The 57671-nt window shown below is 49.6% G+C and carries 45 protein-coding genes (1 of these 45 running past the window's edge); 9 read left to right on the forward strand and 36 right to left on the reverse strand.

The genetic code is table 11. The features are described 5' to 3' along the window. Nucleotides 1-346 precede the first annotated feature (346 nt). Both OCU21_RS06360 and OCU21_RS06365 read right to left on the reverse strand, forming a co-directional pair. A complete protein-coding gene (locus tag OCU21_RS06360) occupies nt 347-1270 on the reverse strand; it encodes a Gfo/Idh/MocA family protein (protein ID WP_261806602.1) in 924 nt (307 codons plus the stop codon). A 344-nt stretch (nt 1271-1614) separates the two neighbouring features. Beyond that, the gene (locus OCU21_RS06365) at nt 1615-3159 is read right to left on the reverse strand and encodes an ABC-F family ATP-binding cassette domain-containing protein (RefSeq protein ID WP_261806603.1); all 1545 of its coding nucleotides are present in this window, start codon (nt 3157-3159) and stop codon (nt 1615-1617) included. Between the two features lie 289 nt (nt 3160-3448). On the opposite strand from OCU21_RS06365, the gene OCU21_RS11275 reads away from it, so the two are divergent. Continuing rightward, nucleotides 3449-4210, forward strand: a complete 762-nt coding sequence (locus OCU21_RS11275; protein WP_309297202.1) for a hydrolase — start codon at nt 3449-3451, stop codon at nt 4208-4210. A gap of 184 nt (nt 4211-4394) precedes the next feature. Next, nucleotides 4395-4946, forward strand: coding sequence for a TetR/AcrR family transcriptional regulator (locus tag OCU21_RS06375; protein ID WP_261806604.1), 552 nt, complete (start codon nt 4395-4397; stop codon nt 4944-4946). A 351-nt stretch (nt 4947-5297) separates the two neighbouring features. On the opposite strand, the gene OCU21_RS06380 is transcribed toward OCU21_RS06375, so the two are convergent. Beyond that, nucleotides 5298-6371 carry an LCP family glycopolymer transferase gene (locus OCU21_RS06380; RefSeq protein ID WP_309297203.1) on the reverse strand — a complete coding sequence of 358 codons (1074 nt, stop codon included), beginning with the start codon at nt 6369-6371 and terminating at the stop codon, nt 5298-5300. A gap of 289 nt (nt 6372-6660) precedes the next feature. On the opposite strand from OCU21_RS06380, the gene pepF reads away from it, so the two are divergent. Together pepF and OCU21_RS06390 are read left to right on the forward strand one after the other, a co-directional pair. After that, complete coding sequence (pepF, locus tag OCU21_RS06385) at nt 6661-8460, forward strand: oligoendopeptidase F (protein ID WP_261806646.1); 1800 nt, start codon at nt 6661-6663, stop codon at nt 8458-8460. Between the two features lie 896 nt (nt 8461-9356). Next, nucleotides 9357-10262, forward strand: coding sequence for a glycosylasparaginase (locus OCU21_RS06390; RefSeq protein WP_261806606.1), 906 nt, complete (start codon nt 9357-9359; stop codon nt 10260-10262). A 235-nt stretch (nt 10263-10497) separates the two neighbouring features. On the opposite strand, the gene OCU21_RS06395 is transcribed toward OCU21_RS06390, so the two are convergent. The 25 genes from OCU21_RS06395 to OCU21_RS06515 form a co-directional block, all read right to left on the reverse strand. Further along, nucleotides 10498-11292, reverse strand: coding sequence for a metal ABC transporter permease (locus tag OCU21_RS06395; RefSeq protein ID WP_125601005.1), 795 nt, complete (start codon nt 11290-11292; stop codon nt 10498-10500). Then, entirely contained in the window at nt 11292-11990 is a 699-nt protein-coding gene (locus tag OCU21_RS06400) for a metal ABC transporter ATP-binding protein (protein ID WP_261806607.1), read from the reverse strand. The genes OCU21_RS06395 and OCU21_RS06400 overlap by 1 nt, the downstream gene beginning before the upstream one ends. Before the next feature lie 401 nt (nt 11991-12391). Beyond that, nucleotides 12392-13297, reverse strand: coding sequence for a metal ABC transporter solute-binding protein, Zn/Mn family (locus tag OCU21_RS06405; RefSeq protein WP_261806608.1), 906 nt, complete (start codon nt 13295-13297; stop codon nt 12392-12394). A gap of 1058 nt (nt 13298-14355) precedes the next feature. Beyond that, nucleotides 14356-15123, reverse strand: coding sequence for an aspartate/glutamate racemase family protein (locus OCU21_RS06410; protein WP_261806609.1), 768 nt, complete (start codon nt 15121-15123; stop codon nt 14356-14358). Nucleotides 15124-15129: 6 nt separating this feature from the next. Beyond that, complete coding sequence (locus tag OCU21_RS06415; protein ID WP_261806610.1) at nt 15130-16677, reverse strand: UDP-N-acetylmuramoyl-L-alanyl-D-glutamate--2,6-diaminopimelate ligase; 1548 nt, start codon at nt 16675-16677, stop codon at nt 15130-15132. A gap of 386 nt (nt 16678-17063) precedes the next feature. Next, nucleotides 17064-17387, reverse strand: a complete 324-nt coding sequence (locus tag OCU21_RS06420) for a hypothetical protein (RefSeq protein ID WP_261806611.1) — start codon at nt 17385-17387, stop codon at nt 17064-17066. Nucleotides 17388-17925: 538 nt separating this feature from the next. Continuing rightward, nucleotides 17926-19218 (reverse strand): serine hydrolase, encoded by a 1293-nt coding sequence (locus tag OCU21_RS06425; RefSeq protein ID WP_261806612.1) that lies wholly within the window; start codon nt 19216-19218, stop codon nt 17926-17928. 39 nt (nt 19219-19257) lie between these two features. After that, nucleotides 19258-20517 carry a sensor histidine kinase gene (locus OCU21_RS06430; protein WP_261806613.1) on the reverse strand — a complete coding sequence of 420 codons (1260 nt, stop codon included), beginning with the start codon at nt 20515-20517 and terminating at the stop codon, nt 19258-19260. Further along, the gene (gene croR / locus OCU21_RS06435) at nt 20517-21203 is read right to left on the reverse strand and encodes a response regulator transcription factor CroR (protein WP_261806614.1); all 687 of its coding nucleotides are present in this window, start codon (nt 21201-21203) and stop codon (nt 20517-20519) included. Before croR ends, OCU21_RS06430 begins: the two co-directional genes overlap by 1 nt. A 734-nt stretch (nt 21204-21937) precedes the next feature. After that, on the reverse strand, nt 21938-22390 hold the full coding sequence (locus OCU21_RS06440; RefSeq protein WP_261806615.1) for a universal stress protein: 453 nt from the start codon (nt 22388-22390) through the stop codon (nt 21938-21940). A gap of 435 nt (nt 22391-22825) precedes the next feature. Then, nucleotides 22826-24184, reverse strand: a complete 1359-nt coding sequence (locus OCU21_RS06445; protein ID WP_261806616.1) for an Nramp family divalent metal transporter — start codon at nt 24182-24184, stop codon at nt 22826-22828. 561 nt (nt 24185-24745) lie between these two features. Further along, entirely contained in the window at nt 24746-26230 is a 1485-nt protein-coding gene (guaB, locus tag OCU21_RS06450; RefSeq protein ID WP_261806617.1) for an IMP dehydrogenase, read from the reverse strand. A 1004-nt stretch (nt 26231-27234) separates the two neighbouring features. Next, entirely contained in the window at nt 27235-28179 is a 945-nt protein-coding gene (locus tag OCU21_RS06455) for a metal ABC transporter substrate-binding protein (protein ID WP_261806618.1), read from the reverse strand. Beyond that, nucleotides 28179-29087, reverse strand: a complete 909-nt coding sequence (locus OCU21_RS06460; protein WP_261806619.1) for a metal ABC transporter permease — start codon at nt 29085-29087, stop codon at nt 28179-28181. Before OCU21_RS06460 ends, OCU21_RS06455 begins: the two co-directional genes overlap by 1 nt. Then, complete coding sequence (locus OCU21_RS06465; protein ID WP_261806620.1) at nt 29084-29827, reverse strand: metal ABC transporter ATP-binding protein; 744 nt, start codon at nt 29825-29827, stop codon at nt 29084-29086. Before OCU21_RS06465 ends, OCU21_RS06460 begins: the two co-directional genes overlap by 4 nt. A gap of 1005 nt (nt 29828-30832) precedes the next feature. Then, nucleotides 30833-31813, reverse strand: a complete 981-nt coding sequence (locus tag OCU21_RS06470; RefSeq protein ID WP_261806621.1) for a DUF1129 domain-containing protein — start codon at nt 31811-31813, stop codon at nt 30833-30835. Nucleotides 31814-31860: 47 nt separating this feature from the next. Beyond that, the gene (gene ychF / locus OCU21_RS06475) at nt 31861-32961 is read right to left on the reverse strand and encodes a redox-regulated ATPase YchF (RefSeq protein WP_261806622.1); all 1101 of its coding nucleotides are present in this window, start codon (nt 32959-32961) and stop codon (nt 31861-31863) included. Between the two features lie 92 nt (nt 32962-33053). Next, a complete protein-coding gene (locus OCU21_RS06480; RefSeq protein WP_261806623.1) occupies nt 33054-33293 on the reverse strand; it encodes a DUF951 domain-containing protein in 240 nt (79 codons plus the stop codon). 9 nt (nt 33294-33302) lie between these two features. Beyond that, entirely contained in the window at nt 33303-34175 is an 873-nt protein-coding gene (locus OCU21_RS06485) for a ParB/RepB/Spo0J family partition protein (RefSeq protein ID WP_261806624.1), read from the reverse strand. After that, nucleotides 34162-34932: a ParA family protein gene (locus OCU21_RS06490; RefSeq protein WP_125600932.1), complete on the reverse strand. Its 771-nt coding sequence runs from the start codon at nt 34930-34932 to the stop codon at nt 34162-34164. The genes OCU21_RS06485 and OCU21_RS06490 overlap by 14 nt, the downstream gene beginning before the upstream one ends. Beyond that, the gene (locus tag OCU21_RS06495; protein WP_261806625.1) at nt 34933-35934 is read right to left on the reverse strand and encodes a ParB/RepB/Spo0J family partition protein; all 1002 of its coding nucleotides are present in this window, start codon (nt 35932-35934) and stop codon (nt 34933-34935) included. Nucleotides 35935-35979: 45 nt separating this feature from the next. Next, nucleotides 35980-36717 (reverse strand): 16S rRNA (guanine(527)-N(7))-methyltransferase RsmG, encoded by a 738-nt coding sequence (rsmG, locus tag OCU21_RS06500; RefSeq protein WP_261806626.1) that lies wholly within the window; start codon nt 36715-36717, stop codon nt 35980-35982. Between the two features lie 35 nt (nt 36718-36752). Further along, a complete protein-coding gene (locus tag OCU21_RS06505; RefSeq protein ID WP_261806627.1) occupies nt 36753-37091 on the reverse strand; it encodes a hypothetical protein in 339 nt (112 codons plus the stop codon). Nucleotides 37092-37300: 209 nt separating this feature from the next. Then, a complete protein-coding gene (locus tag OCU21_RS06510) occupies nt 37301-38599 on the reverse strand; it encodes an MFS transporter (RefSeq protein WP_261806628.1) in 1299 nt (432 codons plus the stop codon). A 1952-nt stretch (nt 38600-40551) separates the two neighbouring features. Further along, on the reverse strand, nt 40552-41799 hold the full coding sequence (locus OCU21_RS06515) for an MFS transporter (protein WP_261806629.1): 1248 nt from the start codon (nt 41797-41799) through the stop codon (nt 40552-40554). Nucleotides 41800-42991: 1192 nt separating this feature from the next. Here OCU21_RS06515 and OCU21_RS06520 point away from each other — a divergent pair. Next, on the forward strand, nt 42992-43321 hold the full coding sequence (locus tag OCU21_RS06520) for a hypothetical protein (protein ID WP_261806630.1): 330 nt from the start codon (nt 42992-42994) through the stop codon (nt 43319-43321). Between the two features lie 308 nt (nt 43322-43629). On the opposite strand, the gene OCU21_RS06525 is transcribed toward OCU21_RS06520, so the two are convergent. Further along, complete coding sequence (locus OCU21_RS06525) at nt 43630-44028, reverse strand: iron-sulfur cluster biosynthesis family protein (protein WP_261806631.1); 399 nt, start codon at nt 44026-44028, stop codon at nt 43630-43632. 327 nt (nt 44029-44355) lie between these two features. Here OCU21_RS06525 and OCU21_RS06530 point away from each other — a divergent pair, with 327 nt between their 5' ends. Both OCU21_RS06530 and OCU21_RS06535 read left to right on the forward strand, forming a co-directional pair. Next, nucleotides 44356-44997 carry an SDR family oxidoreductase gene (locus OCU21_RS06530; protein ID WP_261806632.1) on the forward strand — a complete coding sequence of 214 codons (642 nt, stop codon included), beginning with the start codon at nt 44356-44358 and terminating at the stop codon, nt 44995-44997. A gap of 1073 nt (nt 44998-46070) precedes the next feature. Beyond that, nucleotides 46071-47258: an NADH-dependent flavin oxidoreductase gene (locus OCU21_RS06535; RefSeq protein ID WP_261806633.1), complete on the forward strand. Its 1188-nt coding sequence runs from the start codon at nt 46071-46073 to the stop codon at nt 47256-47258. 229 nt (nt 47259-47487) lie between these two features. On the opposite strand, the gene OCU21_RS06540 is transcribed toward OCU21_RS06535, so the two are convergent. Together OCU21_RS06540 and OCU21_RS06545 are read right to left on the reverse strand one after the other, a co-directional pair. Beyond that, nucleotides 47488-47793: a GNAT family N-acetyltransferase gene (locus OCU21_RS06540; protein WP_261806634.1), complete on the reverse strand. Its 306-nt coding sequence runs from the start codon at nt 47791-47793 to the stop codon at nt 47488-47490. A 3-nt stretch (nt 47794-47796) separates the two neighbouring features. Then, entirely contained in the window at nt 47797-47952 is a 156-nt protein-coding gene (locus OCU21_RS06545; protein WP_261806635.1) for a GNAT family N-acetyltransferase, read from the reverse strand. A 1184-nt stretch (nt 47953-49136) separates the two neighbouring features. Here OCU21_RS06545 and abc-f point away from each other — a divergent pair. Further along, nucleotides 49137-50642 (forward strand): ribosomal protection-like ABC-F family protein, encoded by a 1506-nt coding sequence (abc-f, locus tag OCU21_RS06550; protein WP_261806636.1) that lies wholly within the window; start codon nt 49137-49139, stop codon nt 50640-50642. Nucleotides 50643-50988: 346 nt separating this feature from the next. Beyond that, on the forward strand, nt 50989-52407 hold the full coding sequence (locus OCU21_RS06555) for an aldehyde dehydrogenase family protein (RefSeq protein WP_261806637.1): 1419 nt from the start codon (nt 50989-50991) through the stop codon (nt 52405-52407). 245 nt (nt 52408-52652) lie between these two features. On the opposite strand, the gene OCU21_RS06560 is transcribed toward OCU21_RS06555, so the two are convergent. From OCU21_RS06560 to OCU21_RS06580, 5 genes are all read right to left on the reverse strand, one after another. Continuing rightward, nucleotides 52653-53990 (reverse strand): A/G-specific adenine glycosylase, encoded by a 1338-nt coding sequence (locus tag OCU21_RS06560; RefSeq protein WP_261806638.1) that lies wholly within the window; start codon nt 53988-53990, stop codon nt 52653-52655. Nucleotides 53991-54182: 192 nt separating this feature from the next. Beyond that, nucleotides 54183-54809 carry a sugar O-acetyltransferase gene (locus OCU21_RS06565; protein ID WP_261806647.1) on the reverse strand — a complete coding sequence of 209 codons (627 nt, stop codon included), beginning with the start codon at nt 54807-54809 and terminating at the stop codon, nt 54183-54185. 32 nt (nt 54810-54841) lie between these two features. Further along, the gene (locus tag OCU21_RS06570) at nt 54842-54988 is read right to left on the reverse strand and encodes a hypothetical protein (RefSeq protein ID WP_261806639.1); all 147 of its coding nucleotides are present in this window, start codon (nt 54986-54988) and stop codon (nt 54842-54844) included. 64 nt (nt 54989-55052) lie between these two features. Continuing rightward, a complete protein-coding gene (locus OCU21_RS06575; protein WP_261806640.1) occupies nt 55053-55952 on the reverse strand; it encodes an AraC family transcriptional regulator in 900 nt (299 codons plus the stop codon). A gap of 691 nt (nt 55953-56643) precedes the next feature. Further along, nucleotides 56644-57671, reverse strand: the 3' portion of a protein-coding gene (locus OCU21_RS06580) for an FAD-dependent oxidoreductase (RefSeq protein WP_261806641.1). Its footprint extends 373 nt past the window's final position; 1028 of the gene's 1401 nt are visible here — the last part of the coding sequence; its start codon lies beyond the right edge, outside the window; its stop codon occupies nt 56644-56646.

The raw sequence follows: 57671 nt of genomic DNA on the forward strand, positions 1-57671 counted from the left end.
GAGTTAGACTCAATTTTAAATTCATTAACTAGCGAATTGACTTCGCAAATGTTCTTTGTAGATAACGACCGAAATCGTTATCGACCCTGCACATTTATCGAAACTTTGTTCAGTTTTCAAAGGTCTACTTTGTCGCAACAGCAACTCATTTATAGTACCATATCCACCAAGCAACTGTCAACATTTAATTTGAAGTTTTTTGAGAAGGAAATGATCAAAGCTTAGAGCGCTGTGTGTTTCTTAAAAACGACAACTTAAATAGTTTAGCAAATCGAACCGCATTAAGCAAGCCTAAATAGTAAAAAAATCAAAAAAGTTTGGAATGACTAAAACAGTTCCCTTGAGACTAGTAACTCGCCAGTAATTCTGTGCATAATTCATGGGTCAGCAAACTAGAAGTCGGACTGACTGGATTGGCCGTACCTGGTGTCACGATTGCTGTTAGAAACGCTTGGATCAGTGGGGCAAATCCCCGAGCGGTCAACATCGGTTCCCAGCTGGGTAAGTTTTGTGTCAAAGTCCCTGCGCTCGTGCTCAAGCTTAACTGTTGCAAGTCACGAACTTGACTGATCCCACTTGGACGATGGAGTGTTAGTGTTTCTTGATCAACACCAGCCTGCATGTCGAGCATCGCGCTGATCGTTTGTGTGGTGGTAGTCAGCACCATTCCCGCTTGCTGCAAAGTACCCTGCTGGTCAGCAACAATCTGAAACTTGCGCGTAGCCGTCGTCAATGCTGTTGAATCGATTTGCGCGGCAAACAAAGCGGTGTCGATCACATGGGTAAACAGATCAAAAATGGCGAATTCGATCGGTTGCGCAGTCGCAATCCGGTTTTTTTCGGCAAAGACCATGGTTGGACGAGCGCCAGAACTGGCCTGAACGTTTAAACTGGCAAAGCGTCGATTGAAACCACAAGTCAAAAGTAATCCGCGGGCCTGCGCCAAAGCGTATAAGGACTGGACCTCCGCCAAGTCAGTACTGACTGGTTTATCCACATAAACATGGCTACCCGCCAATAAAAACTGGCGGATCAAGTTGCCATGCGTAGCGGTTGGCGTGTGGATGAAAACCGCGTCTGGTTGCAACGCGAGCAACTCCGCCACTGTTGGCACTGCTTGATCGAAGCCATAGCGCCTTTGCAATTGGTTCAATTTAAGCTCATCGCGAGTACACAAGATCCACTGCGCTTGATCTTGCAGACCTGCCATCACTGGTAAATACGCTTTTTGGGCAATATTACCTAACCCGATCACGCCGATTTTTAACATTTGAACGTCCTCTTCTTCTATATAATAATGTTTGCTAAGTCATGGCCCTAGTTTGATCAAACTGACCGCCATCTGACTATCCGGCCGCACACCAATTAAATCCTCGCAACCAGCAGCGCACAGCGCCATGCGCTCACACTACTTTCTTGATTATACAATAATCCCTTGATCGCAGTCAGGAAAATCAGCTGCCACCAATAAAAATGCCTGACAATTGGTTGTAAAAGCAACTGTCAGGCGTTTTATTCACTTTTTCTTTGGTGATCCCATTTTTAGGCAGGAGCTCATATCGATCATCAAGCCTCAACGATCAACCTGACTGAACAGATTTTATCAGCCGTGACTTATTTCTGGTAATCCTCGATATTGATCACTTTGTCGATCCAGCTTTGATCATAGAAGTCCAACTCATGGGTCACCAAAAGCGCGGCGCCCGGGAAAGATTGGATTCCCTTACGTAACGCCGCCTTAGTCGCGTCGTCCAAATGGTTGGTCGGTTCGTCCAAGATCAATAGATTGGCTGGGATCATCATGATCTCCGCCAATTTCACTTTGGACTGCTCGCCCCCAGAAAGATCCGCGATCGGTGACAGGACTTGCTGAGCAGTCAAACCTGTCCGCGCCAACACCTGCCGCAAGATCTTCGGCTTCTCACGAGGATATAGATCCTGCATGTATTGTAATGGCGTGGCCAGCTTATGGGGCCATTGCAAACTCTGATTGTAATAGGCTATCTTCAGCGTGGGCGCCTGCTCGATCTCTCCAGCCAAAGGCGCCAGCTGACCTAGGATCGTTTTCAGCAAGGTGGATTTCCCCACGCCATTATACCCGGCAATGACCACTTTCTCGTCATTCGCCACAGAAAACTCCAGTGGTCGTTGGTTCAGCGGTTGCTGATAGCCGATCACCAGGTCCGTCGTGGTGACAATGATTTTGCTAGCGGTGGCGCTATGGGCAAAACTGATCGTCGGTTGCACGAGCCGATCTGGTGCCTTCATGACTTCCACGTGAGCCAATTGTTTTTCACGACCCCGGGCCGATTTAGCCCGTGACCCAGCCTTGTATTTACGAATATAGGCTTCGGTCTTGGCGATCTGCTCTTGTTGTTTCTGGTAAGCTCGGCGATAAGCCAAGGAGTTGGCTTCTTTTTGCTTGAAGGCCGCGGCCAGATCTCCGGTGTAGCGGGTGATCTGACCAAATTCAATATCCAAAATACAGTTGGTGATGCCCTCGAGAAAATTATAATCGTGGGAAATCACCAAATAAGCGCCCTTGAACGCCCGCAGGAAATCCGTCAGCCAATCAATGTGCTTCGTATCCAAATAGTTGGTCGGCTCGTCCAAGACCATCACATCGGGCTGTTGCAGCAACAATTTCGCCAAAATGATCCGCGAACGCTGGCCGCCACTTAAAGCCGCCACATCATGTTCCAGCCCCATATCGGTGATGCCCAAACCAGTGGCCACCGTTTCGATTTGCGTCTCCACATCATAAAATCCAGATTCCTCAAGCCGCGTCTGGATCTTGCCGGCCTTTTCCAGCAGATCATCATCGTAGTTTTGACCATATTCTTCATATAATTGGTTCATGCGCGTTTCGGCGGCGTACAAATGATCGAAAGCCGTCCGCAGGAATTCCCGGATCGTCATCCCCGGCGTTAATTGGGCGTACTGATCCAAATAACCGATCTCTAGCCCTTTTTGCCAGGTAATCTGGCCCTCGTCCGGCAGGATCTCACCGGTCAGAATCTTGATCAGGGTACTTTTCCCGACCCCGTTTTGACCGACGATGCCCATGTGGTCTTGGTTTTCAACTTTAAAACTTGCATGGTCATACAGCGTCTTATCAACAAAAGCATGACTAAGATCGGTGACCGTTAATACACTCATAATTCAGACTCCTTAAAATTCGACTGACTAAAAATATACCATAAATCTTGCAAAAACGGCAGTACTCCATATTACAAAATCATATTTTCCGCTAAATTTGTCATATAACTGGCCCTTTGTTACGAGAATGTTTCAAAAATCGGGTTTTGTGTCAATCACTTAACAGTGTGTCAGTCGACCCCCAAACTTGTAATCTGGCTGGTATTTCACTGTTATATTGACCCGCTATACTCAGTAGCGTTGATAAACAACAGAACTATTCCGTAATACGTAAAGGAGTCCTTCATTTATGTCCGCACGTTTGAAAAACAAGCATTTGACTAGGATCGCATTTACTTTCGTGATCACAGCTGCTTTCTTCTTGCCTAACTTTAATGTTCTCGCCGCTTCCACTTTGGGTGACAACACTGCTGCAGCGGCGTCCGTCTATCCATCAACACAAGCAGTTAAACAGGTGACTTTCGCCACCCACATGGCCAACGAATTGAACAGCAAAAACGCCGCTCAAGATCGTTTGGCTCGTCAAACAGCCACGCGCGCCGCTCAACTTGCTTATCAAAAGCAACAAGATGAGATCGCACGCAAGGCCGCTGAAAAGGCTGCCGCCGAAAAAGCTGCCGCCGAAAAAGCCGCCGCTGAGAAAGCTGCTGCTGAAAAGGCAGCTGCCGAAAAAGCTGCTGCTGAGAAGGCTGCCGCCGAAAAAGCCGCTGCTGAAAAAGCTGCTGCCGAGAAAGCTGCTGCTGCCCAAACAAGCTACTCCGCTAGCTCCACAGGTACGACTACTTCTAAAGGTACTTTCAAAATCAGTTTCTACGATCCTGCCGTTCTCGGTTCAAACATGGGTTATGGTGGCGTGGCCGCTAACTTAAGCATTTTCCCTCGCGGCACTCGCTTGAAGATCAGCATGTCCAATGGTCAAGTGCTTTATCGGACTGTCAACGATACGGGTAGCTTCGCTTATAGCAACCCTTACCAACTTGATGTCGCTATGCCAAACAGTTCCATTCCCGCTGCTGGGATCCTTTCAGCAACCGTCTCAGTGATTTCCTAGATTCTCACTTCTAAAATCGAATAGTACTCAAAGAAGTCGTCAACTTGGTTGGCGATTTTTTTATCGGCAAATCTTATGATCACGTCAGGATCGCTAATTTAAACCACAAGCGAACGATTATCGATGTATTTCTTGAGCAAATTGAGTAAACTATAACTAAGAAGAGAATTCGTGAGGTAACCCGATGAGTGTTGATAAAATTACTGAGCCAGCCTTTATGCATGCCTTGTTAGAATTGACCGAGGAACAAGACTTTCGCCAGATCACCGTGTCGATGTTGACCCGCAAAGTCGGGATGCATCGCCAGAGTTTTTATTATCATTTCCAAGATAAATACGAGCTACTGGCCTATACTTACCAGCAGATCAGTTTTCATTTTCTGGACGGTGATCAAGTCACTATCGCCAATTGGCCCGTTCAAGTTGAAAAAATGTTGGACTCGATCAACAAGCATCAACAATTTTATTTAAATACTGCCGCTAGTGATCAAAACACCTTGCTGCTGACCTTTTCGCATGTGGTCAAGGCGCGGCTGACCGATATGTTGCGGGAAATCGACCCAGAGCAACGCTTGTCCGTTTATGATCGGACTTTTTATGCCGAGTTCTTTGGTTATGGCTGTGGTGGGGTCTTAGTCGACTGGATCGTTGGCGGCTTCGCAACGCCCCCACAAGAAATCGCGGCCAAACTTTCGCGGCTGGTCACCGACATCAAACATTACTCCCCCTATCTGTAGTTAACCAGAGTGCGGAGCACAACGGGTAGCTTCTGAGCATTAGCCTAGCAAAGATTTTGGAGGCTGGTCCTTGCCTCCGGAATCTTTGCGTAGCTAAGCGGAAGATGCTGGGTGGTGAGCACATTTCAAACCAGAGTGCACAGCACGTTTCAAAAAAACAGCACCTGATCTTTTTCTCAGCCAATAACATTGGCAACAAGATCAGTTGCTGTTTTTTTGTTGGGCGTGATCGTCCGTTATTCAAGCAAGGCACCCTCCAGATTGAGCGCGGCCTTAGCATTGCTGGTAGCTATTGATCTGGGATAACCGGTGCAACGTCTAAGGGATGGCTTGACCCACTAGGCAAACGGCTTAATTACCGTTCCACGCTGCATAATCATTGTTTTGCGCGTAAATAACAAAATTCTGCTCCACGGTGGGATTCTCAAAGATGAAACCTTGATTCGTCACATTCAAGCGATTTTGCCGAGTTTCTTCATTGTTTAAGGTCACGGTACTTAGGCCTTGGGTCTGACGGATCTTGTCGGAGATCCGTTGCAATTCAGTGGTCGAGGCGATCTGGTAAGAGGCCGCGCCGATATTCGCAGCGGTGCCATGGATATAATCACTACTGATGCTTTCACTCGCGCTGCGATAATTCAGGAAGATCTGGACCATGTCGTCAAAGGTCAAGTTTGTTTTCATATTACTAGTAATGGCTTTCAAAACTTTCTGGAAATTAGCCAGCGTTCCTGTACTGGCCGTTGATTTAATGATCGCCGTAATGATCTGCCGTTGCCGTTTTTGCCGACCATAATCATTTTCAGGATCATCATAACGCATCCGCGCGTAGGCTAGCGACTGGGTGCCATTCAAATGCATCGCGCCTTTCGTGAAGGTCGTGCCCCCATAACTAAAGGTGAAGGGAACATCCACATCAACGCCGCCGACAGCATCAACGATCTTCTCCAGCCCGCCCATGTTGATCGTGACGTAATAATCTAGGGGAACATTCAACAATTTGCTGACGGTATTCAGCGCCATTTCGGAGCCACCTTCACGATAGGCCGCATTGATCTTTTGTACATTGAAACCGCTCGTGCCGATCAATTCCGCCATTGTGTCGCGAGGCACACTGGTCAACAATACTTTTTTACTGCTAGGATTGACGGTCGCGACGATCATCGTATCGGAGTTGCCTTGATCCGTTCGTCCCTCCGCACCAGTGTCCGCCCCCAGAAGCAAGACGGAAAAGGCTTTTTTCTGTTGAAAAACCGCTGCTGATTTACTTTCGCCAGCGGCCTGATAAGTCCCGTTCAACGCTTTTTTCGTCTGACCATACAGGCGTAACGCGTAAGCACCGGCGGCAAAGATCAAGATCAGAAAAAGGAGGCCACTGATCCGCCCCCAACGTAATTTTTTCACGCCGTTGTCTTCAAATATCAATAAGCGATTTCGCTGAACTTTGCTGGTCGTTCTCGTTCTTTTATCCACGACAATTACCTCCGTCAAATAACTACTCTTAGATTAATACAGCCACCCTTAAAACACTAATAAAAACGCCACCTTTACAAGATACTTAAGCAACAGGTGACAAAATCGCAAGACGAACGAACACGACTGGCCAAATTTGGACAGACTTTTTCATTTTGAGGATTAACTATCCGCAAGGAAAAGTGTACGATATGATTAAGCACCATTAACAAATATTCCAGGAGGTTTTATCATGGCAACTATCAAACAATTACCAGAACGTCAAGAAGTCCCTGAAGCACTGACTTGGGACTTAGGCTTGATCTATCCTGACGATGCCGCTTGGGAAGCGGATTTCGCTGAAGTTGGCGCGTTGGCTGATCAGGCAGCCGCCTTTCAGGGCAAGCTGGGCGCCAGCGCCAGCGAACTTTATCAAGGTGTGGTTGCCTTACACGCGGCTTTTCGCCGGTTGGAAAAGGTTTATGTCTACGCCAGCATGAAAAGCGATCAGGACACCAACAATAACCATTATCTCGGCTTAGATGCGCGCGCCGGTTCTCTGGCGACCAGCGTTTCAACGAAATTATCTTTCTGCGATCCTGAGATCATCGCCATTGATGACGCGACTTTGGCAGAATTTTTTGTCAGCGAACCGCGCTTGAAAGATTACAGCCATTTCTTCGATAACCTACGGCAACAAAAGGCTCATGTGTTGGACGCCAATTCGGAGGCCTTGGTCAATGCGGCGACTGAAGTTTTCGGCGCCTCGCGTAGTACCTTCAATATTTTGAACAACTCCGACTTAGAATTCCCCTTGGTGCAGGATGAAGACGGTCAAACCGTTCAATTATCCAACGGGCTCTACGGCACTTTGATCGAATCCGGCGACCGCGATGTCCGCCAAGACGCTTTTACCGGCTTGTATAGTGTTTACGATCAATTCCAAAACACGCTGGCGCAGACGCTTTCCGGTGAGATCAAGAGTCACAATTATTTGGCCCAAGTCCATCACTATCCTAACGCCCGGGCCGCAGCCATGAGCCAAAACAATGTGCCTGAAGTCGTTTATGACACCCTGATCGATCAGGTCAACAGCCATTTGGACCTGCTTCATCGCTATGTGGCGCTGCGCAAACGGATCCTCGGCGTCGACACCTTGCATATGTACGATATGTATGTGCCCCTGACCGGCGAGCCACCGCTAAGTTATGATTTTACCGCGGCGAAAGTCGAAGCCAAAAAGGCCCTGAGCATTCTCGGCGACGATTATCTGAGCCATGTGGACGAAATCTTCAACAATCGCTACATTGACGTGATTGAAAATAAAGGCAAACGTGGCGGCGCTTATTCCGGCGGTTCTTACGATACCGCGCCTTACGAACTGCTGAACTGGCAAGATAATGTCAGCAACCTGTACACTTTGATCCACGAAACCGGCCACAGTGTGCACAGTTGGTACACTCGCCACAATCAACCTTACCAATACGGCGATTATCCGATTTTCTTGGCTGAGATTGCCTCAACCACCAATGAAAACTTATTGACCGAATATCTGCTGAAAACGCAAACTGATCCGCAAGTCCGCGCCTATCTGTTGAACTACTACTTGGATGGCTTCAAGGGCACCGTTTATCGCCAGACGCAATTCGCCGAATTTGAACACTTCTTGCACACCGCCGACGCCGCGGGCCAACCGCTGACCGCCGAGGCGTTGAATCAGAAGTATGGCGCTTTGAACGCCCATTACTACGGTGACGCGGTGGTTTCTGATTCGGAAATCAGTTTGGAATGGTCACGGATCCCGCATTTCTACATGGACTATTACGTTTACCAATATGCCACTGGTTTTGCGGCAGCCTCTTCCCTCTCTGCCAAAATCACCAGCGAAGGGCAACCGGCTGTTGACAAGTATCTAACTTGCTTGAAGTCTGGTTCCTCTGCTTATCCGATCGAGATCATGCAAAAGGCTGGGGTCGATATGACCAAGCCGGATTATCTCGAGGCTGCCTTTGCTGTCTTTGCGGAACGCTTGACGGAACTGGAACAACTGCTGGGTCAATGATTGCTGGGATTGCTTAAGGCTGGATAAAAGTAGGCTGTGCGCAGCTTGCGCTGCGCGTGGCGTTGGTGGTTGACGGATATGGTGGGGCTCCAGGTCGGGCTGGGGGTGGTGGAACGCTGCGGGCACGATTTTGAGCTTTTCGAAAGTGCGCCGAAAATCTCAAAACTCGGCCTTATTGTAGGCGATAAATCGCCAACAATAATATCGCGGCTGACTCACCCCCAGCCCGACCTTCCGTCAACTAGTAAACAGACCACCAACGCCACGCTCCGCTCCAGCCGCTCAACGTTATCATAGTCACTTGAGCACTCACACCAATTGGCAAGCTATGATCGATTGATGTGGATCAACGCAAATGACAGCCGTGATTCGTGGTTACAATCCTTAAATTGGTGACACCATCGCAGTCTGTCTGATGTACTAGAACAAAATCTCGATGAATCAATCAAATCCGTTGATTCTCAACCAAGATTTGTTTAAATTTGCGAAACAAAGTTATTGGCACTACACGAAACGTACCGGTCTATTCATCCAAATCTGTTGGTGTTGCCGGACCACAAAAAAAGTGGTCAACTTTCGACCGCTCACTTGCAAAAGCATTTCGTCAGATATCCAACTTCGATTGCAGATAAGCTCAATTCTGTTCAGCAACCGGCTGGGACTGCGCGGCTCAGTGGTGAAATTGTCCTTGGCGGCTTTGCCGCTTAGGACAAGGCCTGATTTTGAGACAAGCCGCGGGTTTTGCGGATTGGCTCAAAACAGTGCCCACCACGTTCCAGTCCGCAACAGCAGTCCCAGCCGGTTGCGCTCACGCGCAACACCCTACCAAACCTGCAATCAAGCACGAGAATAATAAAAAGTTTTTCCAAAAAAATAATATATCGGAGGTCACCACCATGTGGGGAATGATCGCTACTTGGCAAATGGCACGCGATGGCGTGGCCACTGCCGCGCAGGAGTTACAGCAACAAGGAGACGCCGGTGACGCCTTGGTCACGGCCATCAAAGATGTGGAAAACAATCCTGAATACGGCTCGGTCGGTTACGGCGGGTTGCCAAATGAACACGGGTTGCTGGAAATGGACGCGGCTTACATGAATGGCAATACTTACGGGATCGGCGCTGTGGCCGGCATTACCGATGTCAAGAACCCGATCACCGTCGCCCGCAAACTCAGCCACGATCATTTCAATAGTTTCCGGGTCGGCGCCGGCGCAACGGAATACGCGCAACAGGCTGGTTTTGAGCGGGTCAATATGTTGACCCCGGCTGCGATCAAGGCTTGGCAAGAGCGCGTTATTGAAGTCAGCAGTAAGAATTTGACTCCTTATGACGGTCATGATACCGTCGGCGTCGTCGCGCTGGATCAACAGGCGAAAATGGTCGCCGGCACGTCCACCTCGGGGCTCTTCATGAAAAAGCACGGCCGTGTTGGTGATTCGCCGCTGTCTGGCTCTGGTTTTTACGTGGATAGCGAAATCGGCGGCGCCACCGCCACCGGGTTAGGCGAGGATATTATGAAAGGCGTGCTCTCCTATGAGATCGTGCGCCTGATGAAGTCCGGATTGACCCCGCAAGCGGCCTGCGACCAAGCCACTTATGATTTCGACCGGCGGCTCAAACAACATTATGGCAAAGCCGGCGCCTTCTCCCTGATTGCCCTGGACAAGCAGGGCAATTGGGGCGTGGCCACCAATTGCGAATTCACCTTTGCGGTAGCCACCGCCACCCAGCCGCTGACCGTTTACACCGCCAATCCCGGCCCTGATGACAGCACCACTTTTGTCGTGACGGCCCATTAATACCGGCGCCAATCAATCAGGAAAAAGTTTTGCAAAATATCGGCAACACAGGGCACCAGTGACGTTAGGTCATTGGCGCCTTTTTATTTTTTCCTAGAACTGCAAACCGCGCCCGTTCTGGCTAATTGTTGATTCCAAAATCTGAATTTTCAAAAAAGACCCCGCCAGCGGCACCAAAAAAACTGACCGCAAGTCGTTCACGGTCAGCTCATTGGGTGATGGTTGTCACTATTATTTAGCCATTCCGGCGTTTTTGGACTAGGAGCGCGAGCATATAGCAGATCACTTCGATCAAGGCGATGAAGAAGGTGACCGGCCAATTGGTCAGATAGCCTAACCACAGGCCGAGCCAGACACCAAACAGGGCGGCCGCCACGGAGATCAGCAGCAATTGTTTCATGCTGTGTCCTAGGGCTTTGGCGATCGAGGCTGGCAACGTCAACAAGATGAACACCAGCATTGAGCCGACGATCTGCGCGCCGACGCTGACACTCATTGCCAGCAGGATCAAGAAAATGATCCCGATCACGCGGGAGTGGACCCCATTGGCCTTGGCGCCGACGCTATCGAAGGAATCGAATTGCAGCGGCCGGAAAATCAACCAGATCGTCAACAGCACCACCAGCGATAACACCACCAGTTGCCAAACGCCGCTCTGACTGATGCCGACAATACTCCCGAAGAGAATATCGGTGGCGTAACTAGAGCTTTGATTGGCCAGCGCCAGGAACAGGATCCCCGAACCGATAAAGAGCGAGGAAACGGCGCTGATCGTCGATTCTCGCTGGACCCGTTCCACCGACAAACTACTGATCAGCAAGCTGCTGGCCAAGGTGAACAGCAACATCCCGATCAACGGCGAGATGCCGAGAAACGCGCCAAACGCCGCGCCAGCAAAACCGATCTCGGACAACATGTGGGCCAGAAAAGACAGTTGTCGGGCCACCACGAAGACGCCGATCACCCCACAGGTCAAAGCGATAAACGTACTAGCCACAAACGCGTGGCGCATAAAGGTAAAAGCAAACATTAAAGCCGCACCCCCTTCAAACTATCGGCGTTGACTTCTTTGCTGGAACCGGTCAACAACTGCTGATTACTGATCAACAAGTAGCGGTCGGTGTACCGCGCCGTCAACTCCAAGTCGTGGCTGACAAAGACCAGCGCCATTTTTTGCTGGGTCACGATCGTATCCACCAAGGCCATCATCTGCACCTTCGCGTCCACGTCCATGCTGGCGGTGGCCTCATCCAAAATCAACAGATCTGGATCAGCCAACAACGCCTGCGCCAAATACGCCCGTTGCCGCTCGCCGCCGGAGGTCAAGGTGATCGGGCGGTCTTTGATCTGAGTCAGTTGCGTCTGTGCCAAAACTTGGGTCACCCGCTCTTTTTCCGAATGGCTCAACCACGGCCGCCAACTCATCCCCACATTCAAGGCCACGAAACTGGCGACGGACAGCGGCGCGTCGGCGTCCAAATTGCGAAATTGAGGCACGTAACCGATTTGCAGTCGCTCATGACCGGGCAACGGGATCCGCGTGATCGTGCCAGCAGTGGGATGGGTCAACCCGATCAACAGTTTGACCAACGTCGACTTGCCAGCGCCATTATGCCCGATCAAGGCCAATTTCTCGCCGGCGTCGATCGTAAAATTCAAATTCTTAAAAACAGTTTTCTCACCGAAGCTCATCGCTAAATCGGTGACTTTCAAAATTGGGTCTGTCATTGATTCTCCTCACTTACTATTTCTCGGAACGTGCTCACTGACCCAGCTCCTTGCGCTTAACTACGCTAGGCTTCCGGAGGCAAAGACCTGCCTCCAAAAGCCTAGCTAGGTTAATGCTCAGAAGCTGGCCGGGCTGGCTCGCACTCTTATTTCGAAACGTGCTCACCGACCTAGCTTCTTCTGCTTAACTACGCTAGGCTTCTGGAGGCAAAGACCTGCCTCCAAAATCCTAGCTAGGTTAATGCTCAGAAGCTGGCCAGGTCGGTTCACACTCTGGTTTGAAACGTGCTACGAGGTGCAGACCGCTGCGCCTTAAAGTATCAGATTGCCCAATCTGCTGCGCAGCTTAGTCAATCTGATAAATTAATGCTCACGGTCTAATCGCACCTCTCCGCACTCTGTTATTTTGTGATTGTCGCAAACGCTTGTAACTGGCTGGTCATCCAACTCAAATAATTCTTCCCTTGCGGCAATGTTTCGGTCACCCGCAAAATCGGTACCTGCTGTCGCTCGGCCCGCTTGATCAAATCGGTGACCAAGGCGCTGGTCACTTGCTTATTGACGACTAGGCAGCTGACTTCGCGGTGATCCAATTGATCTTGCATCCGCTGAATATCGGCGGGCTTCGGATCGGCGCCCTCTTCAATATCTAAGGCAAAGCTTTCATTGACGATGGTCATTTTCAAATTAGTCAAGACATAATTGAAAACCGGCTCGGTGATCATTACTTTCTGCCCGGAAAGCGTTTGGCGTAACTCTTTTTCCTGTTCTTGCAACTTGGCCAAACGCGCCAAATATTTCTGCCCGTTACGTTTGAAAGTCGCCGCCTGAGCTGGTCGCAGCGCGCTAAAACGTTTGACCAACAGCTTCGTGACTTGGGGCATCACACTGAAATCATACCAAAGATGTTCATTGCCACCGTCTGGCAACTTAACGATATCCGCCGCCACATCGATCAGCTGGGTCTGTTGATCGTCGGCCTTGACCAATTTGGCCAGCCAACTGTCATAACCCGCGCCGTTCATCAGCGCCAGATCCGCCTGCGCCACGATCTTCGCGTCGTTGGTCGTCGGCGAATAATCGTGAGGATCCACACTGGGCGAATTGATCAAGCTCGTGACTGTGCCCGCGTCGCCCAAAATCGCCCGCGCCGGATCACCATAGAAATCCAATGAGGTCACAAAATGAATCTTGCCCGTGGTCTGCGCCGGTTGCTTGGTCGCGGTCCGGCCACAAGCCGTTAGCAGCAGACTCAAGCTGAGTAGCACCACCAACCAAGACCATTGTTTAATCAGTTTTTTAACCATAACTCCTCCTTACTAATCAATAGTCTAATGATGACAATAAATATGGTCAAATGTTCATAGGTTCATCTATCGCAATAAAGCGGTTAATCGCGGTGATCACGCTGGGGTCGTACCTGCTAAAACTCAATGATAGCTTACATTCTAACCTTTTTTTGTAAAAAAATTAAATTTTTTGTATTTCAGGGCTTTTGCGTAATTGCAGGTGTGCTGGGTTTGGTGGTGACGCAACCGCCTCAGGACGTTTGTCGTGGCTGGAACACGGTGGGCATCGTTTTGAACCAATCCGAAACCCACGGCTTGTCTCAAAATCGAGCCTTATTCTAAGCGATAAATCGCTAAGAATAATCTCACCGCTGAGCCACACGTCCTGAGGCGGTTGCTAGGCAGAATTGCGCCTATCTACAATCGAAGTTGGATATCTGACGAGGTGGTTTTGTAAGCTAGAGGTCAAACAATTGCCCATTTTTGATGGTACGGCAATACCAACGGATTCGGATTAGGAGGTCGGTACATTTCGCGTAGGCCTAATAATTTGCCCTATTTCCTTAACAATCCTTGGGTGGAAACCGACCGATTCAGTTGATTTATCAAGATCATGTCCTAGTTCATCAGGCAGACTGCGCTGGTGTCACCAATTTAAAGTTTGTGACCACTAACCACGGCTGTCAATTGCGTGGCTCCCCATCAATTAGCCATAGCTTGCCGTTGGCGTGAGTGCTCAAGCGGTTATTATAACGTTGAGCGGCTGGAGTGGAGAAATTCGGGGTGAGCTCGCCCCGAATTTCGCAGCGCAAGCCGCGGACAACCTACTTTCATGCAGCAAATCAAATAACCTCGAATTCCCGCTGACTACTGAAGTAGTTGCTAGTTAATCGCGAGCGACTTTTTTATTGGTTGCCCGGTGCCGATCAAAAAAGCCGCGGGAATCAGTCAGCCTACAGAAGGTGGTCAGGTGACCAACCGCTCCAAGCTCACGTTCTCCTCACGACTTGTTACATTTTTTCAATCATGATTTTCGATCATTATTTTTTAATTGCCATTTCTCTGGCGTGATTTTTCTATTCTGAAATAATCGGACCAACGTATTCGTTGACGGCGCGGACCCAATCCACTGGCTGAGCTTGGCGTAATTGCGTGGCCAAGGCAATGGTTTGGTCGGCGATGATGCTTTGAGCGTCGATCACTTGATAGGGGTGCTCTGGCGCTTTTTCTTGGGCCAACGACAGTTCCGTACAACCGAGCACGATCACGGAAACATGATACTCATCGTGCATTTTGGCTAAGATCCGGTGATACAATTCATGATCGACTAGATTTTGTTCTTTAATGTCTTGGTAAATCAATTCGTTGACCATCGTTTGGATCGACTGGTCGCCAAGCACGACCTCATGGCCCGCTCGCTGGATCTCGTGGGCATAAACTTTATCGGCGATGGTGCCAGCAGTGGCGATCAGGCCCACCCGTTTTTCTTGAGGGAAGCGTTGGTGTAAATTGTTGATCGCGATCCGCGGCATGTGCAACAGTGGCACGGGCGTCAGCGCCTGTAATTCTTCGTAGAAATAATGAGCCGTGTTGCAGACCATCACGAAGAATTCTGGATGTAATTGACTTTGTTGCAAAATATCTTCCTGCAGATCAGGGAAGAAATTCGGTTGTTGGTGGTCCAAGATATAACTGGTGCGATCAGGCACGGTGGCGTCATTGACCAAGAGATAGTTCAAATAATCCTGATCCTTATTTGCTGGTGTTCGCGCGTTCAACAACCGCAAATAGCTTTCGGTGGCCATAGTGCCCATGCCACCAATGATCGTAAAGAAATCTTTCATCGTAATCTAGCCTCGCAATCTCGCAGCCACCGCCTTGGCGACGGCCATATCTGTTGGCCAAGGCGTATTGACGCCGCGAACTTTTTGTTCATCATCAGACCCTTTACCGGCCAAGACCACGATATCACCGGGCTGGCTTTCATTGATCGCCCCGGCGATCGCTTTGGCGCGATCTAATTCGACAGTGACGTCGACTTTATCTTGATCGATCCCCGCTACGATTTGATTAGCGATATCCGCTGGTTCCTCGAACCCAGGGTCATCATTGGTGATAAAAGCGCGTTGTGCCAATTGATTCAGCGCCTTCGCGAAACCTTCGCGCCGTGAGACCCCTTTATCGCCAGGACTCCCAACGACCACTAGCAATTTAGGATCGTGATACTCTTTTTTCAAAAAGGATAGTAGTGCCACCATGCTGGCATAATTATGGGCATAGTCGACATAGACGCGCCCATGTTCAGGAATATCAAGTTTCTCCATCCGCCCCGGGATCTGGACATTGGCGATCCCCTTAGCCGTATCTGGATAGGTCGCGCCAGCTAAACCAGCGCCGATAATTGCCGCGCAAGCATTGCTTTCGTTATAATCGCCGATCAGATCCAACTCATATTCGCCAGTGATCCGCAATTGCTCTGCCTTCAACGTGCCCGCCGTCAATGCAAAACGACTTTTCGACAGATCGGCCTCTTCAGAACGATAGCGGAAATCGATCTCGACCCCATCAGGCGCTTGATAATCCGCTGCCGCAAACAGATAGACGCTATCGGGATCCGTGGTGATCGTTGCCGCCGCATAAACTTCATCAAAATAATCTGTTTCCGCATTGATCACACACTTACGCGAGTTGACTAATAATTGCAATTTGCAATGGAGATAATCCGCGAACGTGGGATGCTCATTAGGTCCAATATGATCAGGCGAGATATTCAAGAAAAAGCCCACATCATACGTCAGCCCGAAGACCCGATTCTTTTTATACGCTTGGGAAGAAACTTCCATCGCCAAATGGGTCATGCCATTATCCACTGCTTCGCGCATGTCCCGGAAGAGATCCAACGACTCTGGCGTTGTTAATTCAGAGGCAATATGTTGTTCCGGTTTCGGACCCAAGACCCGTTCCACCGTTGATGACATCGCCGTATGACCAGCGTTGATCCGATCGAGGATGCCCTTGGTGAAGTAAGCCGATGTAGTTTTGCCCTTGGTCCCGGTATACGCGATCACGAACAGATCATCTTGAGGAAAATCGTAAAAAGCCGCGGCCAACAGCGCCATCGCTTTACGAATGTTCCGCACGATCAAGGCGTGCATCCCTTTACCTTCCGCATAAGGTTGCTCAGCTACATAAACTGTTGCCCCGTTACTCTTAGCCATCTGCAAATAGATCGGCCGGAAATTCTCACCCTTACAGAAGAAAAGGGTGTTGGCCGTCACTGTGCGCGAATCATAAGAAGCGCTGGTAAACTTCTGCGAAACCTTATCTTGGATGGCGCTGCTCTTTAATAAATGGTGCTCCTTCAAGATCAAAATACATGCGTCTAGTGTTAGCCCCATAATCTAACTCCCTTTACTTAACTATCGTTCATCTGCGCCTATTCTCATTGGCGCGACATTAAATCTGCTAGTCTACATTATACCACAGCCCGCTACCGATACTGTTCAGAGTGTGAGCCGACCTGGGCAGCTTCTGAGCATTAGCCTAGTTCTTATTTTGGAAGCGTTCCTTGCTTCCAGAATAAGAGCGTAGCTAAGCGGAAGAAGCTAGGTCGGTGAACACGTTTCAGCAGTGAATATATCTTTGTAGGTGCGCCAGCAGCTACTTAGGCAAAGCCTAACTGTGCGTCGTCTACATTTTGCCGTCACTTCCACTGTGCGGTTCGGAGTGAGCTTGCCTTCCGTTCCAACGTTGGCCGCGGCCTGCGCTGCTTCTGAGCATTTGCCTAGCTGTGCTTCTGCATTTTGGCCGTCACTTTCACTGCATGGTTCGGGGTGAGCTCGCTGTGTCTCTTCTGTTCCAATCTTGGCCGCGGTCTGCGTTGCGTCTGGCGGGTGAGCTCGCTGTGGGCATCACTTTGAGCTTCGCAAAGTGCGCGAATCTCAAAGCTGAGCCTTATTCTAAGCGGCAAAGCCGCTAAGAATAACGACACGGCGATCTCACCCGCCACACTCCACTCCGCCCGTTCAACCGTTTTAAGCAGACTAAGCTGCCACGCCATAATGCCTGCTCGTTCAAAATGACAAATCGCCACGCAATTGACGACCATGGCTTGCAACTCCCAATTCGTACAGACAGTCACATCGTAACAATCGACCTGATGATCACTAGCAACTCTGGTCAAACGGCTAGCAGGACCTTGCCCACAGAATGAAATGACATCATTTTGATCACCCCACTAGCAAAAGCACTTTATTAACTATTCCGCCCAGATTGCAGATAAGCTCAAACTTGCCTAGCAACCGCCTCAGGGCGTGTGGCTCAGCAGTGAAATTTGTCTTAGTGGCTTTGCCACTTAGACAAAGACCTGATTTTGAGACAAGCCGCGCACTTTGCGGATTGGTTCAAAACAGCGTCCACTGCGTTCAAACAGAGTGCTTACCGACCTGGGCAGCTTCTGAGCATTAACCTAGCTAGGATTTTGGAAGCGGGTTGCGCTTCCGGAAGCCTAGCGTAGTTAAGCGCAAGAAGCTAGGTCGGTAAACACGTTTCCAGCCACCACAAACGCCCTGAGGCGGTTGCGTCCACACCCAGCAAAGCCGCAATCAAGCGAGTCAGCAAAGCCAGCAGCCGCAATGGCTGGCGCCTTACTTAAACAAATTCGTGATATTACGCCAGATCTTCTCCAACCAATTAAGCGCCTCAACATTTTCGGCAGCCAAGACCGCCACATTCTGATCCTGCTCAAGAGTCAAATGTCCGCTACCAACGATCGGCATCGTCACACTGCCCATTTGATCTCCTTTGGCGATCGCCGCCACCTGGCTATATTTGGACTTCTCGACCTTAAGCGATAATTGCTTGGCGCTAACGCTCTTAGGCAATAACATTTTAACTGTTTGGCTAGGCACGACCTTGACCTGCGATTTTTTGCCATCTGTTACTTTCTGCGCTGGTAATAAAGGACTGCTTTTCTTGGCGGTGAAGACATTGACCAAGTGCCAGTTAGCGTAAACCTCTTTCATCAAGTCCGCAGTTGCAGTAAAGCGTTTCTTCAGATCGTCGCTGTTGCCGCTGGCGTTCAAAACCACCGTGATGATCCGAAAACCATTCTTCTTTACTGTTCCGACAAAACATTCGCCGGCGAGATCAGATGTCCCAGTTTTCAGGCCATCCACAGGTAGATCCGCATCTGCCGCGCTTTGGCCGGGTAATAATAGATCCCAAGTTGGGTAGGTCGTTCCATGAAAGGGTAGGGCCGTCAATGCGGTCGTTTTTAAAACCTCAGGATAATCAGTGACCAAATGTTGCGCCACGATCGCCAGATCACGGGCGCGCATTTGATTTTCAGCATCCGCCCCTGAATCAGGATAGCGCGCGGCGCCAAGAAAACTGTTGTTCAAGCCACTGGCGTTGACGATCTGATAATCGCGCGCACCCCATTTCTTGAGCTGCGCCTTCATCGCGTCAACGAATTTTGTTTGATCGCCGCTGACCGCGTCGCCAAGAGCCATCACTGCCGCGTTGGCTGAATAGACCCAACCGGCTTCAAACAGTTCCTTGACTGTATAGCTTTGTCCGCCCACAAAAGGGATATTCGACAATTCCATATTTTTGCTGAGGGTCACTTCTTGTTCTGTTGGCGTAACGCTTTGGTTCCAAGTCAGTTTTCCTTGATCGACTGCTTGTAAAACCAAATATAATGACAACATTTTAGTCAGTGACGCGATCGGCATCACCGTGTCGATATTCTTAGCCGCTAAGATCTGACCGCTATCGACTTCCACCGCTAACCCAGCCTTGGCCGCGATATCTGTTTGCGGCGATTCGATCGTACTACTAGCCGCGACTACGTTTTGCTGGCGGACCTGATCGATCCCCAAAACCAACCCTAAGGCCATTGTTAAGACAAGAAAAAAATGCCGTCCTTTATTCTTCATGAAAATCCTCCATTATTGATGATCGAGCTGACGAGAACACTATTTTGTCGGCTCGATTTTAACTAGATCCTGACGTTTTGCGGTGACATCTAAAGGCAGAATGATAATAAATGCCGTTTCGGCTTGATTAGACGTCGCATAGATCTCGCCACCATGCAAAACGACGATACTTTTCGCGATTGCTAGACCTAAGCCGGAGCCGCCAGTACTGGCTGAGCGTGAGCCATCGACGCGGTAAAAACGTTCAAAAATATTTTGCAGGTCTTGTTTCGGGATCGGTTGACCATCATTGCTGACATTGACCACCACGTTATCCTGTTCAATGTGCGCGCTCAACGTGATTCGCGTTGCGCCCTTACCGTATTTGAACGCGTTAGTGATCAAATTGCTGAAAACACGGACTAATTTTCCTGAATCCGCGCGCATGATGATCGGCCGCTGGACCACCGCAACTTCAATAAACATTTGGCGTTTTTGCGCTTCAAGTTCAAAATCAGCGGACAATTGTTCCAACATCGAGATCAGATCAAACTGTTGCAACTGCAATTCCGCGTGTGTTTGTTGCACTTTGGTGAATTCAAATAAGTCCTCCACCAATTCTTTCATTTGCTTAGTTTTTTGATAGGCGATGTGATTGTAGTGTAATAGGTCCGCCTCATCTTGATATTGCTTATTCTCGATCAGACCTAAATAGCCGATGATCGACGTCAAAGGCGTGCGAATATCATGACTGACATTGGTGATCAATTCATCTTTTGAAACCTCGATCTTACGTTCCTCAGCCATCGAATTGACTGTGCTGTCGACCAGCGCATTGATACTGGCGATCACATGATTCAGATATCCGCCGACTTTTAAATTGATCCGATGATCCAGATGACCATCCGCGATATAGTGCAACTCCGCGATAATATGTCGCATTTGCATTTGCCGATAACGCCGATGCAAGCGCCAATAGATCACCCAGACATTGATGATGAACATGATCGTGATGAAGATCCATTCCCAGCTCCAAATGTGCCAAGGACCGATCGTCAAAGCTGTTTTGATCTGATAGATCCCGTCATTGAGCCCGCGATTATTACTGATCGCCTGGTTGATCAAAACCACGATGGCGAATTCTAATAGTAACAACAAGCCTAGTGTGACCACACCTTCAAGAAAAAGTTCCCATTTCTCACTGGTTTTGAGAATAACCGGCGAGGGTTCGCGAACCGGATTTTCCACGGCGTCTACTGTGATCCGCGCCGATGAACTTGCGGAAGCGTCGTGCCGAGACGGTGCCTTTTTGGCAGCCATTACGCGCTCACCTTGTAACCAACGCCCCAAACGGTCTCGATCACTTTCTCCCCACCGGTCGCTTCTTCGATCTTGTCACGCAAATGGCTAACGTGGACCATGACGGTTTTCGCAGAAACGATACTTTCCTGTTGCCAAACTCGTTCAAAAATCTCATCCGCCGAGAAAACACGGTTGGGATGACTCGCCAGCAAATACAAAATCCCAAACTCCAAAGCCGTCAATTGGATATCGACTTGATTCAACGTCGTCACTTCATGGGAATCCTTATTGATGATCAAAGGCCCCACCTCAAGCCGATCCGGTTCCGTGCTAGTGACTTGAGCGCTGGCCCGCCGGAGCAATGACTTGACCCGTGCCATCACCTCTAACGGATTGAATGGCTTAGAAACATAATCATCCGCGCCGGTGATCAGCCCTTGGATCTTATCCATATCAGTCGTTTTCGCAGACACCACGATGATCGGAATGTCCGACTCCTTGCGCACCTCTTTGATCACATCGATCCCCGACATATTCGGCATCATGATATCCAAGATCATCAAGGCAATATCTGGATTCGTTACCAATTTCGTCAAAGCTTCGCGGCCAGTGAACGCGGTGACCGGCTCATAGCCTTCATTCTTCGCGTAGATACTGAGCAACTCCACGATATCTTTATCATCATCAACAATCAAAATCTTCATATTATACAACCTCACTTCCACTCATTCCAATAACGGCCAGTCAGCCATCAGACCAACTGCAGAAAAGGTAAACACTCCCTTATTGTATCAAAATTAACGTTAAAATTCTCTAAAGAATTTATGAGAATATTCGTTGGGCCAGTCTGTGGGGGAATCAAGACAAATCATTATCAACAACAAGTTCTAATCCGACAACCTTACGCGGTACTTGCAGCAAATGATCGGGTCTTAAAAGCATTGATCAAAACTACGCTAGCATAAAAAGAAAGCCACACTTCCGGGCAAGAAGTGTGGCTTAACCTAGCTTTTCAGTTTTAAGGGGGAGGAGTAAAAAGGAAAAAACTAGTTCTTAAGGTTTTGAGTTTAGTTGCTAGAAAGCAAGTTGGGTCAACCACTGGATTGAAGATGGTGGGCAACGGGCATTGCCACGACCACTGGCTTTCTATGTAATTAATAGTAAGCCAAAGAAGTGAATGAATCGTGATCCAAAGTTGGCAGTTTCGCGAAGTATTTGTGATGAAATTATGAACTATGCCAGATTGCGGTGGGTTTTAGTGGGTATTGTGCGTGAGCGCAACCGGCTGGGACTGCTGTTGCGGACTGGAAACGTGCTCACCCCGAATTTCGCAGTGCAAGCCGCGGGCACGCCACTTTTAACCCGAATAAGCATTCTCTCTGATCAACACCGTCAAAAAAAGCCGTAACGCGATTTTGCGTTACAGCTTGATCGATCCTTATTTTCGAATCACAGCAACTGAGATGCGGGCATGTTTGACCATGTAAGCCGCTTGACTACCGACATGAGCACCCGAATTTTTCGCTCGGGCACCAATGATCAATAAATCCGGTTTGATCGCCGGGATCGCCTCATGCACAATGACATCGCCAGGCTTACCTTCACCGATAAAAGTCTCGACCTTCTCCACGCCTGCGTCTTCGGCTTCATGGCGATATTCTTCCAAATGTCGCTCCAGATCCTCGCGCTCACCGTGAACATAATCATTGCTGAAAGCTTGGTAAACATTCATTTCGGCACTTTCTAGAATCGAAACGATCGCCAAACCTAAATGGTCTTTCTTAGCGCGATGGACCGCGTATTTAAAGGCCAGTTTGGAATCCTCCGAATCATCCACCGCGACTAGCATTTTATGAAAATATACTTCTGGATCTCGATCTACTTCTGCCATCGATCTAGCACCCTTTCTTTCTGAAAATCACTAAGTTGACTTAACTGAATTTTTCGAAACGTGCTGCGCCACCCAGCGCTTTCCGCTTAGCTACGCAAGAGTTCCGGAAGCCAAACTCGGCTTCCAAAACTCTTGCTAGGCTAATGCTCAAGCGCTAATCGGGGTGGCTCCGCACTCTGATTTTTGAAACGTGCTGCGCGCAACTGCTTTCTGCGCCGATACGCGATTTGTCACAGATTGTCTGCGCCAATCTGCAACAAATCGCTAGTCGTGCTCAAAAGCAACCCGTTGCGCTCCGCACTCTGATTTTTGAAACGTGCTGCGCGCAACTGACTTCTGTGCTTAGCTACGCACTGGTTTCGGAAGCCTAGCCCGCTTCCAAAGCCAGTGCTAGGCTAATGCTCGAAGTCAACCCGTTGCGCTCCGCACTCTGATTTAAAACAATCCTTTGACTGATTCCCAGACGATTTGTAGGTTCAGGATCGTTAGGAGGATCGTGCAGGTCCATGCTAGGATCGTGATCCATTTGCGGTTGGCGAATTCGCCCATGATTTTCTTGGAACCGGTGTAGATTGTCAAAGGAATCATGGAGAATGGTAAGGCGACGGACAGGAAGACCTGCGAGTTGACCAGCAACGAGTCCAAGGCGGATTCCTTGCCGTGATAGATGATCGCGCAGATCAAAACAGGAATAACTGAGATCAGCCGAGTCACCAAACGCCGTGCCCAGAGAGGCATCTTCATGTGGATGAAGCCTTCCATGACGACCTGCCCGGTTAAAGTCCCGGTGATGGTTGAATTTTGTCCTGACGCTAATAACGCGACGGCGAACAAAGTTGATAGGACTGGTGACGCGACCGCGCCGGCCATTTTGTGATCCTGTAAGGCATTGTATAAGTTACTGAAAGTACCTAATTGTGAAGTGTCTTTGCCGAAGAACAAAGCGGCACCGACGATCAGCAATAAGCAGTTAACCACGAAAGCCGCGCTGAGCTGCAAATTTGAATCCCAAGTGGTGTATTTGATCGCGCGCCGGGTCGATTCCTTGTCGTTGCGATCAAATTGCCGCGTTTGGGCAATCGATGAATGCAAGTACAAGTTGTGGGGCATGACGGTGGCCCCAACGATCCCTAAGGCCATGTGCAATTCGCCTGGGCGGAGGATCTCTTTATGTGGTAATAAGCCTTCAAACGCCGCGGCCATATTAGGTTGGGCGATGATCACTTGATAAACGAAAACGACTAAAATAACAATGATCAGCGTTACCACGATGGCTTCGATTTTTCTGAAACCAAGCTTGGTCAGCGCTAATAGCAGGAAAACATCGAGGACGGTCAAGGCAACGCCGACCACCAATGGGATGCCGAACAAAAGTTTCAGTGAAATCGCGCCACCAATGACTTCGGCGATATCTGTCGCCATGATCGCCAGTTCGGTGGTGATCCATAAGAAGATCCCCATGCCTTTGCTGGTGTGGGCCCGCGTCGCTTGCGCCAAGTCCATATGGGTCACGATGCCAAGTTTAGCAGCCATGTATTGCAGCAACATCGCAATTAAACTTGAAATCAAGATCACGGACATCAGCAAGTAACCGTATTGGGCGCCACCACCGATCGAGGTGACCCAGTTACCTGGATCCATGTAACCAACTGCAACTAATGCACCTGGTCCTGAAAATGCTAGTAAATTCTTCCAGAAATTACCTGATTTAGGAATTTCGACGGTATTATTGATCTCTTCCAAACTTGGTCCATTGGCATATTCGATCAATTTATGGTGTTCTTCTTCTGCCATTGTGTGCCATCCCTTCTTCTCTTTCACTCCAAAAACTATTGTACTCTTATTTTAACGAATGTGAAGATAAAGTTTAGGTATGCCAAAGTAAATTTTCAGAAAAATATTATTAGAAAAGTGTTTATTCCCAGAAACTCGGTCAATTTGACCGTCTTTTGATCATTATTTTTTCTTAAACTCGCCTAACTTTTCTGAAAATCAATGCCCAATTTACCCAACTCCACTACCGCTTCACTGCCGACTGTGCCCAAAATGTTCTGCTGTCCCTCCCAAAATAATCTGCTACTTCTCCCCAAGTAATCTGTGCTTCCCTCAAATGTCCCGCTACTTCTCCCCAAATAATCTGCCGCATCTCACAAATAATCTGTCACTTCTTAGTGAGGCTGGCCTAACTAAGTGGCGCCGTCAGCGCCCATGCTGACCGCCGCCACTCAGCCTCACCAAAAACGACCTTTCAGCGTCATAATACCGCCAAAAGGTCGTTCTGTCTAAAGAATTGGTTTGAGTTAAGAAGTTAAGTAGCCCGCGGCTAAAAGTTAATTGGTCTAGCCTAAGCTCAGCTTAATTGCCGATGCTGTAATTTGGTGATTCTTTGGTGATCTGGACATCATGAGGATGGGATTCCCGCAAGCCCGCGCCAGTGATTTTAACGAACTGGGCGTTGTCGTTCAAGGCTTGGATCGTTGGCGCGCCAACATAACCCATGCCAGAGCGCAAACCGCCCACCAATTGATAGATCACGTCGGCCAAAGCACCCTTGGCCGCGACCCGACCTTCGATGCCTTCGGGAACCAGTTTGTTGGCTTCGTTGACGCCAGATTGGAAGTAACGATCTGAGGAGCCGTGGGACATTGCGGCCAGCGAGCCCATGCCCCGGTAAGTCTTGAAACGTCGTCCTTGGAAAATCTCGAATTCGCCCGGCGCTTCATCGGTCCCAGCCAACATGCTACCTAACATAACCGCGTTGCCGCCTGCCGCCAAGGCCTTGACAATATCGCCGGAGAACTTGATCCCGCCATCTGCGATGATCGCCTTACCCCGTTGCCGCGCCACCGTCGCCGCGTCATAGATCGCGGTGATCTGCGGAACGCCGACTCCGGCAATGATCCGGGTGGTACAGATCGAGCCTGGGCCGATCCCAACTTTGACCACGTCAACGCCCGCATCATACAAAGCAGCCGTCCCTTCAGCGGTGGCCACGTTGCCAGCGATCAGAGTTTTATCAGGGAAGGTCGCGCGGATCTCCGCCACTTTCCGCAGCACCCCGGCGGAATGACCATGAGCCGTATCGATGATCAACGCGTCGATCCCGGCATCGAACAGCGCCTGCGCTCGGTCAAAAGTATCTGAAGTCACGCCGACCGCGCCGGCAACTAACAATCGGCCGTGACTATCCTTAGCCGAGTTCGGATATTGCTTCACATTTTCAATATCTTTGATGGTGATCAGGCCACTCAAGCGGCCAGCGTCATCGACTAATGGCAATTTCTCGATCCGGTGTTGTTGCAAGATCTTTTCCGCTTCATCTAAAGACGTGCCTTGGCGCGCGGTCACTAACGCGTCATCGGTCATCACGTCCTTGACCGGCACCGCGTAATCGGTCACGAAGCGCAGATCACGGTTGGTCACGATCCCTACCAAAGTCAAATCTTCCTGTGATTTGACCACCGGTACCCCGCTGATGCGATAACGGCGCATCAAATCTTCGGCTTCACTGACCGGCCGTTCCGGCGTAATGAAAAATGGATCGACGATCACACCGCTTTCGGAGCGCTTGACTTTCCGCACTTCGTCAGCTTGTTGCTCAATACTCATGTTCTTATGGATCACGCCTAGACCGCCTTGACGCGCCATGGCGATCGCCATGGGCGCTTCTGTAACGGTATCCATGCTGGCGCTGAGAATCGGGACATTTAAATGGATGTTGGCCGCCAAATCAACCGACAGATCCACATCATTCGGTAAAACATGACTTTCTGCTGGTATCAACAGCACATCATCAAACGTTAATCCTTCTTTTGCAAATTTCTGGTCCCAATTGCTCATCAAACTAGCCTCCAAAGTATTAATTGTATTTTATTTTAACAACTAACTTAGCATAGCTAGGCACTTTGGTCAATAGCAAAACTGGTTTACTGGTGTTTTGATTGGCCGCAGCTTGCGCTGCGCGTGGCGTTGGTGGTGGGCAAGTGTGGTGGGGCTCCAGGTCAGGCTGGGGGTGGTGGAACGCTGCGGGCACGATTTTGAGCTTTTCGGAAACCCACCGAAAATCTCAAAACTCGGCCTTATTGTAGGCGATAAATCGCCAACAATAATATCGCGGCTGACTCACCCCCAGCCCGACCTTCCGCCGACGAGCAAACAGACCACCAACGCCCAGAGTGCGAGCCGACCTGGTCAGCTTCTGAGCACTAGCCTAGCAACTATTTTGAAGGCCGGTCTATGCCTCCGGAATAGTTGCGTAGCTAAGCGCAAGAAGCTAGGTCGGCGAACACGTTTCAACGCCACGCTTCGCTCCAGTCACTCAACGTTATAGCAGCCGTTTGAGCACTCTCGCCGACTGACAAACTATTCCGATTGATGGGAACCACGCAATTGACGACCGTGGTTAGTGGTTACTAGCTTTGAATTGGTAACACCAGTACAGTCTGTCCGATGAACTAAGAATTGTTTATGGAGCGGGTAAAGATGTTCAACCGATGCAAACTGTACCAACCAACTAACTCAAATCCGTTGGTGTTGCCGTACCATCACCAAAAGAGGGTAATTGTTTTGACCTCAATCTCGCAAAAGCACTTCGTCAAATCCTTCGCTTCGATTGCAGATAGGCGCACTACTGCCCAGCAACCGCCTCAGGGCGTGTGGCTCAGCAGTGAAATTTGTCTTTGTGGCTTTGCCACTTAGACAAAGACCTGATTTTGAGACAAGCCGCGCCCTTTGCGGATTGGCTCAAAACAGCGTCCACTGTGTTCCAGCCACTACAAACGCCCTGAGGCGGTTGCGTCACCATCTAAACCCAACCACACCCGCAATCAAGCAAAACCCAATTTTTACCCTTTGGTCAAACCAGCATGGATCTGATCCAAATTCCACTTCATCATGTCGTAATAGGTATCGCCAGTCTTGCCTTTTTGCGCCAGTGAATCGGTGAAGATCTTGGAATAGATCGTCAGACCCGTTTCCGTGGCTACTTTGTTCATCGACTTCGGTGACACCGAGGTCTCGACGAAGAGACTTTTGACTTGGGAGTGGTCGATCTGCTTGAGCACGGCCTTCATTTGTTCCGGCGTGCCCTGCGCCTCGGTGTTGATCTCCCAAATATAAGCGGGCGTGACGTGATAGGCCTTGCTGAAATATTTAAAGGCGCCTTCCGAGGTGACTAGTAACCGCTGGGCTTTGGGAATATCGAGAAATTGTGAGGTTGCTTGTTTGTGCAACTTGGTCAACTTGGCGATATAAGCGTCCGCGTTTTTTTGATAATAAGCGGCGTTTTGCGGATCTCTTTCTTTGAGGACCTTGGTGATCGTTTTGACGTATTGGATGCCATTGGCCAGGTCGAGCCAGGCGTGGGGATCTTCTTCCTTGACGTTGGTGGTCAAGTGCAAGGCGGTCACGCCGGCGCTGGCAGCGAAAACGTCGCGATTGAATTTCTTGCCGGAGGTTTCGACCAGTTTCTTGAACCAACCGTTGCCGCCGGTTTCCAAGTTCAGGCCGTTGTGAAACAACACATCGGCTTCGGCCGCGGCGGAAACGTCGGCGGGACGGGGTTCGTACTCGTGAGGATCGGTACCTCGCTTGACGATGCTATACAGCTCGATGCGGTCCTGACCCACATTATGGACCATATCTTCAAGGATCGAATTGGTGGTCACCACGCGCAATTTGCTGTCAGCGGATACGCGTTTCGCGGCAGTATTACCGCGATTATTCAGGAAAAACCAAGTCCCGCCAATAATCAGGAAAACGCTGAGAAAAGTTAAGATCGCTTTTTTCATTAACGGTCACCGCCTTCGTTGGTCGCTAGCGTCTCAACCGCAGCTGCTTGTGGCGCTGGCGCGGTTTTCTTGACCCGGTGGCGCAAGAAAGCTTGCTTGGGTGACAGTAGGAAGGAGATCAGGAACAAGCCCGCCGCTACTAAAACGATGGCTGGACCAGACGCCCAGTTGAAGGTGTAGCTGAAATACAAGCCGGTGATCGAAGAAAGGACGCCGATACCTCCGGCGAGAAACAGCATCGTGGTCAATTTGTCGGTCCACAGAAAGGCGGTCGCCGCTGGTGTGATCAACATCGCCACCACCAGAATAATGCCGACAGTCTGTAAGGCGGAAACGGTCACCAAGGTCAAAACCAACATTAGCGCGTAATGGAGGATCTGCACCTTGAGCCCATAAGTTTGCGCGTAGGTCGCGTCAAAAGACGTGATCAATAATTCCTTGTAGAAGAAGGAAACGAACAAAATCACGATTCCCAACACCACCGCCGTCGTCATAATGTCGCTGTCACTGACCGCTAGAATATTCCCAAACAGAATATGATGCAAGTTAGTCGAGCTTTCCGCCATGGAAATCAGAATGAAGCCCAACGCGTAGAAGGCGCTGAAGACCACGCCGATGGAGGTATCTGTTTTGATTTTGCTATGGGACGCGACGAAGCCGATCAATAACGCCGCCAGGATTCCGAACAAGGACGCCCCGATCAGGATGTTGAAGCCGAACATATAGGCCACCGCCACCCCAGGCAAAACCGCGTGAGAAATCGCGTCGCCCATCAAGGACATCCCCCGCAAAATAATGAAACTCCCGATCACGCCGGACATGACGCCAACCATAATGGCCGTGATCAAGGCGCTTTGCAGGAAATCATATTTGCCCAAAGCGTTAATAAAGTCGATCAATGAATTCATTCGCCTACCCCCGTTTTCTCTGTGAACAGTACCGCCGATAAATCAGCGCTAAATGCTTGGCCAATATTAGCGGGATTGTAAACCGCGCTGGTTGGGCCGTAATCGATCACGCCATGATTCATCACCACTAAATCGTCGAAATACCGGGAAACCTTATTCAAATCGTGATGAACCACAATGATCGTTTTGCCTTGGTCCCGCCATTGTTGCAAAATTGCCATGATCGCCGTCTCGCTTTGCAGGTCGATCCCCACGAACGGCTCATCGAGAATAATGATCTCCGCCTGCTGAACGATCGCCCGAGCCACAAAGACCCGCTGCAACTGGCCCCCAGACAAGTTACCGATCTGCCGCTTCTTGAAATCGCTCAAGCCAACTTGCGCCAACGCCTGCTCCGTTTCCGCCCGCTCCTTAGCGCCTGGACTGCGGAACAAGCCAAGCCGGCCGTAAGTCCCCGTTTCCACCAAGTCGAAAACATTGATCGGAAAAGTAAGATCCAGATCCTTACGTTGTTCTACATATGCGACCTGCTTTTGGACTTGTTTCATGGTTTGATCATTGTAAGCGACAGTGCCCTGCTGCGTTTTGATCAGTCCCAAAATCGCCTTGATCAGCGTTGACTTGCCAGCCCCGTTCGGCCCAATGATCCCCGTGATTTTGCCAACCTGGAATGTTACATCCAGGTTCGCGAAAACCGGGGTCTCATCATAGGCCACGGTTAAATTCTTGATTGTTAACATAGTGCGCCTCCCCTTTTTGATATCGCTCTTCTTGAAGTCTACTGGAAAGTTTCGTTAATTGCAAGAACTTTGTTAATCTAGCCTAAATATACAATTAAACCGAAATGTTATTCTAATTAGCTTGAGCTAATTTTACGATTGCATCCATATGTTCTTAAAGGAGGTTGGCCGCAGCTTGCGCTGCGAAATTCGGGGTGAGCTCGCTGTGGGCGTCACTTTGAGCTTTTCGGAAGGACACCGAAAAGCTCAAAGCTGAGCCTTGTCCTAAGTGGCAAAGCCGCCAAGGACAATTTCACGGCGAGCTCACCCCGAATTTCTTCGCTCCAGCCGCTCAACGTTATAGCAGCCGTTTGAACACTCACGCCAGCTGGCAGGCTATCGCCAATTGATGAGGAGCCACGTAATTGACGGCCGTGGTTAGTGAGTACAAGCTTTAAATTGGTGACACCAGTACAGTCTGCCTGATGAACTCGACCGGAATATCATGAATCAACTGAATTGGTCGGTTCTCACCTATGGATTGTTGTTTAGGAAATGAGTAGCGATATCCAACCCAATGCGAACTGTACCAACCAACTATCTAAATCCTTTGATGTTGCCGTACTACCCCAAAAGTGGGAGATGTTTTACCTCTAGCTTGCAATAGCACTTCGTCAGATATCTAGCTTCGATTGCAGATAGACTCCATTCTGCCTAGCAACCGCCTCAGGACGTGTGGCTCAGCAGTGAGATTATTCTTAGCGATTTATCGCTTAGAATAAGGCCTGATTTTGAGACAAACCGCGCCTTTTGCGGATTGGCTCAAAACAGTGCCCACCGCGTTCCAGCCACGACAAACGTCCTGAGGCGGTTGCGCCCCCATCCAAACCCAACTCTTCAGTCACTAAGCCAACACCAAAAAACAGAACCGGTCTCAAAACAAACACAAAAAAATCCCGCTCAACCTAAATTGAGCGGAACCATTTTTAACCCAAAAAATTTTTTCAAAGCAAACGGACGTTATAACTAGAACATCGTATTGCCCTTGATGTGATAGTGTCTGCGGAACAGATAACGTAGTCCATAAGCAGCTGCAGCCAGCAATAAGTAAGCCCAACCTGGCAAGACTATGTTTAAGCCTGGTAATAAAACCGAAAGGAAACTGATCAGCGTCATCACCGCGAAAACGGCAACAACCGAAATCAGGATCGTCCGCCACAATGGCCGACTTGGCTTGCGACCAGCTTTTTTAGCCGCCTGAGATTCGGCCATACCATCTGTGAACCAAGTCAGCAGGAACCCAAAGGCTAGTGACATCGTCAATAAGGTCAAGAATCCAGAACTGCTGTTGTTAGCGGCGTTGGTTTTCGTAAAGAGACCCATGACCCCAAAAACAACGGCCAGGATCACGAAGTACAACAAGGACCAATCGACGGAACGCATCCAGTATTTGATCTCGATCGGTTTTGCTGGCGCATGGATAATGTGGTCGACCTTGACCGTTGGCGCGCCATAGATCTGCGCAGCTGGCTTGCCGATCCGTTGCGCCGCAACGATCTCTGGCAAGAACTCATCGATTTTTTTGTCGGCGTCAGCTTCAGTGTAACCTGCGTCAACAAATAATTTATGCATTTTAAAAACATAATCGTCATTCTTATTAGTCAATTCCGCCCGCAATTCCGCTGGGCTCATTTCTTCAGGATCAGGACCTTGCGGACGTCTCCGTTCACTGCGGACCTTAGCTTGCTTGGCGCTGGCCGCTTGATTACGGCTGGTATTATCGTCGTTTTTGGCATCAGTCGCAGTCTCTGCTGGAGCAGTGGCGTCATCAGCCGCCGCGCTGTTCTTGTCTTGATCGGCGCTGGTGGCAACTTCAGTATCCTCCGCCTTCGCTGACGTGCTAGTTACGCTGGTGGCAACTTTTTTTTGATCCTGATCCACAGCACCTGTGGCCTTCGTGTCATCTGTTGCTGGTGTTTGCTGGTTATTTTCTTCGTTTGCTTTCACTAAAATATCGCTCCCTGATAAACTAAATTGATTGTAGCTTGTTTTGGCTAGACGTTGAAGCGGAACTCAATGATATCACCATCTTGAACCAAATATTCCTTGCCTTCCGACCGCAAACGACCGGCTTCGCGAACGGCCTGCATACTACCATACTTATCCAAATCGGTAAACGAGACCGTTTCAGCGCGGATAAAGCCGCGTTCAAAATCAGAGTGGATCACCCCGGCGACTTGTGGTGCTTTCATTCCCTTGCGGAAGGTCCAAGCCCGCGTCTCCTTACCGCCAGCGGTGAAGAAGGTGGCGAGACCCAGCAAAGAATAAGATGCTTTGATCAAGCGATCCAAACCAGATTCACTAGCGCCCTCTGCGGCCAAAAAGTCGGCTTTATCGGCTTCATCTAATTCCGCGATCTCTTCTTCGGTCCGTGCTGAAATACCGATCGCTTCCGCATTCTCACTGGCAGCATAATCACGGACGATCTGGAAATATCGGTCATCTTCAGGAGCGCCCATCGCCTCCTCAGCGATGTTTGCCACGTATAGGACTGGCTTCGCCGTTAACAGGAACAAGCCTTTGACGATCTTGGCTTCATCTTCGTCAAACTCGATCGAACGGACACTGTCGCCAGCTTCCAGAACCGGCTTGATCTTCTTCAAAACGGCAAATTCGGCTACGGCCTCTTTATCCTTGGTCCGCGCGACCTTTTCCACGCGTTCGTAACGCTTATTGATGCTTTCCAAATCAGCCAAAACCAATTCTAGATTGATCGTTTCGATGTCATCCAGCGGATCGACTTTACCAGTGACACTGGTAATATTATCATCATCAAACGCCCGAACCACGTGGATGATCGCGTCGACTTGGCGAATGTTTTCCAAGAATTTATTGCCAAGGCCTTCACCCTTACTGGCACCCTTTACGATCCCAGCAATATCGGTGAATTCAAAAGTCGTATGAATGATTTTTTTAGCCGGGATCAATTCATCGATCCGTTGCAACCGATCATCCGGCACTTCGACCATCCCCACGTTAGGATTGATCGTCGCAAAAGGATAATTGGCCATTTCGGCACCGGCCTTGGTGATTGCATTAAATAATGTTGATTTACCAACGTTTGGCAAGCCAACGATACCAGCTGTTAGTGACATAATAAACTTCCTTTTTTCTGATTTGTTGATGAACTACTTAAAAACTGGAAAACTTGTCGGCGCTCGCAAAGTCCGTTCGCGCTATTTTCGCTCTAAGGCCGCTGTAATGGCGCCGGCCGAACATATTGTGGTTCTTGCTCGGGATCGACTTCTGCTGCTGGCAGCAATACTTTTTTCAGCTTTTTAGTAAAGTCGCGTCGTGTCAGCATGACCAAGTGGCCGCAGCCGAGACATTTGATCTTGATGTCGGCGCCAACACGCGTCACTTCCCAACGATTGGTCCCGCATGCGTGGGGCTTCTTCATTTGGACGATATCGCCTAATTCAAACATGACGCACCTCTAGTCTAAATGCATTTGCATCATTTCTAAAATCCGGTTCAAGTCTGCCGTCGAATCATAACTGATCTCGATCTTACCGGCACCTTTCTTGGTACTGTCGATCTTGACTTTTGTGCCTAATTGATCGATCAGCGCATTCTCAGTCGCAATGATAAACGGTGACTTGGCCGCTTTTTTCGGTTTACGCACTGGTTTGTCACTGTTCAGTTGCAAAACCAATTGTTCCAATTGGCGCACAGTTAGATTTTCTTTCAGGGCCTTCAAGGCCAAGTCATCGATCTGGTCTTTTTTCTTCAAGCTCAACAAAGTCCGCGCTTGGCCCATGGACAATTCGCCAGCTTGCAAATATTTCTTGGTTTGATCGGGCAAAGTCAATAAACGCAAATAGTTCGCGATGTAGGGGCGGCTTTTGCCGATCCGTTCCGAAACTTCTTCTTGCGTCAATGCTAGCTTCTTGATCAACGTTTGGTAGGCTTCCGCCTCTTCCAGTGGCGTTAGATCTTCCCGCTGCAAGTTTTCCAAAACCGCGATCTCCATCATCTGCGTTTCATCGATCTCACGCACGATCGCAGGGATCGTTTCCTTGCCGGCCAACTTGCTGGCGCGAAAACGGCGCTCACCAGCGATGATCTCATAACCATTGATGCTTTTACGGACAATGATCGGTTGGAAGACTCCACTTTGTTTGATCGAATTGGCCAGTTCTTGTAAGGCCTCTTGATCAAAAGTTTTCCGGGGTTGGTAAGGATTGGGCCGGATCTCCGTTAAGGCTAGTTCTTCAACAGCCTCTTTATCTGAATCAATGGCTTCGAAATCCGAGAAAATCGCATCAATGCCTCGACCCAGACCTTTTGAATTTTTATTGGTCGCCATTCGCCTTCATGACCTCCTTCGCTAAGGAAATGTAGACCTCAGCGCCACGAGACTTGGGATCATAATCAATGATCGGCAAGCCATAACTTGGCGCTTCCGCTAAACGCGTGATTCGCGGAATAACGGTCTTATAAACGCGTTCACGGAACGTTTTGCGTACTTCATCGATCACTTCGGCGCCTAAATTGGTCCGTGCGTCGTACATCGTCAAAAGTACGCCTTCGATCCCCAAATGAGCGTTGAAATGTTTTTGGACCAAGCGGACTGTGTTCAGTAATTGGCTCAAGCCCTCCAAAGCGTAATACTCACTTTGAACAGGGATCATGATCGAATCACTGGCAGTGAACGCGTTGATCGACAATTGACCTAAGGACGGCGGACAGTCGATCAAAATATAATCATATTGATCCCGCACTTCCCGTAAACCAGCCTCAAGCCGCTGTTCTCGCGCCATCTGGGAAGTCAATTCGATCTCCGCGCCTGCCAACTGGATCGTCGCCGGTACCACATCTAAATTGACTCGTTTCGTATGATAAGTCGCGGCCTTGATCGGCAACTCATTGATCAATACATCGTAAACATCTTTGGAAACATCAGACTTTTTGATGCCTAAGCCACTGGTCGCGTTGCCTTGAGGATCTGTGTCCACGATCAGGACTCGTTTGCCCGCTTCATTGAGACAGGCGCCTAAATTGATCGTTGTCGTTGTTTTACCAACGCCGCCTTTTTGGTTGGCGATCGAAATAATTTTAACCATTTAATTCTCCTCTTTAACCTTGGGATCGGATGAACGCGGGGGTTCAGGAACAGTCACGCTGATCGTGACTTGATAATTTTGACCATGTAGCGCTTCATGATAGGCCACTTTCGCACCGCTGGCCTCGACCAGCTTGATTGCTTGTTTGACTGTATTGACCGCAACCCGTAGATCAGCACTGCCCACATGTTGCTGCTGTTTAGCGGTCAACGACGCCGATCGCGTTGATTTAGTCGGTTGCTGGTCAGCCGACGTCGGGGTCACTGCTTTTTCTGTAACAGTCGGCGCGCTGAGCCGCTTGATCAGCTCGTCAGTCTGAGTGACTGTCAATTTGTCAGTCAAGATCTGTTTGAGCACGATCGCCTGTTCAGTTGGCCCTAATTTCAAAAGCGCGCGACCATGGCGTGGTGAGATCTGTCCGTTGGCTAACGCTTGTTGCGCTTCTTCAGGTAATTTCAGCAAACGTAATTTATTCGCGATATAGGACTGACTTTTACCGACCCGCTCTGCCAATTGGGCTTGCGTCAGCCCATTGATCTCCAAAAGATTTTGATAGGCGTAGGCTTCGTCGATCGAGTTGAGATCTTCCCGTTGTAAGTTCTCGATCACCGCCATTTCGGCCGATTCCTGTGCGTCCATTTGTTCAACGATCGCCGGGATCTGGCGCCAAGCCAAGGCTTGGACAGCTCGGAAACGGCGTTCACCAGCAATGATCTCATACTGTTGCGGCTGATATTCACGTAAAATAATTGGCTGTAACAAGCCATGGGCCGCGATCGTTTCCGCCAATTCACTGATCGACTCATCTGCGAATCGTTTCCGCGGCTGATGTCGATTAGGCACGATCTGTTTCAACGCCACTTCTTGGACTCGCTTTGCCGGCGGAGTCGGTCCCGCTGCCGACACTGCCGCAGTTGGCTCTGGCGCTATTTTAGCAGTTGGAACTTCTTCTGTTTTTGCTGACACTACTGGAACTTTTTTTTGACGATTAAAGAAAGCCATGGTGATCCCCCTTAATATTCTCGATACTGCCGCAAGCGTTGTCGCTTATAGGCCCCGATCGATCAATGGCGCCTTGGCAATTGTCCCCGGCTTCCGTGGATAGGTTTTAGGTGTTTCTTTCGTTTTCTTGATAATCATGATTTTACGTAAATCAGCAGTTTCTGGCAATGTCAACGTCTTCGTTGCCACGACTTTACCACCTAAAAGCTTAATGGCATAAGTGGCCGCAGCCAATTCCTCATCGCCCTTAGCGCTTTTCATCGCCACAAAATAACCGCCTTTTTTGACCAAGGGCAAACACAACTCCGCTAAGACTGGCAAACTCGCCACAGCCCGCGCCGTAACTACATCATAGCTTTGCCGATGACTGGAACGCTTGCCGCCAAAATCCTCCGCCCGATCATGATAAAAGGCCACCTGCTCTAAATTCAGTTCACCAGCCAACTCTTGTAAAAACTTGATCCGTTTATTCAAAGAATCCACGATACTGACCTGCAATCGTGGAAAGGCGATCTTCACAGGAAGTGAGGGGAAACCCGCCCCTGCACCAACATCCAATAAGGAACAAGTCGTAGTCTGCAACTCAGGTAACGCCAAGGCCAGAGTCAAAGAATCATAAAAGTGCTTCAAATAGACCTCGGGCTCTGCCGTGATCGCCGTCAAATTAACTTGTTTATTGGTCTGGACCAGCAACTGGTAATAAGTCGCGAACTGGCCCATCTGCCGATCCGTTAATTTAATACCTTGCTCGCCTAAGATCTGTCGAAAAGCTTCTGGTGACATGGTTTTCCTCATCTCCCGTGAAACAGTTTTGTGTTTCACACACTCCCTTTTACTTTAACGAAAAAAGCCACGTTTTGCAAGACGATTCCCGAGATTTTTGCGGCGATTGCTTGGGCCCAGAGTGCGAGCCGACTCGGGTAGCTCCTGATCCAAATCAGTTGGCATTGCCGTACCACCCCAAAAAGAGTAATTGGTTGACCTCTCGCTTGCAAAAGCACTTCGTCAAATCCTTCACTTTGATTGTAGATAAGCTCAATTCTGTTCAGCAACCGGCTGGGACTGCGCGGCTCAGTGGTGAAATTGTCCTTGGCGGCTTTGCCACTTAGGACAAGGCTCGATTTGAAGACAATTCCCGTTTTTGGAATTGGCTTCAAACGACGCCCACCACGTTCCAGTCCGCAACAGCAGTCCCAGCCGGTTGCGCTCACGCGCAACGCCCTACCACATCTGCACCATTAATCAGCCAAATCAAAGAGAGCTCCAGTGAACAATTGTTCCTGAGCTCTCTTTTTAGTTAATCTGTTTCAGTTAGGTTATTTTTCCGCAGACTAGTTGTTGATGATGCTGGAGCGAGCTTCCGAAATCACTCGACTTCGCTTTCATCGCTGTGATTGCTTAAAGCGGTTGATTTTGAGCCGATCACCCCGTGTTTAGCCAGTTCTTGTCGGCGGTAGGTCGCCATTTTCTTCAAGAAGAGCCAGCCGACGACGATATTCAAGATACCGGTGCCCAAAAAGATCCATTTAATATCGATCACGTCCGCCAGCGGCCCGAACATCAGGGTGCCGATCGGGGTGGTGGCGCCGACGAAGATCCCGAAGACTGAGAAGACGCGGCCCATAAATTCCGGTTCGACGTTTTCTTGGATCAAAGTCGTGTCCGCGGTAGGCAGCAGCGGGAACACCAGCCCGCCGATGGCCATGATCACGCAGTACCAAACGATATTGCTGGCAAAACCGATCACGCCAAAAACCACGCCACAGACGACCATGACCAAGGAAATCGCGCCGATTTTGTCCTTGATGACCTTGTGCAGAGACACCAAGACCCCGCCGACCACGCTGCCGATCGACCAGGCCACCTCCGACCAGGTCAGATACATCACGTTTTCGCCATAGGCTCGTTCAACGAACACCGGCGACAAAACACTGGCCGGCGCCAATAAAACGAAAAAGGCAAAGTAAGCGATCATCAAGCCTAAAATCAACGGCCGCATTTTGACATAGTTCAGCCCCGCGGCCATTTCTTGGAAAATCCCCAATTTCTCCCGGATCCGCGCTTGTGGTTTCAATTTCAGCGTGCCGATCATACTGATCCCGATCGTCGCTGTGATCACATCCAGCCAGAAAGCGAAGTTCAAGTCGAAGTTGGCCAGGATCACGCCCCCGATCGCCGGCGCCATCAATTGCGAGAACGACGCCAAAGTGTTGTAGATGCCGTTGATCCGTGAAAGATCCGAAGTCGGCGTAATGTCGGCGACCAGCGCGTTAACGCTAGGCGACTGAATGCCATTGCCCGCCGAGCGCGCTGCCAGTAAAATCAGCAGCAGCCACAAAGCGTCAATATCAAACGCGAACAGGATCGCCATTAGTAATGTGACCAAAGCGATCCCGCCATCGGCCATCATCGCCAATTTTCGCCGGCTGTACCGATCGGCCCAAACGCCAGCCCACAAGGAAATGATCACCGAGGGGACGGTGTTGGCCAGCGTGGCGTAGGTGACCCACATGCCCGAGCCGGTTTTCAAGGTGATGTACCAGACCACCGCGAAGCCGCTGACCATCGAGCCGAACATGGAGATGGTTTGGCTGATCAGTAGGATCGAGATTTGTTGGCGCCAATTCTTGGCCTTATTTTGTTGATAATTTGTTGAATCTGTCATAATTCCTCCAAAAACTTTCCCCAGAAAGTTTGTCTCTTCATTCGTTTGTTCTATTAAAATGCACCCTTTGCGATGCGCTTGATCTTGATAAAAGTAGACTGGCCGCAGCTTGCGCTGCGAAATTCGGGGTGAGCTCGCTGTGGGCGTCACTTTGAGCTTCGCAAAACCCGCGAATCTCAAAGCTGAGCCTTGTCCTAAGCGGCAAAGCCGCCAAGGACAATTTCACGGCGATCTCACCCCGAATTTCTCCGCTCCAGCCGCTCAACGTTATAACAGTTGTTTGAGCACTCACGCCAACGGGCAAGCTATGGACAATTGATGAGGGACCACGCAATTGGCGACCGTGTTTAGTAATCACAATTTTCAAATTGGTGACACCGGTACAGTCGGTCTAATGAACTCGGGCAAGTTCTGGATAAATCGGCTGAACAGTATTCGTGGACTATTCAATGTTGAGCGCGGACAATCCTATTGCACGACACGAACTAGTCTGACCAATTAACCTAAATCCGTTGGTATTGCCGTACCACCAAAAAATGGGCGATTGTTTTGACCTCAATCTTGCAAAATCACTTCGTCGGATACCCAACTCCGATTGCAGGTTGGCTCAAAACAGTGCCCACCGCGTTCGAAACAGAGTGTGCAGCGCAACGGTTTGACTTCGAGCATTAGCCTAGCAATGGCTTTGGAAGCGGGCCTTGCTTTCGGAACAATTGCGTAGCTAAGCACAGAAGTCAGTTGCGTGGAGCACGTTTCAATGTTGGCCGCAGCTTGCGCTGCGAAATTCGGGGGTGAGCTCGCTGTGGGCGTCACTTTGAGCTTCGCAAAGCCCGCGAATCTCAAAGCTGAGCCTTGTCCTAAGCGGCACAGCCGCCAAGGACAATTTCACGGCGATCTCACCCCGAATTTCTCCGCTCCAGCCGCTCAACGTTATAACAGTTGTTTGAGCACTCACGCCAACTGGCAAACTATCGCCAATTGATGGGGAACCACGCAATTGACGACCACGGTTAGTGGTCACAAGCTTTAAATTGGCGACACCGGTACAGTCGGTCTGATGAACAGACCTAGTTTTCGGTGAATCAACTGAATCAGTCGATTTCCACCCGTGGATTGTTAAGAAAGCGGGTAAAGATATTCAGTCTACGCAAAGTGTCCCAACCTTCTAATCCAAATCCGTTGGCATTGCCGTACCACCTCAAAAAGAGCGATTGGTTGGCCTCTTGCTTGCAAAACCACTTCGTCAGATACACAACTTCGATTGCAGCTAAGCTCAATTCTGCCTAGCAACCGCCTCAGGACGTGTGGCTCTATCCAGAGTGTGAGCCGACCTGGGTAGCTTCTGAGCATTAGCCTAGCAACTATTTTGGAGGCTGGGCTTGCCTCCGGAATAGTTGCGTAGCTAAGCACAGGGAGCTAGGTCGGTGAGCACGTTTCGAAACAGAGTGTGTAGCACAACGGGTTGACTTCGAGCATTAGCCTAGCAATGGCTTTGGAAGCGGGCTTCGCTTCCGAAACCATTACGTAGCTAAGCACAGAAGTCAGTTGCGCGGAGCACGTTTCCAGTCCGCAACAGCAGTCCCAGCCGGTTGCGCTCATGCGCAACACCCACCAAACCTGCAATTAAGTGTAGAAAAAAACGTAAAAAAAGACTGCACCAATGACCAACAGCATTGGGCAGTCTAATCTTTGTCCGTCTGAAATCCCATCGATCAAAATGGAAGTTTGACGTTACCCCGAAAAGAAGTGGCCATGCTGCGACTTACTGTGCGATTATTTTTTCGATTTAACAACATGTCGCTTCCTTCTTTCTCCATTAATTTACACTTATTAAGTAATTTATCATAAAACGGCCAAATTTCCTAGTGTTTTTTTAACCACGCGTCATTTGACTAGGTGCTGGCGCTGAATAAGCCACATTGAGCGCCAGTATTGCCTAGATTCAGGCCGCTTCAATCCTGCTCGTCACCTTGCACATCGCGAAGGCCTAAAGGAACAAGGATCACGGAGAAAAGGGCGATCAGTGTTCCCGCGATGATAAAGATCGCAGGTGCCGCCAGCCGGTCAAACAGGAAGCCAAAGACTGCCGTCCCCAATGGAACCGCTACTTGCACAAAGGCATCAAGCAGTGAGAACACCTTGCCCTGTTGCTTGGGCTGAATTCGTTTTTGCATATAGGTGACTAGGGGAATCTTCCCGGTGACCAGAACCACCCCGATCAAAAGACTGATCAGAAAAATAAGAGCTGTAAAAACAACTAGCGGTGACGCGAACGCCTGAATAACCACACCGTTGCTGGCAATTAAGATACCACACATGATCCAGCTCAGAACAATCAAGGAGAGCTCTCTCCGCTTGAATTTTAGATAGGGCATCACCAGCGAAGCAACGATCATACCCACCGGAACGGCGATCTCAATTAGTCCGATCGAGAGCGAATTGCCCGACAGCTTTGTGAAGACGACATAGGGCAGCCCCACTGTCAGACTAGACATCAAGAAATTGATCAAGAGCATCCCCAGCATCAAGAGCAGGACGACGTGTTCTTTCAGCAAATATTTGATCGTCTCCACAAATGTGGCGTTATTGGTCGATATTGAATCTGAATCTAAGTCGGTTGAACGGATACTTGGACGTTTAGAGTACGGTAGTTTTAGGAAAAAGATAATTGCGATGACTTCGCAGAACACCTCGAAACCCAAGAAGAGCTCGAGATTGATAAACGAGTACGCGGCCCCCGCTAGCAGTGGTCCCATCATCGACGCGAATGAGCTCATCGACTGTTGTGTACTATTGTAATCGATCAGTTGTTCTTCCGAGGACACAATATAAACGGCAGATGTCATCAACGTGCTGCCATAACTAATGTCGCTGATGTTGAGGAAAACGGTCAGAATGGAAACAGAAATCACGCTGACCTGCCCACCCCACTGGAGAAAAAAGCCAAAAACAAGCAAAGACACAATACTGATCAGCTGCGACCCAATGAGTAGCCTCCGTTTAGGAAAGCGGTCAACAATATAACCAATCAGTGGCGTGAGAATGATCGAGGTGACCGCGCCAACGACCAACACCGTGCTATACGCGGTGGCGCTGTTTGTTTTTGCTAAAATGCTTAGTGATAATGCAAATGTAAAGATGCTGCTGCCAAGCTCCGCAAATAAAACAGAGCCCATTAACCAAATTTTATTTTTACCCATTATGTTCCTCCCGGTGCCATTTCACGAGCGTAGTTGTGATGCCTACTCAACTCTGCCATGGCGCTTTGACGGCTAGTGCTCTAGGCCGACCGATCTCACTGCTCGCAAAAGACTGGTGCAACCTGTGACGGAGTTCAACGTGATCATCATCAATCAGTCCAAAGTTAGTAGCTCCCAGCATGCGAAAACGGAATTTCAAAAAAGTCGTTGGACAACACAAAAAGGCCATCGTAAACACAGCGTTGCGTTTGCAGTAGCCTCAATAACCATTTTATTCCGAGTGATAAGGGGTTGTTAACTAGCCTTTATCAAAGCAGTGGTAGGTGTTGAGGCGACGTTCAAAGTTGTCCTTAAATAGCTTCATAATTGCCACCTTCTTTCCCTTTCGCTTTCGGCCGCACCTTGATAAAACGCTAATAAGATATAAACACTGGGTGTCGCACACGGATAAAAACCCTTATTCTAGCAAAACCTTATTTCAAGAAGTCAGGACGATTAAAGTTTCGTCAAAATCGCCGCTATTTTCCCCGACCGATCTTTCCAAAATCAGCTGACTGGTGCTCATTCGGACGGTTAATCTGAATCGAAATACCGACCACCACTAGCATGATCATTACTTTCAAAGGCATTTCAGAAATCGATTTCACACCCAATTATATTCTAAATCACAAATAATGTCTATGAGTTCTTCTAATAGAATTAAAATGTTTTTTCGTTATTCAGCGTTTGGCTCATTATTCCTTAATGTTCCGCAAATGGTGCGTCGCTTTTCCGTTAAGCCCAGCTCCGTCACAACAACGATTGCTGAATTTAACAGCATGCTGATCGTCATGTCAAACCAGAAGCCTGGCACCGCGTGAATTGATGTTTCTAAAGTGACTGATAGTTGCTTTCTTTGTCCATCTTTCTCTGTAAGCGGGGCGTAGATACTTTTTGTGACATCAAAAAAAGTCTAGAACACCTAGTGAAGGATTATTTTCCAACACCAAAAATTCTAGACCCCTTTTTTGAAATAAATCGACCAGCTTAATTGGCTTAATAGCCAGCCCCAGCAACGGCCCAGCCACCAACGATCAACTTCAAGTTCAGCGCCGCTTAAAAAGGACAAATTGCCTAGCGTTTTTCACTATTATTTTTCTAAAAAAGCGTTATAATAGATTTGGTTAAAATAAAAGTTAGGAGGACTGAAGAAATGTTAAAAACTATTTCAACGAATTTCTCGGCGGCGCAGTTACAAAGGGATTGTCCTCAATTGGCCCATCGGATCGGAATTTTGATCAACACTTATCTCCAACCAGGTGAGTTTCATGATCCTTATGCCCTGAAGGTGCGGCGTTACACCATTGTTTTGAACCAACACACCCAGCGGTTGGATCTAAGATCGGCTTGGGATCTGGCGGATGGCGATCAACCGTTATTGACCTTGCGCGCCTTACTTGGTGAGGAACCTTCAGTTGACCTGACCGAAGCGACGATCACCAAAATGTTGATCACACAACTGGACGCGGTCTTGGCCCACTGAGCAACTTTCCCCGACAAGTGGTTGAACTGATCTCACTAGCACAGCGTCCACAAAAAAACTGATTCGTTCGTTTCCGTTGATTAAAACAGGAACGATCCGAATCAGTTTTTATTTTTTTAAAGCGCGGCCTACAGGTTGTTAACACAAGGGGGGAGGAAGTGTTGAACAGGGTATCTAAGTGCGCTAGAAACACAGTCAGGGGGGTGACTGCGGGGAGCGATTTGCGGCCGCGTTTGTCAGCGAAAAATCATTGATCAGTTATTACAACGAGCGACAAAATCACTATTGCTAAAAATAAGTAGATCACTTTAGCAGTTTTTCACGCCATCAGTCATCATTTTTTCCTTGAGTTCGGCAGTGGTTGGTGCTTGATAGTGGGTGATCGAAACAGCGCTATCCAAGATGCCACTGTTATCCCGCAGAATCAAGAAGCCATTGTGAAAATCTAACGCCAAACCATCCGTCAAGTACATCAACTCAGGCTTGCCCGTAAAGAAATGGAGACCCTGTTCGTTGGTCAAAGCCTGATCGTAACCTTCTTCAGGCTGATCGACTAAAACCAACTGGAACTTGGCGCCGATCGTACAAGAGCCACCCATGTTTGAGAACTTGTTTGAGCCATCATCCAATGCTAGCAGCACCAGCTCATCCTTGGTAATTTTATTCGCCAAATAGGTTTGAGCCGCCTCTTTGATTTTGATTTCCATCTTAAATCACCTCATTCTTTTAAAAAGGGTTGTGCACAACTCTTACTACTTCATTGTAACGGTCTTGTGTGCTGATTGCAATGGAACTGCTTAAGAAAAGTAAGCTGGCCGCGCGACGAAATGTCACTAACACCAAGGGTTGATCAGTGCTTAACTTTGCTTTACTTAGTGCCGCTACGAGCTGAGCACACAAACCTAGCCATTCGTTTCATTTTCATCATTTCCGATTTTGCTCAGAATGAGTAACTTCTCACAGTTGCATTTGCTTGCATTCGGTTGACGGCTTACATAAAATTAGTGGCGTAGAATGAAATTGGAGGTTTTTTTATGACAAAAGTCGTTATTTTAGGCGCGAATGGTCAAATCGCCCGTTTAGCAACAGCCCAATTACTGGCTGACAAAAAAGTTGACCTGAAATTATTTTTACGGAATGCTGATCGTTTGCAGAATGAAGACACTGGCAACGCGGAAATCATCGAAGGTGACGCCACCAAAGAGGCTGATTTGACCAAGGCCATCACTGGCGCTGATGTGGTCTACGCCAATTTGGCCGGCGGGACGATCGAAGTCCAAGCGCGCAAAGTCGTTAGTGTCATGGATAAATTAGGCGTGAAACGGTTGATCTGGATCTCAACTTTAGGGATCTATGATGAAGTTCCTGGCAAGTTTGGTGAATGGAATCACGAACAATTAGACGAAGGATACTTACCACTTTATGCCGCGGCAGCCGAACAAGTTGAGAAGTCCGATTTGGATTATACGATCATTCGGCCGGCTTGGTTGGATAACAAGGATGAAATCGATTATGAATTGACGCAAAAGGGTGAAGACTTTAAGGGGACTGAGGTTTCACGGAAGAGTGTGGCCGCTTTTGTTAAGCGTCTGATCGATGATCCGACGGAAAACCTGCGGCACTCTGTGGGCATCAACAAACCCAATACCGATGGCGACAAGCCGGCTTGGTATTAAAAGTAGGTTGTCCGCAGCTTGCGCTGCGAAATTCGGGGTGAGCTCGCTGTGGGCGCTGTTTTGAGCCAATCCGCAAGGTGCGCGGCTTGTCTCAAAATCAGGCCTTGTCCTAAGCGGCAAAGCCGCCAAGGACAATTTCACGGCGATCTCACCCCGAATTTCTCCGCTCCAGCCGCTCAACGTTTTAACAGCCGTTTGAGCGCTCCCGCCGATTGGCAAACTATGGTGAATTGATGAGGATCCACGCCATTGACGACCGTGGTTAGTAGTCACCAGCTTTAAATTGGTGACACCAATACAGTCTGTCCGATAAACAAAGCTAGTTTTCAGTGAATCAACTGAATTGATTGGTTTCCACCCAAGGATTGTCAAGGAAACGAATAGAGATGTTCATCCTGCGCAAAGTATCCCGACCTCCAAATCCGTTGGCATTGCCGTACCACCCCAAAAAAGTTGGAATTGTTTGACCACGACACTTGCAAAAGCGCCTTGTCGGATATCCAGCTTCGATTGCAGATAGGCTCAGTTCTGCCTAGCAACCGCCTCAGGACGTGTGGCTCTAACCAGAGTGAGAGCCGACCTGGTCAGCTTCTGAGCATTAGCCTAGCAACTATTTTGGAGGCTGGTTTGTGCCTCCGAAATAGTTGCGTAGCTAAGCGGAAGAAGCTAGGTCGGCGAACACGTTTCAGCGGTGATGTTATTCTTAGCGATTTATCGCTTAGAATAAGGCTCGATTTTAAAACAGGCCGCGGGTTTTGCGGATTGGCTTAAAACGATGCCCACTGCGTTCGAACCAGAGTGCGCAGCGCAACGGGTTGACTTCGAGCATTAGCCTAGCAATGGCTTTGGAAGCGGGCTTCGCTTCCGAAACCATTACGTAGCTAAGCACAGAAGTCAGTTGCGCGGAGCACGTTTCCAGTCCGCATCAGCAGTCCCAGCCGGTTGCGCTCACGCGCAACACCCACCACACCTGCAATCAAGCACAGAACAAAAAAACAGAACCACATATTTTTCCAATCAATCACAGCAATATGCTTTACCAAAAAAAATCCAAGGAAAGAGAAGGCTTTGACATGACAGAATACAAGTTTCTCGAACCATACAAGTTTTTGCATAAGGACATTACCCTGAAGAACCGCGTCGTCATTCCGCCAATGACGGAAACGATGGGATTCCACGATGGTAGCGTCAGCGACGCCGAATTGAGTTATTATGGCACTCACACTGGCGGTGTCGGCATGTTCATCACCGCCGTGGCCAACGTTAACGATTTGGGCAAGGGTTTTGAGGGCGAGTTGAGTGTCGCCGATGATCGTTTTATCCCTGGTCTGCGCAAGCTGGCCCACGCGATTCAACAGGATGGCACCAAGGCTGTTTTGCAGATTTTCAGTGCTGGGCGGATGACCAATAGTCAGGTGCTCCGCGGCCAACAACCGGTCAGCGCCAGCGCGGTTGCGGCGTTGCGGGCGGGCTCGGAAACACCCCGCACGCTGTCCACCAAGGAAGTTTACGCGACGATCGCCGATTTTGGTCAGGCTGTGCGTCGGGCGATCCTTGCTGGTTTTGACGGTGTGGAGATTCACGGCGCCAACACTTACTTGATCCAACAATTTTTCTCCCCTCATTCCAACCAACGGACTGATGAATTCGGTGGTTCTGTGGAGAAACGGATGACTTTCGCCTTGGATATTATTCGCGAAGTCAATCGGGTCGTGGACGAATACGCGACCAAGCCGTTCATTATCGGTTATCGGATCTCGCCTGAAGAGATCGAGAAGCCAGGGATCACTTTTGAGGATACCTTGAAGTTTATCGATGTGCTCAAGGATCAACCTCTGGATTATCTCCACGTTTCTATGGGCAGTGTTTGGCGCAAATCGCTGAATGATCCTAGCATCACCACCCCGCTGAACGAGACGATCAAGGCTCATTTGGCTGGGAAAATGCCGCTGATCGTGGTCGGCGACCTGCAAACGCCTGCCGATGTGGAAAAAGCTGCCTCAACTTTCGATTTGGTCGCGATCGGCCGCCAAAGCTTGCGCGAACCACAATGGGTCCAAAAAGTCGAACATCATGATGAGCAAGCAATCCGCTATGCGATCTCGCCGGATGATTTAGGCGAATTGGGCATCAAACCGCCTTTCCTGCAAATCCTGATCGCCCTCAGCGGTGAAAACGGGATCCCACTGACAACCGCCAAGGACGTCAACCAAGCTGCCGCCAACGCTCGGATCGACCACTATCTTAGCGGTGGTAAATAACGTTTAGACCAATCAGACCTTGAAAAAGCGCTGAATTAGTAAGCGTTCAAAAAAGTGCCGAAATCAAACAAGCATTTAACACGCGCTAAGATTACTCCAGCATTTTAAAAAACGTCAAGACTAGTTGCTTGGCGTTTTTTGTTTGCATTTGGATGCGAAGGAATGGCGGTAGCCAACCCCTGGATCAGGCGCCACTGACGGGTTCGTTGTCAACACCTTCACGCTTTTTCTAAAGGCGCAATGTCAAGAGTAATTCCGTTTCCGTTGACGCTTGATCGATGAAGTTTAGTTTCTTGAGAAGACCAAGCGATGGCACGTTGGCCCGGGAAACTTCGGCTTTGATCGTCGTGATGCCCTGCTCTTTTAGCCGCCGGATCACCGCGCTGACCGCCTCAAAAGCATAGCCGTGCCGCGCTTCAGTTCGACGGATCGAATAGCCGAGCCAACAGCTATCATCCGCTTGTTTGAGATAAAGGTCGCCCAACAACGCGCCGGTCTCGCGGTTAATAATAGCCAGCTGGACGCCCTTGGTCAAATCTTAGCCGCCCAACAAAATAGCCGCATAAGCTTGTTTCGTCAACCCTTTCAGGCCTTGATAACGCATCCACTCCAAATCATTGTGATAAGCCGTAAAACTAGCGAGATCACTTTCCTGAAAACGGCGGATCAGGCAGCGCTGAGTGTTGATTTCCATTGGTTGCTCTTTTCGATGATTATTTGGTCAAACTAACCATATCAAATTTGCCGGCGGTTTGCACATCTGAGCGAAAAAAAGAAGCACTTGGTGTTGACAATTAGTCAGTTGATGCGCTAAGCTGGGCGTATTATAAATGTCGAAATGAGGGATCATGCCGTTGAGAATCTAAATTAATTCAAAACAACAGTTGAGCTAAACAGTCTTGTTGAACAACAAGGGGGTTCTCTGTGCGTTTTTGGATCGATTTAGTGCTCAAGGGTGTGGTCTCTTTTTGTGTCCAATTTGCCAAAACAACCTTGTGAGCCTGGTCCTTGCGCAGACTGATTGGTGACCTAAGTAGATTTCCCACAGCTTGCGCTGCGAAATTCGGGGTGAGCTCGCTGTGGGCACTGTTTTGAGCCAATCCGCAAAGTACGCGGCTTGTCTCAAAATCAGGCCTTGTCCTAAGCGGCAGAGCCGCTAAGGACAATTTCACGGCGATCTCATCCCGAATTTCTCCGCTCCAGCCGCTCAACGTTACAACAGCCGTTTGAGCACTCACGCCAATTAGCAAGCTATCGCCAATTGATGGGGATCCACGGAATTGACGACCGTTGTTAGTGGTGAGAATTCTTAAATTGGTGACACCGGTAAAGTCTGTCTGATGAACAAACCTAGTTCTCAGTGAATCAACTGAATCGATCGGTCTCCACCCAGGATTGTCAAGGAAATGGTGAGATGTTCAGCCACGCAAAATGTCCCGACTACCTAATCCAAATCTGTTGGCATTGCCGTACCACCCTAAAAATGGGCAATTGTTTGACCGCTAGCCTGCAAAACCACTTCGTCAAATCCTTCGCCTCGATTGCAGATAGGCGCAATTCCGCCTAGCAACCGCCTCAGGACGTGTGGCTCAGCGGTGAGATTATTCTTAGCGATTTATCGCTTAGAATAAGGCTTGATTTGAAGACAAGCCGCGCACTTTGCGGATTGGCTTCAAACGATGCCCACCGCGTTCCAGCCACGACAAACGTCCTGAGGCGGTTGCGTCACCACCCAAACCCACCACTTCTGCCATCAAGCGAAAAAGCATGAATAGGACCCGGTTGCGCTCGCGCGCAACACCCACCCAAGCCCGCAATCAAACGAACATTAATAAATAGAATCGTATTTTTCAAAAAGTATTCTGAGGTGATGAATCTATGCCTAAAATTGAAATCAAAGACCTAACCTTCGGCTACGATCAACAAGGCACGCTCTTGTTTGACCACGCCGACTTAAATTTAGAATCGACCTGGAAACTAGGCCTGATCGGACGTAACGGTCGGGGGAAAACCACCCTGCTGAAATTGTTACAACATCAGCTCCCTTTCTCCGGGGAAATCAACCAACCGCTGAATTTCGTCTATTTTCCGCAAACGATCGCCGACCCGACGCAATTGACTTACGAATTGATTGCCGCGCTGTCGCCTAGCGAATTGTGGGAGGTCCAACGGGAATTGAACTTGTTACAAGTGGATGAGGGCGTGCTGTGGCGGCCTTTCGCTGACCTGTCTGGCGGCGAGCAGACGAAGGTTTTGCTGGCATTGTTGTTCACGGATACGACCAACTACCCGCTGATCGACGAACCGACCAATCATTTGGATCTGCAAAGCCGGCAGCAAGTCGCCCGCTATTTGCGCCAGAAGCATCAGGGATTCATTGTGGTCAGTCACGATCGGCATTTTATCGATGAAACGACCGACCATATTTTGGCCATTGATAAGGCCAAGTTGACCTTGATGCAAGGAAATTTCAGCAGTTACGAGCAGCAAAAGCAGCAACAGGACGATTACGAACAAGCGCAAAACAGCAAACTCAAAAAAGATATCGGGCGCCTGCGCCAAACCGCGGCGGAAAAGGCGGCCTGGTCCCATTCCCGTGAGAAAGACAAATACGGGCAGCAACACGTCAAAAATAGTGGCGCGATCGGCGATACCGGCTTTATCGGCGCCCGCGCCGCCCGCACGATGAAACGTTCGAAGAATCTCCAACATCGCATGGAAACAGAGATCAGCGAAAAAGAAACGCTCCTGAAAAACATTGAATATATTGATCCCTTGGGTATTAATTTTCAACCGACTTTTCGCAAGAATCTGTTAACGGTGAAAGATTTTCAGTTGGGCTATGAAAAGGAACAGCCCTTATTTCAACCGGTCAGTTTTCAGCTTGACCGGGGCCAACAATTGGCGCTGATCGGCCCCAACGGCGTGGGCAAATCGTCACTGATCCGCACGCTTTTAGGTGAATTCCGCGGGATCCGCAGCGGTGAATTCCAAATGTCGGATCAGCTTAGGATCAGCCGGGTGCGGCAGGATTATCAGGATAACCGCGGTTCGCTGGCCGACTTTGCCGAAGCTCAGCACTTGGATTACCAGCTGTTCTTAAATAACCTGCATAAGCTAGGGCTGCCGCGCAACGCGTTTTCCAGTCGGATCGAGCAGTTGAGTATGGGCCAGCAGAAGAAAGTCGAGTTAGCCAAATCCCTGGCGCAACCGGCCGAACTGTATTTATGGGATGAGCCGCTGAATTATTTGGACGTTTTCAATCAGGAACAATTGGAACAACTGATCACCGATTTCAAGCCCACCTTATTGTTGATCGAACATGATCAGGACTTCATCGCCCACGTCACCGACCAAGTCGTTCAGCTTCGCCCGCAATCCTAGTGCAGCGGACGGGGCCAGCGTGCCAGCCACCGCTCCTGATTATTCGCCAATCTAATTGTATTTCCTGATATAGAACAGACCGGTCTAAAACCGAGTCTGTTCTATTTTCTGTACCAAAAATATTTTCTTGCTACTTTCCAAAAATGACATGAGCGGTAATTTTTCAGAAACAATCAGCTTGTGGCTAGTCTCTTTACAGAAACAATTGTGATCATTCGACTAGATCAGCATGCCAAAAGCGCTGATTTTTCCCTGTACCAGTGGACTTCAAACGCTTTACATCTGTTTTCATTCGTTCTAGGATAAAGTTGTCAGAACCTGAACAAGTTTGAAAGAGATGTTGAAAATGTCTAAGTTAGCGACGACAGCAATCAGCGCGCCAAATGTGGACGACGCGATCAACCAATTGGTCAGCCGTGGGGTGGTGGCCTTCAAGAAATATCAGAACTACGATCAAACGCAAGTGGATGCGATCTGCGCCGCCATCGTGCGCACCGCGATCCGGCACGCCAAGGAGTTGGCCTTTCTCGCCTACAAGGAGACCGGGCGGGGCAACGCTGAGGATAAAGCAATCAAGAATATTTATGCCAGTCAATACATTTGGAATGAGATCAAAGACGACCAAACCGTGGGCGTGATCAGTCGCGACGGGCACAACGGTTTGGAAAAAATCGCGGAACCACTAGGGGTGATCGCCGGGGTAACGCCGGTGACCAATCCCACTTCCACGGTGATTTTCAAGATTTTGCTGGCTTTGAAAACACGGAACGCGATTATTTTCGGCTTACATCCCCAAGCTCAGGAATGCGGCAGCGCCACCTGTCAACTTTTGGCCACGGCGGCGGTCAACGCGGGGGCGCCGGCGAATTTGATCCAGTGGATCCAGCAACCAAGCATTGCGGCCACATCCGCGTTGATGAACCATCCGCAAGTCAACTTGGTCTTGGCCACCGGCGGCCCCAGCATGGTCAAAGCCGCCTATTCCACCGGCAAACCGGCGATGGGTGTTGGTCCTGGCAACGCGCCGGCTTACATTGAAAAAACCGCCAACATCGCCAACGCCGTCGCTGACATCATCATGTCGAAGACGTTCGACAACGGCATGATCTGCGCCTCCGAGAACAGCATTGTCGTCGATCGCGACGTTCTCGAAGCGGTCAAACAAGAATTCCAACGGCAAGGCGCCTTCTTCGTGGCGCCAGCCGACGTGGCCAAGTTGAGCGCCACCGTGATCGATCCCGAACGCCACACCGTTCGCGGCCCGATCGCCGGACAAAGCGCCACCCGCATCGCCGACTTGGCCGGTATCAAAGTCCCCGCGAACACCAAGTTATTGATCGGCGAAATCGCCGGCATCGGTCCCAACTACCCACTTTCCGGAGAAAAGTTGTCCCCTGTTTTGTCCATGTATGTGGCCAATAATCAGCAAGCCGCCTTCAGTATTTGCCTGGGACTGCTGAATTACGGCGGCTTAGGTCACACTGCCGTTGTCCACTCCCAAGACAACGATTTGATTGAACGCTTTGGCGCCATGATGCCCGCCTGCCGGATCCTGGTCAACACCCCTGGCTCCCTAGGCGGCATCGGCGGTCTCTTCAACAAGCTGACCCCCTCCCTGACTTTAGGCACCGGTTCTTACGGCAAAAACTCGATCTCCCACAATTTGACCGACTTCGATCTGTTGAACATCAAAACCGTTGCCCGCGCAACCCGGCGGCCCCACGAATTGATCAACGAGATCCGCGACGTTTTACATGAATATTAGGAAAACACAGCCGCCTAAGCGACTGCAGTAATCGTCACCTCGACAAAAACCTCCCGACATACTAAAATGCACTTTAGTATGTCGGGAGGTTTTGTTAGGAAGAACCGCTTTGACCCAGACTTTTGCGTTGCGTTGGAGCACTGACGCCCGCCTAAAATTTTGAATAATTCAGCTTTGAACACCGCCATTCAATCTCTTGGGCGGATGTTTTTGACAACCTTAGTGTTAGCCACCTGCCGCCAACCCTAATTGGGCAAGTCCAGCGCTTGTAACATTTTCCGCTGGACCGTGGGCAAGGCCGCCGCGGGAAAATCTGCTGCCGCGAACCAACGGCCGGGTAAATTGGCCAAATCGGGCACCTGCGGCAACTCCGCCGTCAATAAATGCAGTTGCCACTGCCGGTGGGTAAAGGTGTGCTTGACCAGCGGCAAATGTGGATCACGCAAAGGGAGTGGTGTCGGCCACCCACTCAACGCTTGCCACGCCGTCGTCACCGCCGCTAGTAAAACTACCGGGTCGCTCAGTTCAGTTGCAAGCTCGGTTGGCTGGGACTTTTGCCGCTGGGCCGGCTGACCGTTCTGCTTCTCATTCTTTTGGTCAGTGACCTGATCGGTTGGTTGCCCAGCACCATTTTTGGCGGGCGCCGCTAACGGATTTGCCGTGGTCAGGGTTTTGTCGGGCTGGTCAGCTTGGCTGGCAGTTAGCAGCTCATCTTGATCCAATAACGGGAATAGCCACAACCGCGCCAGCATCCCCGTGGTCGGCCGCTGCAACAAGAGCCACCCCGCCGGACTATGGATCGCCAAGGCGAAATAATGCTGGACCACCGGCCGGGCTTTTTTCTGGCGCACGGGATATTGCAAACTCGTGCCCGCCGCCGCGCTGGCATCGAAACGGCGTAAAGGTGACTGGGTCTCATCTGGATTCTTGGCGGTCATGTAACGGGTGCCGATGTCCATGATTGCCTGATTGAAATCGCCCGGGCGCGCCGGGTCGATCAAGCGGGCGATGATCGTGCTGAACACCAAACGTGTCTGCGGTTTGGTGATATCCAAGTCGATTTCCAACAAGCGGGCAAAGACGCGAAAAGCATTGCCATCCACTGCCGGTACCGCCTCACCAAAAGCAATACTCGCGATCGCGCCAGCGGTATACGGCCCAACGCCCGCCAGATCGACCAGTTCGGCGGCCGTGCGTGGCCAAACACCGGCGTAGTCATGCACCAATTGTTGCGCCGCCTTTTGCAAGTTGCGGGCCCGGGAATAGTAGCCCAATCCTGACCATAATTGCAACAATTGTTCTTCCGGCACCGTCGCTAAATCTTGAATCGTCGGTAGTGCCGCCAAAAAGCGTTGGTAGTATGGGATCACCGTCTGCACTTGGGTTTGTTGCAACATGATCTCACTCAAGAGGATATGATACGGCTCTTGATCTTGGCGCCAAGGCAGGTCGCGGCCCTCAGCGTCGTACCAGCTCAACAATGTCTGGCGGAACGCGGCGATTTTTTCAGGTGACCAGGTCAAATAATGGTCGGCCAAACTTACTACGGTTGCTTTTGCTACGGTTGTTTGCGTCTTGCTCATTTTCTGTTGCCCCACTTCTCTTGAATGCTGCGCTAAGCGTACCCGAATTTTCCGCCTTTTGCAAAAAAATCCGCGTAGTTGCGTTCGCTTACTCTGGCGAAACGTAGCTCCGATCCAATAATTTTTCGCTGCGCAGGACGTTGATAGTAGGCAGGTATGGTCGCTGAGGGCTCCCGATAAAAACGTGTTTTGCTAGTCGGCGGGCCGATCGAGCAGGCGCGGGTCGATCCGCAGATCTTTAAAATAAAACTCGCGATCGCGGGCGCCAACTGGACGAGCGACTTTGCAAGGGTTGCCATAAGCGACCACATTGTCAGGCAGGTCCTTGGTCACCACACTGCCCGCGCCGACGACCACGTTAGCGCCGATCGTCACTCCGGGCATGATCAAAACACCGGCGCCGATCCAACAATTCGTCCCGATATGAACAGGTGCATTATACTGATAACCCTGGCCGCGCAAGCTCGGTTCGATCGGATGACCCGCCGTCGCAATCGTTACATTAGGTCCGAACATCGTCCGACTTCCCACATAGATATGGGTGTCATCGACCATGGTCAAATTGAAATTACCATAGATATTATCGCCAAAGTGGACATGATGGCCGCCAAAGTTGGCGTGAAAAGGCGGTTCAAGATAACAGCCGCTTCCGATCTCGGCGAACATCTCGTGTAACAATTGGTTCCGCCGCGCTTGCTCTTTAGGCCGCGTTTGATTGTAATCATATAACAATTCGAGACAATCCACTTGGACCTTGGCGATCTCTGGGTCATCAGGATGATAGAGCGCTTGTGTATGCATTTTTGTTTGATCATTCATATTTGATTGACGATTCCCTTCTGTAGCTGTATTCATGATTTAAAAATCTGATCGATTATTTTGGTCCCCTCGATCGGCGACCTGAGTTCAGTAATGATCCCGGTGATCAGCGTCGCCACACCACTGAACGCGGAAAGGCTGAGAATACTGGGTAGGACCCAGCGTTTTTCTTTTGGCATTAAAACGTCCTCACTTCATTATCTGGCAAGAACTTTATCACGATCAGCGCCGCTTGAGGCGACACTATCGCAAGCAATCGGCGTCATTGTCGGCTTTTATCTGCGCTTGTCTGAGATCAGGCTGTCTAGTCGCGGTTTTGCGGAACTGCGAGGGCGTTTGTCCCAACCAATTCAGAAAATTGCGTTGAAAAGTTTTGATACTGCCAAAACCACACTGAGTGGCGATATAATCAATACTCTTGTTAGTCTCTAACAACAGCCGCCGCGTGCTGATCAACCGCACTTGGCGGATATAAGCGTGAACAGACATCCCGACCAATTCTTGAAATTGTTGATTAAGCGTTGTCAACGACACATGCGCGAATACCGCCAGATCAGCGCTGTGCAATTCAGTCGCGTAATCATGGTGGATCTTCGTCATGACGCGATCGACCAACTGCGGGTTACGGGCAAGCTCGACTTCCTCAGCAAGGGTCACGAAATGACGCCCTAACAGAACCAGCATTTGATAAAAATGACTCAAAATAATGAGCCGATCATAATCATCCAATCCTGCCACCAGCAATTTGCGAATCGCCAACGCGTGAGTAAATAGCGCTTGATAGGCCTGGTCTTGCGCCGGATCTTGCGGCCGCCCCTGTAACTGTAAGTGCCACGATGCGCTGACCGGTAATTTTCCCTGCAAGAATGTTTCATCGATAATGAAACCAAATTCGTCCCAGTTTAGTTGTCCCGCACCGACCGCACGATGGATCACTCGACGATCAACCGCCCAACAATCTCCCGGCGTAAATTGATGAGCCTGGCCATTTTCAGTAAAGATCAGTGGCCCGCCGCTAACAAGAAAATTCAATTCGATCCCAGGATGCCAGTGCGCTGGCACCGCGATCGGCAGCGGCGCTTGATGTTGGAAAAATTTAAAAGGCAACTTAGGCCATTGTTTGACTTGCTCGAATTGGATCATCATTCGCGCTCCTTTCGCTGCGCGGTCAATGCGCCTTGTTTCTTAATCGACGTGACCTGATTTCGTTCTTGATCCACGTCAGGTTTATCATCATGATACAATTTTGCCGCAACAGGTTCAAGCAGCCTCAGTGTCCAGAGGAAAACGCTGAAGTTAGGCGCAACCGCCGGGGACGATCACTTTTGCGGCACAGCCAGAGCAGACGATCAGTTGTTATCCCCAGTGCGTGCTCGCTCATACTTACCACAAAAACAGAGTGTAAGCCACCCCGGTCAGCACTTGAGCATTAGCCTAGCAATTGTTTTGGAAGCGGGTTTAGCTTCCGGAATAATTGCGTAGCTAAGCGGAAAGTGCTGGGGTGGCGAACACGTTTCAAATTCAGAGTGTAAGCCACCCCGGTTAGCTTCTGAGCATTAACCTAGTCAGGATTTTGGAGGCGTCCCTTGCCTCCGGAAGCCTGACGTAGTTAAGCGCAAGAAGCTGGGGTGGCGAACACGTTCCAAAAAAGAGAACGCTTGCAGGGCATCCTGATACTGTCCTGTCGCACCGTTTCCCTGATCGTCACTTTGATCAACAATAAATAAACCCCCAACTCCGAGCGTCCGCTCAAGTTAAGGGTCAAATCAATCACTATTCAGTTGTTCAATACCTATTCACTGTCTTGCTGTGTTTCCTTCTTTTTGGTTTCACGCTATGGGCGTGGCACGTCATTCCCCAACGCCGTAAAGCGCGGGTTGTCGCGGCCAGCCTCGCGTTCTTGGTCGATGGCTTTTTGGGCGGCGAGGTTGAGATAATTGAAGGGATAATCGAAATTAGGTTGGAACAACATGTCCACATAGGCCAGATCGTCAATAGTATTGTCGTTTTGAATCGCCAAAGAGAGAGTATTGGCGGATTGGGCGATCTCGTGCTTGCTGATCAACTGACAACCCAAGATGCGCCGTGTCTCTTGATCATAGATCAGGACGATCTTGATTTTATCAGTGGAAGGCATATAGGCTGGCCGCCAGGTGTCTTCGTAAATGATCTGTTGGGCCTTGAAACCATTGCGCAATGCGTATTTGTAGGTCAGTCCTGTGGTGGCGATGCTATAATCGAATAACTGTAAAGCCGAGGTAGCCTGAGTACCCATATAAGGCATGGTGTTGCCGAAAATATTCGTCGCCGCTAAGACCGCTTGGCGGATCGCGTTAGTCGCCAACGGGGTGTACGCTGGCCGACCGGTTGGATTGAAGCGGACAGCACAACTGTCCCCAGCAGCGTAGATATCAGGATCAGACGTCTGCATGAATTTATTGGTCAAAAGTGCGCCATGCCGATCCATTTGGACTTGGTTGCGTAACAATGTGGTACTCGGCACGAACCCAGTACAAACGATTGCTAGATCAGCGCTGAAACTTTCACCGGACATGGTTTTGATCAAAAGATCGCCGTTCTCATCGCTGGTAAACTCAGAAACTCGCTGGTTCAAGTGGATCTCCACTTGATGAGCCTCCAACAATTCCGTGACCTTGGCCGAGATCTCGGGCCCGATATAATGATGCATCACTTGCGAACCCGAGGTCAATAACAAAACTTCGTGGTTGGTCTGCGCATAACTTTCGGTGATTTCAGTGCCTGAATAACCTGCGCCGATCACGGCGATCCGCTGATTATGTTGTGCTGTCTCATAGATTTCTTGCGCTTGTTGATAATTTTTGCAAAGCAGCACCTTAGATT

The sequence above is a fragment of the Lapidilactobacillus luobeiensis genome (assembly GCF_024345205.1).
GTDB lineage: Bacteria > Bacillota > Bacilli > Lactobacillales > Lactobacillaceae > Lapidilactobacillus > Lapidilactobacillus luobeiensis.

Coding starts and splice junctions, on each gene's coding strand:
- OCU21_RS06360 (WP_261806602.1), bottom strand. CDS start 1,270: ATGTTAAAAATCGGCGTGATCGGGTTAGGTAATATTGCCCAAAAAGCG.
- OCU21_RS06365 (WP_261806603.1), bottom strand. CDS start 3,159: ATGAGTGTATTAACGGTCACCGATCTTAGTCATGCTTTTGTTGATAAG.
- OCU21_RS11275 (WP_309297202.1), top strand. CDS start 3,449: ATGTCCGCACGTTTGAAAAACAAGCATTTGACTAGGATCGCATTTACT.
- OCU21_RS06375 (WP_261806604.1), top strand. CDS start 4,395: ATGAGTGTTGATAAAATTACTGAGCCAGCCTTTATGCATGCCTTGTTA.
- OCU21_RS06390 (WP_261806606.1), top strand. CDS start 9,357: ATGTGGGGAATGATCGCTACTTGGCAAATGGCACGCGATGGCGTGGCC.
- OCU21_RS06395 (WP_125601005.1), bottom strand. CDS start 11,292: ATGTTTGCTTTTACCTTTATGCGCCACGCGTTTGTGGCTAGTACGTTT.
- OCU21_RS06400 (WP_261806607.1), bottom strand. CDS start 11,990: ATGACAGACCCAATTTTGAAAGTCACCGATTTAGCGATGAGCTTCGGT.
- OCU21_RS06405 (WP_261806608.1), bottom strand. CDS start 13,297: ATGGTTAAAAAACTGATTAAACAATGGTCTTGGTTGGTGGTGCTACTC.
- OCU21_RS06410 (WP_261806609.1), bottom strand. CDS start 15,123: ATGAAAGATTTCTTTACGATCATTGGTGGCATGGGCACTATGGCCACC.
- OCU21_RS06415 (WP_261806610.1), bottom strand. CDS start 16,677: ATGGGGCTAACACTAGACGCATGTATTTTGATCTTGAAGGAGCACCAT.
- OCU21_RS06420 (WP_261806611.1), bottom strand. CDS start 17,387: ATGGTCGTCAATTGCGTGGCGATTTGTCATTTTGAACGAGCAGGCATT.
- OCU21_RS06425 (WP_261806612.1), bottom strand. CDS start 19,218: ATGAAGAATAAAGGACGGCATTTTTTTCTTGTCTTAACAATGGCCTTA.
- OCU21_RS06430 (WP_261806613.1), bottom strand. CDS start 20,517: ATGGCTGCCAAAAAGGCACCGTCTCGGCACGACGCTTCCGCAAGTTCA.
- croR (WP_261806614.1), bottom strand. CDS start 21,203: ATGAAGATTTTGATTGTTGATGATGATAAAGATATCGTGGAGTTGCTC.
- OCU21_RS06440 (WP_261806615.1), bottom strand. CDS start 22,390: ATGGCAGAAGTAGATCGAGATCCAGAAGTATATTTTCATAAAATGCTA.
- OCU21_RS06445 (WP_261806616.1), bottom strand. CDS start 24,184: ATGGCAGAAGAAGAACACCATAAATTGATCGAATATGCCAATGGACCA.
- guaB (WP_261806617.1), bottom strand. CDS start 26,230: ATGAGCAATTGGGACCAGAAATTTGCAAAAGAAGGATTAACGTTTGAT.
- OCU21_RS06455 (WP_261806618.1), bottom strand. CDS start 28,179: ATGAAAAAAGCGATCTTAACTTTTCTCAGCGTTTTCCTGATTATTGGC.
- OCU21_RS06460 (WP_261806619.1), bottom strand. CDS start 29,087: ATGAATTCATTGATCGACTTTATTAACGCTTTGGGCAAATATGATTTC.
- OCU21_RS06465 (WP_261806620.1), bottom strand. CDS start 29,827: ATGTTAACAATCAAGAATTTAACCGTGGCCTATGATGAGACCCCGGTT.
- ychF (WP_261806622.1), bottom strand. CDS start 32,961: ATGTCACTAACAGCTGGTATCGTTGGCTTGCCAAACGTTGGTAAATCA.
- OCU21_RS06480 (WP_261806623.1), bottom strand. CDS start 33,293: ATGTTTGAATTAGGCGATATCGTCCAAATGAAGAAGCCCCACGCATGC.
- OCU21_RS06485 (WP_261806624.1), bottom strand. CDS start 34,175: ATGGCGACCAATAAAAATTCAAAAGGTCTGGGTCGAGGCATTGATGCG.
- OCU21_RS06490 (WP_125600932.1), bottom strand. CDS start 34,932: ATGGTTAAAATTATTTCGATCGCCAACCAAAAAGGCGGCGTTGGTAAA.
- OCU21_RS06495 (WP_261806625.1), bottom strand. CDS start 35,934: ATGGCTTTCTTTAATCGTCAAAAAAAAGTTCCAGTAGTGTCAGCAAAA.
- rsmG (WP_261806626.1), bottom strand. CDS start 36,717: ATGTCACCAGAAGCTTTTCGACAGATCTTAGGCGAGCAAGGTATTAAA.
- OCU21_RS06510 (WP_261806628.1), bottom strand. CDS start 38,599: ATGACAGATTCAACAAATTATCAACAAAATAAGGCCAAGAATTGGCGC.
- OCU21_RS06515 (WP_261806629.1), bottom strand. CDS start 41,799: ATGGGTAAAAATAAAATTTGGTTAATGGGCTCTGTTTTATTTGCGGAG.
- OCU21_RS06520 (WP_261806630.1), top strand. CDS start 42,992: ATGTTAAAAACTATTTCAACGAATTTCTCGGCGGCGCAGTTACAAAGG.
- OCU21_RS06525 (WP_261806631.1), bottom strand. CDS start 44,028: ATGGAAATCAAAATCAAAGAGGCGGCTCAAACCTATTTGGCGAATAAA.
- OCU21_RS06530 (WP_261806632.1), top strand. CDS start 44,356: ATGACAAAAGTCGTTATTTTAGGCGCGAATGGTCAAATCGCCCGTTTA.
- OCU21_RS06535 (WP_261806633.1), top strand. CDS start 46,071: ATGACAGAATACAAGTTTCTCGAACCATACAAGTTTTTGCATAAGGAC.
- OCU21_RS06545 (WP_261806635.1), bottom strand. CDS start 47,952: ATGGAAATCAACACTCAGCGCTGCCTGATCCGCCGTTTTCAGGAAAGT.
- abc-f (WP_261806636.1), top strand. CDS start 49,137: ATGCCTAAAATTGAAATCAAAGACCTAACCTTCGGCTACGATCAACAA.
- OCU21_RS06555 (WP_261806637.1), top strand. CDS start 50,989: ATGTCTAAGTTAGCGACGACAGCAATCAGCGCGCCAAATGTGGACGAC.
- OCU21_RS06560 (WP_261806638.1), bottom strand. CDS start 53,990: ATGAGCAAGACGCAAACAACCGTAGCAAAAGCAACCGTAGTAAGTTTG.
- OCU21_RS06565 (WP_261806647.1), bottom strand. CDS start 54,809: ATGAATGATCAAACAAAAATGCATACACAAGCGCTCTATCATCCTGAT.
- OCU21_RS06570 (WP_261806639.1), bottom strand. CDS start 54,988: ATGCCAAAAGAAAAACGCTGGGTCCTACCCAGTATTCTCAGCCTTTCC.
- OCU21_RS06575 (WP_261806640.1), bottom strand. CDS start 55,952: ATGATCCAATTCGAGCAAGTCAAACAATGGCCTAAGTTGCCTTTTAAA.